Origin of the sequence: Tritonibacter scottomollicae, from assembly GCF_003003215.1 — a bacterium.
GTDB lineage: Bacteria > Pseudomonadota > Alphaproteobacteria > Rhodobacterales > Rhodobacteraceae > Epibacterium > Epibacterium scottomollicae.
The window spans coordinates 1-56,691 of the sequence record NZ_PVUF01000005.1 but is presented as its reverse complement, the minus strand read 5'-3'; the positions used below and the strand labels follow the sequence as shown (position 1 = coordinate 56,691).

Sequence of the window (56,691 nt, the reverse complement as noted above, 5' to 3'; positions counted from 1 at the left end):
GGGCTACTTGCCCGCCAAGACCTGGTTCATGCTGACGGAGGGTTGGTCGCATCCCGCCTCGCCGACGATCTTGGCCGGCACCCCGGCCACAGTCTTGCAAGGCGGCACCTCTTGCAGCACCACCGACCCTGCGGCAATGCGCGAACAGTGTCCGATGCGGATGTTGCCCAGAACCTTGGCCCCGGCGCCGATCAGAACGCCATCCTCGATCTTCGGGTGACGGTCCTCTTCTTCCTTGCCGGTCCCGCCCAGCGTCACCGAATGCAGCATGGAGACATTGTCGCCCACCACCGCCGTCTCGCCGATGACGATGGAATGGGCATGGTCGATCATGATGCCCTTGCCGATGCGAGCGGCCGGGTGGATGTCGACGCCAAAGATTTCCGAGATCCGCATCTGGAAGAAATAGGCCAGATCCCAATCCCCCTGCTGCCACAGCCAGTGGCCGACACGATAGGCCTGCACTGCCTGATAGCCCTTGAAATAGAGGATCGGTTGCAACAGCCGGTGGCAGGCCGGATCACGGTCATAGACCGCCATCAGGTCAGCGCGCGCCGCCTCGACCAATGCCGGCTCGGCCTCATAGGCGCCATCGACCACCTCGCGCAGGATCACCATGGACATTTCGTTGGAACAGAGCTTGGCCGCGATCCGATAACTCAACGCCTTGTCCAGCGTCTTGTGGTGCAAAATACAGGCGTGGATCAGCCCACCCATCAGCGGCTGTTCTGCAACCGCAGTCTCGGCTTCCTCGGTGATCCGGCCCCAAACGGGGTCGATCTGCCTGACGGCCTTGTGCGTATCCAACATAGGCTTGGTCCTTCTTGCGCGGCGTCTCCGCGCGCTCCGGGAGGGGCACCAGCTTATTCCGGCACCTCGGGGCTCAACTTAATGATCTAAGGCCTCGCTTGCAAAGCGCAATCCCTTGATGGCATTGATCAGCAAGCGTAATGTAACACAGGCGTGAAAATTACCTTGTGTCCACATGCGCTTACACCGCAAACTCATCGAAAATGTCGAAGAATCCCACTTGTCATGTATCAAGATTCGCGGCAAAATACTCGAGCAACCTTATCCTATCGAAGTTCTGTCTACCCGACCAGCTTTCGACGTTAAGCTGCCGGGTCGCCGCACGTTCGCGGGCGACAAAGACAAAAAGGAACTTTTAAAATGGCAAACGGTACCGTCAAGTGGTTCAACTCCACCAAAGGTTTTGGTTTCATCGAAGTTGATGGCCGCTCCAGCGACGTATTCGTACACATCTCCGCAGTAGAGCGCTCCGGTCTGACCGGTCTGGCCGATGGCCAGGCAGTGACGTTCGAGATCGAGGCAGGTCGCGACGGTCGCGAATCCGCCACCAATCTGGAACTGGCCTAAGCACCCAGCGGATCGTGCTCTTCAGCTGATCCGCCTCTGCTGAACCGACATTTGAACGCCCCGGCTACCATATGGTGCCGGGGCGTTCTCATTTTCGCGCGCGGGCTGCAGCAGCCAATGCCACGCGCAGGCAATGGGCATAGTCCCGGTCCCCCGGAAAGGGCTCTGGCGCCAACGGATAGCAGCGCGCCGCCCGGTCCAGAGATCCATCGCCCCAGCGCGGATGACAGCGGCCGGTGGCCTGCGCCTGACGTTTTGCCCGTGCCGCGCCCTGCAGGATTTGCCGACAGAGCGCCGCACGCCGGGGTTCCGGATGGGCCAGAAGCGCCCGCGCAAGGCTGCGAATATCTTCCCAGAGCACTGGTTGCTGCATCAGCCGAGGATCCACTCCGCCACCGGCCCGGCGCCATAGCGGGCGGAGATCTGCGCCACCTGCACCACATCGCCGGGGCTGGCGCCATCGCTGATCTGCATCGCCGCCGCATAGACCCACGCCGGGGTCGAGACACGCGCATCCCGCAGGACCGTCGTGCCCGAGAGCACTTGCACACGGTAGCGCTCGCTCTCCTCGCCCAAGGGCACCTCTTCCATGTCCCAGCTGTCGCCCTCGATCCGGGTGCGGCGGATCCAGTGGAACGCCATGTCATTGCCCAGACTATCCGGCGTACGCAAATGCACCGGCGCATAGGGGCGCAGGCCCGCGCCATCAAAGGCCGCAGAAAGCGCCACATAAGACGGGTCATCATAGGCCCGCCGTGCGGGGCCAAAGCGATAGTCGCGCGCAATCCGACGCTGGGAGATGGCAAGATCCAGCTGCTCCACAGCCGCATCCATAACCACCACATAAGACCCAACCGGCCAGGCCACCGGCATCACCCCGTCACTGCCGTATTGGCCGCGCAGGCGGTTGCGGATCAGATAGCGGTTGGGCGCGATCAGCTCGGCCTCAGCAAACTGGATCACCTCCCAGTTCTCCGGGCTGCCATCTCCGATCGCCAGCCGGTTTGCGCCACCCAGCACCGCAAGGTGCTCCTGACTGTCCAGTGTGCCAGCGATCAGTTCCACCTCGAGATCAGCGCCCCTGTCCCATCGCCCGATTGGCCCCGCCAGCAATTCCGTTCTGGTCAGCCCCACGGTGGCGCGGGCGGGCAGCAGCTCTTCCAGCGCAAACTCCCCGCCTAAGTCAGCACCATAGAGGGCAACCGCGCCCGGCCAGTCCTGCGCCGTGGCACAGACATGCGGTGCATGCGGCACCTCATCCCCGCGCATCAAGGGCAGATCGAGGAATAGCGGCAACACCGGCGTGGGCGCGGCAAAGGCATCATTACGCGGCAGATCCTCAGGCGTGGCCAGCGGCTGATAGACCACGGGTTCAATGCGCACAGCCTCCAGGATCTGCGCCTCGGCCTGTTCCACCCGGTCCACCCGGTAGCGCGCCGCGCCCTCACCGTCCTGCCCCGGCAGGCGCACCACATCGCCCGCCGCAACCTCCAGCGCGCGCGAGGGCGGCAGGGCAAAGCGTGCGGTGTCACGCGAAATCCGTGCCTCCGCCAGCCAGCGCTGCACCACCTGCCGCCCCTCGGCGCGGGTCAAGGCCATGGGCAGGTCATTCTGGCTCACCGCATGGGTGGCCTCGTCGGGCAGAACCGCTTCTTCGGCCACGGTGTCGTGGCTGCCGCCCCATTCGACAAAGCGCAGGCGCACCCGGCCCATCAGCTCTGCCTCGGGCATGCGGCTTTGTTCCTGATCGCCGTCCACCTCTGGCAGCACCGCCAGCGCATCCGTCTCCAGATCCAATGCGTTCAGCCCGTCGCGCAGCCGAAAGATCAGCGTGCCATCGCGCTCGATCGCGTCAAAGCCGTGGCGCAGCATCAGGGGCTGCAAGGCACTACGCGCCTCCGCCACGTCATAGACTGCATAGCCGCGCACAATACCCCAAAGCTGGCTTGCGTCGATCTCCGTCACGCCCGCCTCCCGGCAGATCTCCGTCACCACAGAGGCCAGCGTGCGCTGCCCCGCGCGCCCGTTGAGCCAGTGCCCGCGTGCGTAATTCTCGCCATCGTCCCAGACCTCCACCCGGTTGGGAAAGGCCGGAAAGGGCCGCGCGTCCCAGGCCCAGACATAGGCGTGGCTCAGGTCCACCATCGCGCCGCCATAGGCGCTGGAAGTCGGATTATGCGCTGCCTCCTGCCAGTATGTCAGCTGCGCGCGCAGGTACTGCTGTTGGATCAGATCGTCGCGCAAGCCATTGGAGGCACGCGGTAATTGCGATTCAGAGCTTTTGGGATCAAGGAATTTGTTCGGCTCATTGGTGCCCTTGTCGATGGCCGCACAGCCGAGTTCGGTGAACCAGATCGGTTTGGATTGCGGCACCCAATCGGTCGCGGTCTCGGACCGCACCCCGCCAATCCGGTCGTGATGCGGCAGCGACCACCAGCTGCGGATGTCCTTGTTGCGATAGATCCACGGCTCATCATAAGCACCATCGGTGATCGGCGTGCGGATCTGCGCCGCTTCGGCCTCAGGGGAATGATAATACCAGTCATAGCCCTCACCGCCCTCGATATTGGCCTTGAGGTAGCCGAGATCATAGATCGCAGGCCACTCCTGCGCGTCGAGATGATCCTCCCCCTCGCGCCAGTCGCTGAGCGGCATGTAATTGTCGATACCGATGAAATCGATCTGCGGGTCGGACCACAGCGGATCGAGGTGAAACAGATGGTCGCCCTCCGGCGTCTGATAGCCGAAATACTCTGACCAATCCGCCGCATAGCCCAGTTTGACCTCCGGCCCCAAGAGCGCGCGCACCTCGGTCACAAGATCCTTCAGCCCCTGCACAAAGGGAAAGCCGCTCGCCCCCCGGATCTGCGTCAACCCGCGCAGTTCCGAGCCGATGCAGAACGCCTCGACGCCGCCAGCCGCTGCACAAAGTGCTGCGTAATGCAGAATAAATCGGCGAAAACTCCACTCATCGGGGCCGTGATAGCTCACCTGCCCGCCCGAGATAGTGAAATCGCTGGCCTGTGCGGTGCCCAGAAAGCTAGCGACCTCCGTATCCGCGAGCGCAGTGCCATCCGGGCTGCCTGCGCGCTCCGGCGCGGTCGAGAGCGTGATCCGCCCCCGCCACGGCAGCACCGGCTGGCCCTCGGCAGAGCTGTAGGGATCGGGCAGATCATTGCCCGCCTGCTGCTCCATCAGGATGAACGGGTAAAACATCACCCGCTTGCCTTGGGCGTTCAGGTGCTGGATGCCCTGCACCACCGCCTGATCCGCCGGGGTGCCGCCATAAACGGCTGCGCCCGCGTCCTTGATGACCTCGTCCGCACTGGCCCGGTTGAGCCCCGCCACCTGCCACGGCATCGACCCATCCGCCAGTTTTTGCTCCACCTTCGGCGCTAGGGTACAGTCACCACAGCGCAGATCGTCGCCAAACCAGCACACCACCATGGACACCGCCTCGGCCTGCGGCAGCTCCTCAGACAGCGCATCGACCGAGGCGACCAGATCGGTCGCGCCGGAGATCTGGTTGATATTGGCGGCTTTCTGCGCGCCGGGCCCGTGCTGCATATAGACCGGCTGGCTGGCCAGACTGTATTCGCCCGTGCCGGGGATCAGCGCCACGCCGGGCACAATCTGCGCCAGATCCTGGTCGTAGGTCTCGCCCGAGGGCTGCTCCGCGCGCAGCACCTCGAATGAGAACTGCGGCACCCGGTTGCCGAACCGCTCCAGATCGAGGTTTTCAAACACCACATAGGCGGTGCCGCGATAGGCAGGCACCTGGCCCGCGCCCTCCACCGCCTCCATCAGCGGGTCGGGCTGCTGGTCCTGACTGCCCCGGTAGACGGTCATATTGAGATCGCGCAGTGCGACCTCCTCGCCATCGGCCCAGACCCGCGACACCCGTGTGATCTCGCCCGCGCAGATCGCCACCGCCATCGACAGGCTGTAGGAATAGCTGGTGGTGGTGCGTTTGGGGGCAGAGCCCTTGCCGCCCGAGGATGTGGTGGTAGCGGTCTCGACAAACTCTGTCGCCCAGATCACCTGCCCGCCCAACCGCATACGCCCAAAGACCTGCGCCATCGGCTCACCATCGCTGCCGGTGGTGATGCGAAACCGGTCGACCTTGCCGGTTTCCACCGCAGCACTGCCACTGCCCAAGAGGCGCTCGTCAATGACCCGGCCCAGGGTTGCACCAACCGCGCGACCAATGATCGCCGTCGACAGCCCCGCCACAGAGCCGCCGATTGCCCCGCCCACGGCGGAGCCTGCCGCCGCCAGTACCAATGTCGCCATGATATGTCCTCCTCAGGGATCGTTGGGGTGGAGAAAGTCCGGGCCGCGGCCCGCTCGCTCACTCTGCGGGAAAGGCAAAGCGCGCCACGATGCGCCGCTGCCATGCGGGCGTCAGCGCGCTCTCGACCACGCCATGACCGCTGTAGGCATGGATGAAACGGGACGCGCTGCTTTGCAGGCCAAGGTGTTTGGCCACAGCACCCCCTTGCATACGAAACAGGATCACCTGACCGGGCGCTGCGTGGTGGACGGGCTGCATATGCCGCAGCGCCGCCCGCCACAGGCGTTCCTCGGTGCCGCGTTCGGCCCAGTCGCGGGTATAGGGCGGCACGGGTTCGGGTTCGGTGCCATATAGGCTGCGCCAGATGCCCCGGATCAGCCCGAGACAATCGCAGCCCGCGCCCCGCGTGGCCCCCTGATGTCTATAGGGCGTGCCCAGCCATTGCCGCGCCACACCTAGCGCCTCTGTGTTGATGTCGCGGCTCATCGGCGGCTGCCGCCGGTGTTCTGGCCATTGCGTTTGGGCACCGCCACCATCCAGTCCTCGCCGGGGATATCGGGAAAGCCCTGATAGTTCACCAGATTGTCGAACTTCAGCCGACAGGTGCTCATGCGCTTGTCACAGCCTGCGGTCAGACGCACCCGGTCACCGGGCTGAATATCCGCGCGGATCGGCTGCCAGAGGGTGATTTCACGGCGCTCGCTCATACTGTCCGACCGGATCGGTGCCCACAGACCAGCACCTGCGCCGCTCCGCACCGTGAGCCGCCCGCCGGTGAACCACTCCGGCGCGAACCCATCGAGCGCACCCCATGTGAAATGCTGCCCCTCGTCGATGTTTTCCACTGATACCTCAGTGACATAACCCGCAGTGTTGAGGTCAAACTCACACGCCGCATCCCCCAGAACCGCGCTACAGGGCGTCTGAAACACCCGCCCCAGCGGCTGGTTCAACCCTTCGGTCAGGCCGCGCAGCTCAGCCTCAAACGCGCCACCTGCGCGGCGGATCTCGCCCAAGGAGCCGCGAAATTGCAAGGCGCGCTGAGTGGTGTCGGCCCAGTTCACCAGCCACGCCCGCACCTCAGCCCCATCATAGCGCCCGGATTCAATATCCGCCTCGCGCACCGCATCGGAACTGAGTGCGCCGAGTGCTTCGCTGTTGTCGACCGCAAGCCCGGTGCTTTGCATCAGGCTGCGCGCCGTGAGGCCGGTTCCGGCGCGGAATGTCACGCCGTCAAAGCTCAGATCCCGGTCATGGTCGGTGAACCCCAGCGTCACCCCGTCGGCGCGACTGACGGCCCAAGCGCGGCACACCGTGGTGGTCCCAGATTTAAGATGCGTGTTTAAGCCCTCGCGATCCATCACACACGCACCTCCACCACTGGCACATTCGGGGCCTCGCCCGCCTGAAACGACGCCACCGAGGTCTGGATGCGATCCGTGTCAAAGCGGACAGGCACGTCGAACTCAAACCCGGCACGGATTTCACGGCCAATTTCCGGCACATAGGCCAGCGTCACCTCGCCCGTGGTCAGGTCGAGGTCATAATCCACACCCTCCACCAGCGCCTCATTGTCGATCCCAAGGCGCACAGTGCCCGCCACGGGTTTGCTGATCGGACGCAGGTATTCATGCGGGCCGGAGCGGTAGCGTTTGGCAAGTTGAAACCTGTTGGTGTCGCCATCACCCAAAGCGATCAGCTGATCCTCAAACGTTACATCCTGACCCGGCAGCGATGACGCATAGTCGGTCCAGTCCTTCCAGCGAAACCCATGGAGCTGGCCCTGGCGGGCCTCGAAAAAGGCAATCAGCGCGGCAATATCCTCAAGTCCGCGCAGGCCAAGCCCCGCATCATAACGCCGCCTTGCATGGGCCCATGGGGTGTTACGTTCCTCATGGCCATTGGCCAGCGTCACCACATCCGTGCGCCGCTCCGGCCCGCCAACAGAGCCGAAAGAGAGCGTCTCCGGGAAACGAACTTCGTGAAAACTCATGGGCTTACCCTCCTTACCTATTACGGTTTCCGCGTGCGAGCATGCGGCTCATCTGGGCGGCGATCTGCCCACGCGAACGCTGGAACCCGGCCACATCGGGGGTGGAGACATTCATCACCACGGTCGGAGATGTGCCGCCGCCTTGCGTCTTCACCCCGAGGCTGCCGTCCTGGCCACGTGCCAGCGGCAGGATCGCCTCCGGTCCCGCTTCGCCCATCAGCCCCAGCCCGCCGCGCATCGGGAAATGCGTCGGCGAGGACACCACGCCACCACGTGCAAAGGGCGTGACCTTGCCCTGACTGAAGGCCGCGCCGTCGGCAAAGGGCAGGATGCCCCCGACCAGCGCGCCGATCCCGTCGCTCACCAACCCGCCGAGGTGATCCGTCACCGGGCGCATGGCGGAGTTGAAGGTGGTGTTGATCATCGTCTTCGCGAGGCTTTCCAGCGCATCGCTCAGACTGTCGCCATCCACCACCAGATCCTTCATCGCGCGCCGCAGCCCCCGGCTCAGGCCGGTTTCAAAATCGGCCGCATCGGCCTGGGTCGCCGCAAAGGCCGCGCGCACCCGGTCCATCTCGGCGGTGAACTGCGCCGCCATCCCGGCGGCATCGCCAAGGCTGTCCTCCAGCGGCCCCGCCTGGGATCCAAAGTCGGAATCTGTCGTGTTTGCCATGGGTTACTCCGGTTGGTTCACGTCGTTGATCTGATCCGGGAACTGCGTCATCAGATGGCTCAGGCGGTCGCGGTCCATGGGCGGTGTGCCGGCATCAAGGTTCAGCATCAGCCGCAGCTCTGCCGGGGTCAGTTGCCAGAACTCGCGCGGGGTCAGCCGCAGCCCCAGCATCCCGGCCCGCATCAGGGCCGGCCAGTCCAGCATTGCCGCACGGCTCATGCATCCCCCGCAGGCAGCGCGAAACTGAGCGCCAACAATTGCGCCGCCACCTTGGTGGCCTGCATTACGCCGCCCTTGATCTCGGCCTGCGCCAGATCTTCGCGGCTGATCTCAGACCCGCCGCCACGCAGCCCCGCCGCCAAGAGCGCCAGCATATCGCGCGAGGAAAACCGCCCGGTTTCAAAGCGTTGCACCAGGGAGATCAAGTCACCCTCGCCCAGCTCCGCCTCCAGTTCCGCCAGCGCGCCCAGTGTCAGCTTCAGCACCTGCAGCCGACCATTGAGCACCAGCGTCACTTCGCCTGCATAGGGGTTTGCCATGGCTCAGGCCGCCGTAAAGGTCAGCGCACCGGCGGAGGCCAGCGACAGCTCATAGGTGGCCTCGCCATTGTGGCTGCCTGCGTACTCCAGCGCTGTGACCTGAAACGGCCCTTCGACGGTGCCGAAATCCGGAATCACCACCTGGAACGCTGGGGTCTCGCCATCAAAGAACAACTGCCGCGCACGCTCGTCGGTGTTGGCATCGCGAAACACGCCCGGCCTGAGAGGTTTGCCGACCGCACGCCGGCTCCGCCCAACAGCTCGCGCCAGCCGCCCGCACTGTCGAGGCTGGTCACATCGACGCTCTCGGCGTTGAAACTGATACGGGTGGCACGCAGGCCTGCGATGGTGGTGAAACTGCCGGTGCCGGTCATGTCCACCTTGATCAGGAGATCCTTGCCGTTTTGAGCACTCATGGGTGAGGTCCTTCTGTTAATGCGTTGAATTTCATTCAGGAGTCTTCAAGACGCGCGGAAAACCGCAGCGCAATGGAGCGATCCCCGTTGCTCAGCCTCTTGGCGTTGGCGCGGTCGAACCACAGCCCCACCAGATGCCCGCGTGCGAGGGTCAGCGGCGCATCCACCAGCGCGTCAGAGATCGCCGCCGCCGCGCGTTTGGCCGCACTGAACCCGGCCGCATTGGCGACCACGGTCACGGTAAAGCGATGCAGCGCGCCGCCGCCTGTGACATCGGATCGGTCCCGCACGCTCTCAGCGCCGAGGGTCACATAGATCCCCGGAAGCGTGCCCGCAGGCAGCATGTCGTAGATCGCGGTGCCCACCTCTGCCGCCAACGCGGCATCGCCGATCAGGTGCTGGTAGACGGCGGTTTGCAGGCTGTGAGACAGCGCATAGGTCATGTGGCCAGCTCCTCTGTTGCGAAACAAGTGAGGTAACGCCCGTCCATGTCGCGCTCGGCCACGGCGTCGATCTTGTAGATGCGACTGCCTTCGCGAAACCGCTGGTCCGGTTTGGGGCGCGCGTTTGATCCCACCGGGGCGGCACGCAGGGTAATCCGATAGCGCTGGAGCGAGACGGAGGTGCCACGTCGGCCACTCTCGCGCCCCGTCAGCGCGTCAACCTCGGCCCAGTGCTGGCCCAGCTCGACCCAAGTGATGTCAAATCCCCCGGCGCCATCGCTGGTCGCTTGCGGATCTTCCAGCCGCAATGGGCGGTTCAATCGCGGCGCGCTCATGAGTGCACCCCGCTCCGGGACAGGCTCAGGCGCGGCATGCGGTGCCGGTCCAACAGGCTCGCCACGCCAAAGGGCATGCAGCCCGCATGCAGCGAGGTGTCATCGCGATACTCATAATAATGCGCCGCCAGCAACATCACCGCCTGCGCCAGATCGGCCGGAAGCGCGTCCCATGTTGCGGCCATCCCGGCGGTAAAGCGGATCACCGCGCCGCCCCCCGAGGGCATCATTGGCCAGACCGCCGCGCGCGGCGTCAGGCGCGGAGCATGGGCGTCGGGTGCCAGCGCATAGGCCGCCACGGGCACCTCCGTCTCCGCGCCGGTCTGATCCACCAGCGCCACCTGCGAGACGCTTGAAACCGGCGCCACCGGCAGCTCCACCACGCGGGGCCATTCGTTCAGCCGCCACTCATAGTCGCGCGTCAAGAGCGCCTTGTTGGTGCGCGCCTCGATCGCCGCGAGGCTGGCGCGCAAGAAGGCCAGAAGCACCGCGTCCTGCAACGCCTCCTCGCCAAAACCGGTGCCCAGACGCAGATGCGCCTTGAACGCCGCGAGCGGCAAAATGCTGTCGGGCAGCGGGGTCAGTTCGTGCAAAATCATCGGCTCTCTCCGCTGAAAATCTATCTCCCTCACGCGGTCTCTGCCGCGCCGTCCCTTGGACGGGTGCGCACCGGGTCTGCCGCTCGGACGGAGGGAGCAGCTGGACGACAAACCCATGAGGCACGCACCCGCCGACGGAGCCGGGCTGCCGGCCCCGTCATCCGGGCCTAAGCGCTTAGCTCAGCCCGAATTTCATCAGCTTGATCGCGGCAAAGTCGCTCACATCGCCGCCTACGCGCTTGGTGGCGTAAAACAGCACATGCGGCTTGGCGGAGAACGGGTCGCGCAGGACGCGCAAGTCCGGACGTTCGGCGATGGTGTAGCCTGCGCCAAAGTCGCCAAAGGCAATCGAGAGGCTGTCAGAGGCCACATCCGGCATGTCCTCGGCCACCAAAACCGGGTAGCCCATCAGCCGCGCAGGCTCGCCCGCCGCAAGACCATCGGACCACAGGAAGCGGCCATCAGCGTCCTTCAGCTTGCGGATCAGACCGGCCGTTTTGGAGTTCATCACAAAACTCGCACCGGCGCGGTAGCGCGCGTCCAGCGCATAGACCAGGTCGATGATCGCATCCGCCGAGCCGATATCGCCGTCGCTGCCGGTGGCCACATAGCCGATATTGCCCCAGCTCCAGCTGTCATTGTCGACCGTGGGATGGGTCAGGATGCCGGTGGGCTTGTCGATCCCATCGCCCGAAATAAAGCTCTGCGCCTCGGCGCGGGCAAATTTGTCGGCGATCCGGCCCGCGAGCCAGCCCTCGATGTCAAAGGCCGAGTCATCCAGAAGCCGTTGCGACGCCTTGGGCAGGGCCGAAAGCTCGTGCAGCGGGATCACGATGCGATCAATGGAGGGCGTGCCGGTTTCCGTGACCGAGCCGGTCTCGGTGGCCCAGCCCGCGCCCACGTCGGAATGATCGATCAGCACGTCAAACGACGTCGCCTCCACATTGACCACCGAGGCCACCGCACGGATCGACGCGGTGGATTGCAGCACCGATTTCACCACATCCGAGGTCTGCGGGTCGACGAGGAAACCGCCATCGGAATTCACCGCCGTCGACAGGGCCTTGGTGCCCATGTCGAGGCCGCGAAAGCCCTCTTCGTCGCCATGGCGCAGATAGGCCTGCATGGCCTTTTGATGCGGCGCGCCATCGACCTCCGCCGCCGCCAGATGCGGCCGGGCCGCGGTTTGGGTTTTACGATCCAACATGGTCATACGCTCTTCCGTCTGTTTGAGTTTCTCGGTCACGTCGTCTTGGAACCCCTTGAAATGCTGCACGAATTGAGAAACGGCCTGTTTCACTTCCGTGGCCACATTTTGCGGCGGGGTCGCCGCATCCTCGGGCGCGTGGCCCGTGAATGGATGATCTGTCATCTCTGGTCCTCTTTCGGGGGTTAGGGTCTGGTGGCCGCGCGCAGGGCGTCAGCGAGGGCGCGCAGGCCCGCATCGGAGGCGTCGGATTTCGCCGCCTCCGCCTCGCGCCGGGCAAGCCGCGACAGCCGGGCCGAGGGCAGCATCGGGAAGGTCACCAGCGAAACCTCCCAGAGTTGCAGTTCCTCCAACCGCCGGTGGCCTTCCTTGTCGCGGGTCGCCTTCACGGTGCGATAGCCGATCGACAGCCCCTCGATGGCCCCGGCGCGCACCAGGGCGGCGGCCTCTGCGCCTTTCTGGGTCTCCGTGAGGATGCGCCCTTTGACGCGCAGGCCCGTGTCGTCCTCAAGGATCTCATCCCAGACGCCGATGGGGTGGCTCGGGTCATGCTGCCAGAGCATCTTGACCTTGCTGCCGCGCGAGTGATGCGCCGCCAATGATGCCGCATAGGCGCCACGGGTGACGATATCCTTGCCCTGATCGGGGGCACCAAAGAGGCTCGCATAGCCTTCGATCACCTCTCCGGCGCTTAGGGACAGCGCCTCGCCAAAGCGGGCGAATTTGGTCTCGAGCCGGGGCTCATGATCTGTCAGCATCACGCTCTACCTTTCTGAAATATCTTGATTATCGCTCAGGGCAACTGCACCGACAAAAAGCCCTGAAAGGCCTGCGCAAGGATCACGGCAGCGACGCCGTAGACGGTGATCCACAGCCGTTTTTCCAGTCGTTCCATCATCCGTTCCATCCGATCCAGACGACGGTTCAATGCGTCCTGACGGATTTCGCTCACGCGTTCATGGGCATTCAGTCGCTGGCTTGGGGCACAGTCAAAGGGCGGCAACGGGTAGTCAGTCATCCGGCCCCTCCACGCTGCGCGGCGGCAGGCCCAGCATCTGGCGCTTCTCAGACTCCGTCAGGAAATCCGCCTGCGTGACGCGCCGCCACTGCGCCTCGCGTTCGGTGCTGAGGGCCTGTACCTGATCGAGGTCCGGTTTCAGCTCCAGAACTTCTCCGCCAAAGCGCATCAGCCAGTCAGAGAGTTTCGCCGCCACCCGCATCGCCAAGGGCAACACCGTCAGGCGATAGAACGCCCGGTTGGCCTCCTGATAGTTGGCATAGGTGGCATCGCCCGGAATGCCGAGGAGCATCGGCGGCACACCAAAGGCCTGCGCGATCTCGCGCGCGGCGCTGTCCTTGGTGCGGTGGAACTCCATATCGGAGGGGCTGAAACCCATCTGTTTCCAATCCAGACCGCCCTCCAGCACCATCGGCCGTCCGGCATTGCGCGCTCCCTGGAAATTGGCCTCGATCTCCTCGGAGAGGCGGCGGAACTGGTCGTCGCCCATCTGCCCAAGCCCGTCCGATCCGGTCCAGACCAGCGCGCCGGAAGGTTGCGCGGCATTGTCCAGCAGCGATTTTGACCAACGTGCGGCGGCGCCATGCACCTCGACCGCGGTGGCCGCAGCCTGAAGCGGCGCCAGACCGTAGTGATCGTCCAGCGGATGAAAGCTCTTGAGGTGGCAGATCGCGGGGCGCGCGGGGTCGATCGCAAAGCGATGCGCCTTGCCGCCGACAGTATAGTCATAGCCCATCGGCCAGCCATCACCCCCCGGCACCACCCGCATGCGATCCGGGCGCAGGATGTGCAGCTCCACCGGCCAGCCCTCATCAGCGGCAACCGCCTCGATATAGGCATTGCCCGACAGGAGCAGATTGGCATAGAGCGCTTCCAGCATCTCTGCCCGCGCCTGCGCCGCATTGGGGCGCGACAGCAGCGAGAGCAGCGGGTGGCTGTCATAACGCGCATCCGCGCTTTGCAGCACCAATGGCAGCGCGGCGGCGGCCTCGGCGATGAGTTTCACCGCGCGGTGGCCAACCGGGTTGCCCAGAAACCCTGCACGGGTCAGAGAGACCGTGTCGCGCGGCCCCCAGGCGGCCTGCGTGCCATTGCCCATGGGCAGCACCCGCGCCGCAGCGCTGGCCTTTTGCGACGGGGCCGCAGCCGCCGTCTGATCCACTCGCCCCGTCTTGCGTCGCAGCAGGTCAAAGACCATGGTGCACTCCTTTGCCGTTCCGGTTGTCGTTTGGGCCGATGCCCGTCGTGTTGGAAAACAATCTGCCACAGAGGGTTGAACATCCCGCCAGCAGGGCGCGCGCCGGGGGCGCAACACCTTGCGTCAAGCCACTGATAGAAAAGCAAAACGCCCGCGCGAGGCGGGCGTTTCACAGGTTCGATTTGGGATGGCGCGTGCCCTAGAGACGGCGGATCTTGGGGCAGCGATGCTGCTCTGCCGGGCCGACAATCAGCGCATGCAGCGCCCAGACCAGCGCATCCACCCGGTCGGGAGAGCCATCGCCGCGATATCCCTGCGCTGTCATCAGGCACATCTGCTCCTCCAGCTCTTGCAGGCCCGCTGCATGATGCACGCGACCTTGCTCATACAGCGCTGCCACGGGTTCTGCGCGCGCAGCCTTGCCTGTGCTGGCGTGAACGGGGGTGAAGGGCACCAAAGGGTCAACCTGCCGCAAGACAGACCCCACCAGCGCACCGCCCTGATTGACCTCCGCCACCAGCCGGTCGGCCCGGTAGCTATCCCGCGCGGCAATGGCGGCGCGCGCCCAGCCGGCCGGTCCCTGCCCCTGGACCGTGTGATCGGCCAGCACATAGGCGCGCCACTCGGAGATCGGCCCCTGCGTCTGCGCCCCGGCGACGATGATGCCACAGGCATCCGAGCCTTTGTGCGCACTCACCGAAGGATCAACGGCCACCACGATCCGGTCGAGCGGAGGCCTGTCACGGCGTTGGAGCTGCTCCAGCATCGCGGAAGTCCAGAGTGCGCCATCCACATCCGCCAACATCACGCCGTCCAGTTCCTGCCGCACCAGACGCGAACCCGCATAACGCGCCCGCACCTCCGCAAGGAAGCTCGACGCGAGATTGGCGCGGTTCGCCTCGGTCGGTGCATGGGTGGTGACGGTCGAGGGGCTCTGAAGCAGCTGTTTCAGCAGCGGCACATTGCGCGGTGTGGTGGTCACACAGGCGCGCGGGGCCGTGCCCAAACGCAGAGCGAACTGCAGCATATCCCATGCGTCCTGAGCGCGGCGCCATTTCGCCAACTCGTCCACCCATGCGGCATCAAACTGCGGCCCGCGCAACGCCTCGGGGTCGGAAGCAGAAAACGCCTGCGCGGTGGCCCCATTGGGCCAGACCAGCTTGCGTTCGCCTGCGCGCCACTCCGGACAGCGGTCCGGCGGCGAGCAGGCCAGGATGCCACTGTCGCCATGGATCATCACGTCGCGCACCTGATCGTAGGTCTCGCCCACCAGCGCCACCCGGCGCGCACGACCGATGCCAAAGGGCTCTGCCCCCTCAACCTCGGACCGCACCCATTCCGCACCGGCGCGGGTCTTGCCCGCACCGCGTCCGCCGAGGATCACCCAGGCGCGCCACTCGCCCACAGGCGCGCATTGATGCGGCAGCGCCCAGAGATCAAACACATAAGGCATCGCCGCCAAGGTGTGCTCATCCATCTCCTCCAGCCACATCTGCGTCATGAAGTGCGGCACGGAGGCCAGCCAGGCGGCGCTCGATCTCATCGCGGGCGGCACAGAGGTCGAACGCCACCATGCGGGCGGCACCAGGGGCATCTTTGCGATCGACAAGGGTTTTCTCCACTTTCTGGATGTCACGGATCAGGCCATCAAGTTTGGCAATCTGTGGTTTCAACTGCGCGGTGTCGGGGTTGATGTCCTGTTCGGCCTCGAACTGGGCGAGATAATCCTCGCTGATCCGACGCGCACGCCGGAGACTGTCGTGGAGAGAGCGCAGAAGGTCAGAGCTGATCTCGACCAGCTCTTCTGGGGTTTGTGGTGTCATGAGGGGGCTGCCTCGTGTCGAAACAAACCGATGGGAGAAACGGGAGGCGCGGAGTACGGCCCCATCGAGGGGCCCGGTCCGCGTCGTCACATTTTCCAGCTGCCTGACATAGTTTTACAGGCCGCAGATGAACATGCGTTGACCGAACCGTTCGCAGAGGCAACGGCGGTCCTGCACCGCGAAGCCTCGCGTCTCAGAAAACTGGAAGGAGAGGAAAAAGGCCGCAGCCCGTCCCGGTCGTTCGACAGGGGGGCTCGGCGGGGCTGAGAGATGTGCCGCAGACAGCAAGAGGGGGGCCGCGCCCCCCTCATGTCGTATCAGTTGTTGTTGCGCTCAGCTTCGATCTGGCGCCACTTGGCCACGTTGCGATTGTGCTCTTCCAGCGTCTCCGCAAAGGCGTGTCCACCGGTACCATCGGCGACAAAGAACACATAATCGGTCTGCTCCGGGTTCACCGCAGCCACCAGGCTCTCCAGGCCCGGATTGGCGATCGGTGTCGGCGGCAGCCCTTCGATCACATAGGTGTTCCAGGGGGTGACACCGCGCAGCTCGCTCTGGCGCAGGCCCCGGCCCAGCACGCCTTCGCCCTTGGTGACACCATAGATCACCGTCGGGTCGGTCTGCAGGCGCATGCCGCGATTGAGACGGTTTGTGAAGACAGATGCCACCACGCCACGTTCGTCCGCCACCGCGGTTTCCTTTTCGATGATCGAGGCAAGGATCAGCATTTCCTCGGGGCTTTCCACCGCGGCATCAGAGCTGCGCGCCTCCCAGGCATCGGCGATGCGCTTGTCCTGGCGGTCCTTCATCTCGGTCAGAACAGCCTCGCGCGAGGTTCCGGGACGGACCTCGTAGCTGTCCGGCGCCAGGCTGCCCTCGGCGGGACGACGGCCGGGGTCGCCTTCCAGGACATCCATGGCTTTGAGCGATTCAACCACCTGCCAGCTGGTCACACCTTCGGCCAGCGCGATCCGATAACGGGTGTCGGCCTCGGCTTTTTTCTCGGTGTAAACCGCAGGGGTTTCATCAACGCCGGGCACGAACTCCGCACGTTCAACGAATGAATTCGTCGCCGGATCCAGCTCGCGCACTTCGGCCAGCACGCGGGTGACACCGACGCGGTAAACGATCTCTGTGCCGCAGGTGGAAGCACCGCCGCGCGTGATGGTGTCAATGATGCTCTCCATCGACGCGCCGGGTTCGACCAGATAGCTACCAGCCTTCAGATCCTGCGCCTTGTCGGAGTATTTCACACCAATACGGAAGATCGAGCTGCTGCTGACGGCGCCGTCTTCTTCCAGCTTTCGGCTGACACGGGACATATTGGTCCCGCTCGGCACCTGAAAGCAGATTGCCTCCGACAGCGGACCCTCGGAGGAGTATTCATTCTTACCCCACAGGATCACGCCCGCGAAGAGGAACAGGCCGACGATCAGGATCGTCAGCATATTCGAGGCCAGGCTGCGCCACATATCAGTCGCTCACTTTCCCGAAGATCACCGAAGCATTGGTGCCGCCAAAGCCGAAGGAGTTCGACAGCGCCACGTTGATCTCGCGTTCGCGTTTTGCATTCGGGGCCAGATCCACCGGAGTTTCCACCGCAGGCGTATCCAGGTTGATGGTCGGCGGTGCCACCTGATCGCGGATTGCGAGGATGGAGAAGATCGCCTCGATCGCGCCCGCAGCACCCAAGAGGTGGCCGGTGGCGGATTTGGTCGAGGACATGGTCGCCTTGCCCGCGTGATCGCCCAGCAGGCGCTCAACCGCGCCCAGCTCGATCGTGTCCGCCATGGTGGAGGTGCCATGGGCGTTGATATAGTCGATGTCCGCAGCCGTCAGACCGGCATTGGCAAGGGCCGCCCGCATGGAGCGTTCACCGCCTTCGCCGTTCTCGGACGGCGCGGTGATGTGATAGGCATCGCCGGACAGACCATAGCCCAGAACCTCGCCATAGATCTTGGCCCCGCGTGCCTTGGCGTGTTCGTATTCTTCCAGCACCACGATGCCGGCGCCCTCGCCCATCACGAACCCGTCGCGGTCCGCATCATAAGGGCGCGAGGCCTTGGTCGGGTCATCGGCATACTTTGTCGACAGCGCCTTGCAGGCGTTGAATCCCGCGATGCCGATCTCGCAGATCGCCGCCTCGGCGCCGCCTGCGATCATCACGTCCGCATCGCCGGATTTGATCAGGCGGGACGCGTCACCAATGGCATGGGCGCCGGTGGAGCATGCAGTCACCACCGAATGGTTCGGACCCTTGAAGCCGTGACGGATGGAGACCTGGCCGGAGATCAGGTTGATCAGTGCGCCGGGAATGAAGAACGGCGACACGCGGCGCGGACCCTTTTCCTTGATCATCACGGCGGTGTCGGCGATCGACGACAGGCCACCGATGCCGGAGCCAATCATCACGCCGGTGCGCAGGAGGCTTTCCTCGTCCTCGGGTGTCCAGTCCGCATCTTTCACGGCCATCTCAGCCGCCGCAATGCCGTAGAGGATGAAGTCATCGATCTTTTTCTGATCTTTCTTCACCACCCAGTCGTCAGGATTAAAGCTGCCGTCGGTGCCATCGCCGCGCGGAACTTCGCAAGCGTAGGTCGTGGCAACACCGCTTTCCTGCGCATCAAACAGGGTGATCGGACCGGCGCCGGACTGCCCGTCCAGAAGCCGCGCCCAGGTTTCCTCGACCCCGGATGCCAGGGGGGTCACCAGGCCCAGTCCGGTAACAACAACTCGACGCATTCCTTGCTCTCCTTAGCACTTCAGCAATTCGTCCATCCAATTACCTTGGAATGGCCAAAAGGTGCAAGAGCGGGAAGACGCCGGGGCGGTTCGATCAGTTTTATGTTAATTCACCGTGAGCGTTCGACCGCCTGTAAGGCTTTGGTAACGCTGATGCGCAATACTGGAGCTTGGACGCAGCAAAGAACCGGGGATCCCCCATATGAGGCTCTTTAAGCAAAGCAGGCCGTAGGAACAGAAATTCCCTACGGCCTGTGTTCGTTCACAAACAGCCACTCACCCAGAAATGCCGTCGTTTTGACGAAACCATCCCATCAGTCCTCGCCCGGGCTCGCACAGGCGCATGTCTGGGGTGACGTGGCAGGATCTTGCCGTCATGAACGTCACAAGATCAGCATCATTGACGGCCTGAAGCCGCCACAAGACCGCATGGCCCAGAGCTCTACGGTCCCGCGTCACCGCCAGATCGGCACAGTGCGGTCAGAGGAACTCTGCCACCGGCTCCGCAGTCGGCTGTGCGGCGGCCAGAGCCTCGGCGACGGTGATGGTCTTGTTGAACAAGGCCCGCCCCACTAGTGCGCCAGAGATGGTCTGCAGATACTTGAGCCGCGAAATATCATCGACGCTGCGCACCACGCCACTGGCGATCACCGGCGATTTTGCCAGGCCCGCAAGGGCGGAGACCTGACCAAGCTGACCTTCCAGATCGCTCATGTCGCTGTCGATATCGGTGACCACGATGCCCGCGAAAGGCGTATTCTCGAAGGCGGCAATAAAGGCCTCCGGCGTCCATGCGCCGGACTTGCGCCAGCCTTCGGTCATCACCTGCCCCTGCCAGATATCCACGGCCAGCACGATCTGATCCGGATGGTATTTGGCCAGTTCGGACGCGGCGGCAGGGTCATAGGCGGCCATGGTCCCGATCACCACACGGCCTGCCCCCTTGTCGATCCAGTATTCGGCACACTCTCGCGAGCGGATGCCGCCGCCCAGTTGCACCGGGATCCCAGCGGTTCGGATGATCTCCTCCACCAGCGCCGCATTGCTGTCGTCGCCCTGCAAGGCGTTGAAGTCGGTCAGATGCATCCACTGCGCCCCGGCTTCGGCAAATCCCTTCGCCGTCTCCACGGGATCGACATGCCAGACCATCGGCGCATCCAGGTTCCCCTTGTCGAGGGTCACGCAGCGACCGTCCAGCAACTCCATTGTGGGGTAAATCATCATGTGATGTCATCTCCGATCATTTTCATAATGATCATGAGTATAGCACAAGATGGCTGATTTTCGATGCGGAACGCGCGCGCTCAACCGCGAGGCAAAGGCTCAGCAAACAAAAAGCGGCGCTTCCCCGCAGGAAAGCGCCGCCCTTTCAATCACGAATTCGTGAGGTCTCGCGGAAGGGTCCGATCAGGACGCTTCGGAGATGAACTTCACTGCGTCGCCGAAGGTCTGGATGGTCTCGGCCGCGTCGTCCGGAATCTCGATGCCGAACTCTTCTTCGAACGCCATGACCAGCTCAACGGTGTCGAGGCTGTCTGCGCCCAGGTCGTCGATGAAGGAGGCGCTCTCGGTCACCTTGTCTTCTTCAACACCCAGGTGCTCTACAACGATCTTTTTCACGCGATCTGCGACGTCGCTCATGTCTATTCCTCGTTTTTTATCAGGGCATGATGCCCGGTTCTGCCCTTACCCACTCGGGAGGGTTGGTTTTGCCCAAGCGGGCGGTGGGGTCCCCATCCGGAAACGGGGGCGTGATGGCTAAGCAAGGTGCCAGCCAACACGAAGATGGGGGGCCTATAGCACAGACGCAAGCCAACGCAAATCATTTCCAACCCGTAAAGCGCCGTTGCAGGCGCAGCATTTCGCCCTGGAAATGGCCGCGCGGACGACCTCGAATTCCGCGCCGCAGCATAAGCGGGCGCGTGGTCTGGGTTCGCGGAGTTTGATCACTCAAGCCCCTGAAATAATGAAGAAAGCCGCGCGGTTCCCCACACGGCTTTCCCAAAGGGCAACGCGGATCGGATCAGATCATCGCCATGCCACCGTTCACATGCAGCGTTGTGCCGGTCACATAGGCGGCCTCTGCAGAAGCCAGATACAGCACGGCGGCGGCGATTTCTTTCGAATCTCCCATCCGGCCGGCGGGGATTTGCGTCAGGATCGCGTCCTTCTGCGTGTCATTCAACTTGTCAGTCATCGCGGTCGCGATAAAGCCCGGCGCCACGGCGTTCACGGTGATGCCGCGGTTGGCGACCTCATAGGCCAACGATTTCGACATGCCGACCATGCCCGCCTTTGCGGCGGCATAGTTGCCCTGCCCCGGATTACCGGTGGCGCCGACGATGGAAGAGATGTTGACGATGCGGCCCCAGCGCGCCTTCATCATGCCGCGCAACACGCCGCGGCACAGACGCATGGTGGCGGTCAGGTTCACGTCCAGCACGCTCTGCCATTCCTCGTCTTTCATCCGCATGAATAGGTTGTCCTTGGTGATACCGGCATTGTTCACCAGAATATCAACAGAGCCCATCACCTCGGCGGCCTGTTTCGGCAATGCCTCAACCGCCTCGGCATCGGAGAGGTTGCAGGTCACCACATGCGCCCGTTCGCCAAGCTCCTCGGCCAGCGCGTGCAGCGGGTCGGGCCGGGTGCCGGACAGCGCAACAGTCGCACCCGCTGCGTGGAGAGCGCGCGCAATGTCGCCACCGATGCCACCCGATGCGCCTGTGATCAGCGCGTTCTTACCTGTCAGATCAAACATATCTGTCTCTTCCTTATGGATTATGCGCCGGTCACGGCTTTGACGTCGGCGTCGGTGCCAACCTGGTTTGATACGAGGGCGCGGTCGATCTTGCGGATCATGCCAGACAGCGCCTTGCCCGCGCCGATCTCCCAGAACTCTGTGACGCCATTGGCGGCCATCGCCTGCACGCTCTCGCGCCAGCGCACGGACCCAGTGACCTGCTCCACCAGCAACTGGCGGATGGTGTCGGGATCAGTGACCGCATCGGCGCGCACATTGGCGATGAGCGGCACCGCAGGCGCCTTGATTTCAACGCCCGCAAGCGCTTCGGCCATCACATCGGCGGCGGGCTGCATCAGGGCGCAGTGGAACGGCGCTGAGACCGGCAGCATCACTGCGCGTTTGGCGCCTTTCTCCTTGGCGATCTCGGCGGCGCGCTCCACAGCGGCCTTGTGACCGGAGACCACCACCTGCGTGGGATCATTGTCGTTGGCGGCCTGCACCACCTCGCCCTCGGCGGCGGCCTCGGCGGCGACGGCTTTCACCGTCTCAAAATCCAACCCCAAGAGCGCCGCCATAGCGCCAACGCCGACGGGAACGGCGCTTTGCATGGCCTGGCCACGGGTGCGCAGCAGACGGGCCGTGTCGGCAATGCTCAGCGAACCGGCGGCCGCCAGGGCGGAATATTCGCCCAAGCTGTGACCGGCCACAAAACTCGCCTTGTCGATGGAAACACCCTCAGCCTCCAGCGCGCGCATCGCGGCCATGGAGGTGGCCATCAGTGCGGGCTGCGCGTTCTGAGTCAGGGTCAGGGCTTCGATTTCACCCTCCCAGATCAGCGTGCTCAGACGTTCGCCCAGGGCGTCGTCCACCTCGTCAAAAACGGCTTTGGCAGCCGGATAGGCCTCGGCCAGCGCCTGTCCCATTCCGATGGTCTGTGCGCCCTGTCCGGGGAATACGAAAGCGATCGACATGGCTGTCCTCATTCAAAAAACTGTCTTCTGCGTTGGTTTAAACGGGGCGGAACGGGCACACAAGCATTGGGTTCGGTGAAATCCACGCGGCTGTGGACAATTCAACAGCGCCCGCCGCACGCGTGGACGCACTCGTGGACTCAAGGGCGCAGATCACCTGTGCATGAGCGAATACTACTGATGATTGCGCCCGCCCCGTGTGTTGCTAGGTTGGAACCAACGCTAGCCCCAGTAAGGACCGATGTCCCATGTCCCGTCTCAACACCCACCAGAGTTATGGCTCTGTCAGCAAGAGCTTTCACTGGCTGACTGCCTTGCTGATCCTCACCGCCTTTCCCCTTGGGTATTTCGCCAACTCTCTCGCCCATACGATTCAGGGCCCGGAGTTCGACGGCTCCCAAGCCACGATAGATCGCGCCAAACTGCTGTTTTCCCTGCACAAGACCATTGGCGTCACGGTGTTCTTCACGGCGCTGCTGCGCATTCTATGGGCGATCACCCAGGAGAAACCGCGCCTGCTGCACCCGGATCGCAAGCTGGAGGCCTGGGCGGCAGAAACCGCGCATTGGGTGCTCTATTGTGCGATGGTGATCGTGCCGCTGTCAGGCTGGATCCACCACGCCGCGACGGACGGGTTTGCCCCGATCTGGTGGCCGTTCGGGCAGAACCTGCCGATGGTACCGAAATCCGAGCTGCTGTCGGAGATGTTCGCCAGCATACATTATTATGCCATGCTGCTGCTGGGGGCGTCGATCCTCGCCCATGTGGCTGGCGCGCTGAAACACCATGTGATCGACAAGGACAGCACCCTTCTGCGGATGCTGCCCGGTGAGCGCGCCATGCCGGAGCCCCCGGCGCAGACGCACTCGGTTCTCCCGTTTGTCACCGCTGTGCTGGTGTGGACCATGGTGATTGGCGGCAGCACGGTGCTGTTTGTACGCTCACACAGCGCCGCGGAACCTGCCGCGCCAGTTGCAAGTCAGACCGCCGACGGCTCTGGCTGGGCGGTCCAAAACGGCACCCTCGGCATCGAGGTCGTGCAGATGGGCAGCGCCGTGAGCGGCAGCTTTGCAGACTGGAGCGCCAATATTACCTTCGCCGAGCCCGACGCGCCCGGCCCTGCCGGTGATGTGGAGGTGACGATCGCCATTCCGTCGCTGACGCTGGGATCTGTCACGGATCAGGCCATGGGGGCTGACTACTTCGATGCGGAAGCCTACCCATCCGCGGTGTTTGCGGCCGACATCGTGCAGATCGAGGGCACAAGCTACGAGGCGCAAGGCACGCTCACCATCCGCGACCAATCAGTGCCCACCACCCTGCCCTTCACGCTGGAGATCGAAGGCGGCACGGCCACCATGAGCGGTCGCACCGAAGTCAACCGGCTGGACTTCAACGTCGGCACCGGCACGCAGGACGAAGGCACGCTGGGCTTTGGCGTTGATATCACGGTGGAGCTGACCGCAACCCGCGTCGAGTGACCGTCCTGCTGGGATACAACAAAGCCGCCGCGCCCGGGAGCAGGCGCGGCGGCTTTTCTCATGTCTGCAGGTTCACGTCCGCGCTGCGAGATTAGTGACCGAGGTACTGTGTCCCCAGCGTATCGCGATACTGATCCGCCCATTTCTTGTTGATCGCATCAATGGTGCCATCGGCGCTGGCCTCGCTGTAGCAGCGGTTGAAATCCGCCGTCAGCGCCTCGGAGCGGAAATTCATGCCATAATCGGAGGGCGCAAAGATCGCCTGAAATGTCACGCCCTGATTGGGATCGAACATCAGGTCGTCGGCCTGGTCGCGCAGCTGGCGATTGTATTCGGCAAAGATCATGCCGTCACCGATCACCGCGTTCACGCGCTTGCCAAAGATCATCCGGCTCTGGCCGATCTGATCCGCGACTTCCTTGTAGCTCTTGAAGCTGGGCACCGCGTCCTTCAGCCCCGGCAGAATCTCAGACGCGCCCATGAAAGCGATGACCGACTGTCCCGAAAGCGCGCCGAGATCCGCATAGGAGGCGCTGGCCTCGGTCAGGGATGACACGCCGTTCTGATACTGGATGTAGACCTCGCTCTGGTGACCGTCCAGCGGCATGCCGAGCGGAACAGTGGCAACTCCGTCGCCCTTGCCATTTGCATAGGTCTTCCAATGGCGGGTGAACGGCTGGATCTCAAAGGTCACGCTATGCCCGCAACGTTCCATCACGGTTGTGATGACCTCTGCTTCGCGTCCGGTGCCATCGGCGTTGAACATCGGTGGCAGGTCCCCGGCAAGGATGGTCAGATCCTCGGCGCTGGCCATGGCGGGCAGCTGGGTAGTGAGGACAAAGGCAAGGGCGGCGACGACACGAGAGGGGTTAGACATGGGCTGGCTCCTGAACGGCTGGCACGGAAGGGATGCGCGTTCACGTTTCACGACATGGGCTAACGATGGTTTAATGGCGCCTCGGCAAAATGCGCATGAAAAGAGTTAGTTTTTCGCAAAATGCCAAGCATCCGCAGGATCCGACCGCGACCTGTCGCCGGGGCGCGATCAGTGGATGCCGCTGGTCAATCCGCGCATCAGCCAGCGTTGGGACAGCAGGATCACCAGCCCCGGCGGCAGCATCGCCAGAAGCGCCAGCGCCTGCCCCTGCACCGCATCTGGCCCGGCGCGCACAACGCCGCTGACTACCGTCACCATGTCCTGCCGGGTGGTCGACAGCATCAACGGCCAGACATATTGGTTCCAGCCCAGCACAAAGAAGATCGCAAACAGCGCCGCAATCATCGGCGCAGAGATCGGCAGAATAATATCCCGCAGACAGCGTATCGGGTGGGCTCCGTCCAGACGTGCGGCCTCGATCAACTCCTTGGGCACCTGTCGCAGAAACTGGCGGAACACCAGCACGCCAAAGCCACTGGCAACGATGGGCAGCACCATCCCGGCATGACTGTTCAGCAGCCCCAGCTGATGCACCACCGCAAAGCTCGGCAGGATGCGTGTCTCAATGGGAAAGAACATTGCCAGCAACATCAGGCCAAAGATCCAGTCCCGCCCCGGCAGCGGGAAGAACACCAGCGCAAACCCCGCCAGCAGGGACAGGGTGCAGGCCAATGTCGCCACCCCAAGCGCAAGCAGCACAGAATTGCCCAGCATGCGCCAGAGGCTGACATCATATCCAAGCACCCCATCGGCTCCAAACAGGGTCTGGAACTGCGGCCAGAGGTTCGGAGCAGACAGAAGATCCACCACCAGCAGCGCAACCGGCCCGACCATCACGACGCAGCCGAGGATCAGGATCAGGTGGTCAGTGACCTTGGCAAGAGAACGCGGCATGGGCAGACCTGACAGATATTTCCAAGGGGAAGTCCTGCGGGCCAGATGCTCTGCAGCGCTCGTTGATGTCAATCAAAGGATTGCGCGGCATACAAAAATGCCACCGGCGCGCGCTGGCACCGGTGGCACTCTCAATCGTCTTGAAGGCGCAGGCGCGGCTTATTCGGCCTTCATCGCCTCGACGGAGATATGTACTTCGACCTCGTCGCTGACGTAGGGGGCAAACTGGCCCAGCTCATACTCGGACCGCACCAATGTGGTGGTTGCGTCAAAGCCTGCCCATGGTTTCTTCGCCATCGGGTGCTCACCCGTCTGGTTCAGCTTGGCGTCGAGAACGACCGACTTGGTCACGCCATTCAGGGTCAGATCGCCGGTGATCAGGGCGGTGTCGTCGCCGGTCACTTCGATGCCGGTGGAGGTGAAGGTGACCATCTCTTCATCGGTGGCACCAAAGAAATCATCGGACATGAAGTGGTTGAAGCGTGCTTCCCACCCGGTCAGCATGGAGTTTGCCGGCATGGATACGGTGACGGAGGAGTTCGCCGGGTCTTCCTGGTCGAACATGATCTCGCCCTCAAAGCCGGAGAACATGCCGTAGGTGGTCGAAAAGCCGAGGTGGTTGTAGTTGAACAGGATCTGGCTATGGCTCGAGTCCAGAGTGTATTTCTCTGGTGCGGCGAAAGCAGAGGTCGCGGCAGTACCGATCAGCGCAGCAGCAAGAAGGATCTTTTTCATGGGCTTGGACTCCAAAGTCGTGGTTTTCATGGTCATAATGTCGGCCATGCGGTTGGCGTCAGCTAGTCCGCAAAACCCAACATCGGGTGTTGGTATATGAACACCCGACCCTGCGGTTCTTTTCACAGTGCTTGCACACCTACACACGCGAACGCGACAAATCCCCCCGGATTGGCCGCTGTTCACGTGAATGTCAGGCGCCGTGGGTCAGAGTTCAGGAGGTTGCCTGCCTCTGTCGCCCCCAGATGCTGTTGATCAATCGAGAATAGGCAGATGCGGGCGGATCTGCGACATCAACAACCTGCGGGTCGCGCGTCCTTCCAGCGGCAATTCGAGCAAAATAGTGCCATTGGTCTCGATGATTTGCAGAGTTTTGTCGCTGAAACGCGCAGCCCCCAAAGAGCGATAGCTGCGGCGCATCACGACAACGGGCCGACCGTCGGCGCGGATCTCTTCGATCCGCATTTCGCCGCGCTGCGCATCGAACTGAAATTCCGGCTGATCGGCGGTCTCACGCTGCAGCAGCAGGCACAGACCAAGGAACATCAAGAAGACCGTAATGCCCATGCGCACCAACGCCAGCTGCGGGTCGGCACCGGCCTCTGGCGCGAGCCAGATACCGATGGAAGCCAAAACCATGCAACCGCCGAGCAGACGCAACAGCATGGCGGACACCGACCCGCCGGGACGAATGTTGACCTGGGATTGCGCCGCACCCCGCCCCAGCGAGGGTTGCACTGGACGCGCGCCATGGGAGAAATCGGCAAAGTTCTGATTGATCGCGGTCATGTCAGTCACATCCTCAGTTGGTCCAGGCGCCTTCGGTCAGGCCCTCCAGGCATTGTTAACGTTTTGTTAACCACGTTATTCTTGCGGGAATGGGGCTGGAGTGTGGCACGCATTGGGAAACACTTGGCCCGGGCTGTTTACCTCATCCTGCGCCCATCCCTCATAGACGCGCTGCGGTGGGTTGCGCTTTTGAGGAAAGCCGTCTAAAGCGAGGCCTCCTTCCGTATCACTTTGATCCGCGCAGACTCTCGTGGTGGGGCAACGGAAGGCGATTATGCCCTGCCTATGAAATGCGCCCAGACACAAACAGGAGTTCGCATGCCACTCTATGAGCATGTCATGATTGCGCGTCAGGACCTGTCCAACTCGCAAGCTGAAGGCCTCATCGAACACTTCGGTGCTGTGCTGTCCGACAATGGCGGTAAGCTGGTCGACAACGAGTACTGGGGCGTCAAGACGATGGCCTACAAGATCAACAAAAACCGCAAGGGCCACTATGCCTTCCTGCGCTCCGATGCTCCGGCATCTGCAGTTCAGGAAATGGAACGCCTGATGCGCCTGCATGACGACGTGATGCGCGTCCTGACCATCAAGGTCGACGAGCACGCCGAAGGACCTTCGGTCCAGATGCAGAAACGTGACGAACGCGACAACCGTCGCGAGCGCCGCTGATCTTAGCTTGAGAAAAGGACGCTAAACCATGGCAGCCAAACCGTTTTTCCGCCGCCGCAAAGTCTGCCCCTTCTCGGGCGACAATGCGCCGAAGATCGATTACAAAGACACCCGTCTTCTGCAGCGCTACATCTCTGAGCGCGGCAAGATCGTTCCCAGCCGTATCACCGCCGTTTCGGCAAAGAAGCAGCGTGAGCTGGCCCGTGCTATCAAGCGCGCCCGCTTCCTCGCCCTTCTGCCCTACGCTGTGAAGTAAGGAGACCTGATCCATGCAAGTTATCCTTCTTGAACGCGTTGCAAAGCTTGGCCAGATGGGCGACGTCGTCGACGTCAAACCCGGCTTCGCGCGCAACTACCTGCTGCCGCAAGGCAAGGCTCAGACCGCATCCGAGAGCAACATCGCCTCTTTCGAAGCCCGGAAAGCGCAGCTTGAAGCGCGCAACCTGGAGACCAAGAAAGAAGCAGAAGCTCTGGGTGAAAAGCTGGCCGGTCAGCAGTTCGTCGTGATTCGCTCCGCTTCCGATGGCGGCAACCTCTACGGCTCCGTCACCACCCGTGACGCGTCTGACGTTGCAACCGAAGAAGGCTTCTCGGTCGACCGCAAGCAGGTCATCATCCGTGAGCCGATCAAGACCCTGGGCCTGCACATTGCAGAAGTGCACCTGCACCCCGAGGTCATGGTGACCGTCGAGCTGAACGTTGCGCGCTCCCCCGAGGAAGCGGAACTGCAAGCCTCCGGCAAGTCCATCCAGGAACTGGCCGCTGAAGAAGAAGCCGCAGCAGAGTATGAAATCTCTGAACTGTTCGACGACATCGGTGGCGCAGCTTCCGAAGACGACGAAGGCGACGCACCGGCAGCAGCAGCTTCCGAAGAAGACGACACCAACGCCTGATCCACGAGATCGGACAGTGAAAAGACACAGAAGGGCCGCCCAGATAGGGCGGCCCTTTTTCATGTTGATGACGCATCCCAGCAGTCGCGGGATGCCCCAGTCTGTTATCGCTGGAACAACTGCAGCAACAGGCGCGGCGCCTGATTGGCGATGGTGAGCGACTGAATGGCCAGCTCTTGCTGAGTTTTCAGGGCCGCGAGCCGTGCCGAGGCCTCTTCCATGTTGGTATCGGTCATCACCGAAACGCCCTGCTGCATCGAGTCTGCCAGTCGTCCCACAAAATCAGCCTGATCCTCAAGCCGTGCCGACGAAGAGCCAAGCGCAGCGGCGCCGGTGATTGCGGTCTGCAAGAACCCCTCGATTTCAGACAGGGCGGTGGCCGCAGAGGTGGTGTCAGTGATACTGGTGAGGTTCGATGCCAGATCGAGGTTGGATTCAAAATTCACCGAATTGACAACGATTTCCTGGGTCGTCACCGCTCCGCCCGCGCCCACCCGGTTCAACGAGGCCAGAACGCCGACCGACGTCGCACCGGACCCGTCGACATCACTCGCCAGCAGGTTGGCACCATTGAATTGCGCAGCGGAAATGATCGCCTGGACCTGCTCGACCTTGGAGGCGATATCCTGCTGGATCGTATCGTGATCCACGTTCTCGGATTGACCGGAGACGATCAGCTCTTTGATTTCGGTCAGTTTATCGACGATCTGCTCCGCCCCGGCAGAGGCGACGGCGACCGTTGCTTCGCCAAGTGCAAGCCCGTCTTCGATGGAGCGGAACCCCGAAATATCGGATTCCATTGTTTTGGCGATGGCCCAGACAGCGGAATTGTCCTTCGCCTCGCCAATCCGTTTTCCGGTGGAAATGGAGGTTTGAACATCCATCAGATTACCATTGATGGCCTTCAAAGTGCGCAGGGCTGTCATAGCCCCGAAATTCGTCAAAATGCTGGACATAACTGGGTTCCATCTTGTGGGACAACTTTCGTCCCGCAGGTGCAGACCTCGTTTCAAAGATCGCCACGCGTCCGTTTGGACACTGCCGCTCCAAAGGGAGTTCGGCGCCGCCCTGCAATATTTGCAAGATGCGACACTATTTTATCCACAATTGCTTACCAATGGATTAACGCAGCCTGCCCGTGTTTGCCTGATCTTTACGATTTGCCTGCACCAATCTGTCATGCGCCTCGCACATCACACAGCAAAGCCGCCGGCCCCGCTAAAGGGCCGGCGGTCTATTTTAGCCGGAAAGCTCAGCGCCTTAGCGGAAGAGCTGCAGCAGCGAGCTTGGTGCTTCGTTCGCGATGGTCAGCGACTGAGTGGCCAGATCCTGCTGGGTCTGCAACGCGGACAGGCGCGCAGAGGCTTCTTCCATGTTGGTGTCCGTCATGGTGGAGACACCCATCGTCATGGAGTCCACCAGATTGCCCACAAACTCGGACTGATCTTCGATGCGAGCCGCATCCGCACCCAGAGCCGCAGCGCCGGTGATGGCGGTCTGCAGGAAGGTTTCGATCTCACCCAATGCGCTTGCAGCAGTGGCCGTGTCGGTGATCGTCGTCAGGTCACTTGCCAGATCCAGGCTGGATTCAAAGCCTACAGCGTCAATTTCAATCTCGACAGCAGTCACTGTACCACCAGCGCCAACACGGTCGAGGGAGGCCAGAACACCCAGCGAAGACTCCGTGCCGTCAACGGTATCTTTCAACAGGTTTGCACCGTTGAACTGTGCTGCGGAGATGATGGCTTCGACCTGCTCAACCTTGGAGTCGATATCGGTCTGAATCTTGCCGTGGTCAACGTTTTCAGACTGGGCGGAGACGATCAGCTCTTTCATCTCGGTCAGTTTTTCCACGATCTGCTCGGCACCAGCGGAGGCGACGGCAACGGTGGCTTCGCCGACAGCGAGACCTTCCTCGATCGCTTCAAAACCTGCAATGTCGGAATCCATGGTTTTGGAGATTGCCCACACAGCGGAGTTGTCTTTGGCTGTGCCCACCTCTTTACCAGTGGAGATGCTGGTCTGGGTTTTGCCGAGGTCGTCGTTGACGGATTTGAGAGTCTGCAGCGCAACCATTGCGCCGTTGTTGGTCAGAATGCTGGACATAGAGCACCTTGTAATATGGCAGGACAGTGATTTTTATATCTGTCCCTTATTCAGGTTATCCCGTTACACGGGGGCGAGTGGTCCCGTCCTAAACCTGCTTTAAGCCTTGCGGCGCCAGCGCCACCTGTCTCCAGATGCACCGTAACATTGCCATTAAACACCTTACCGACACCTTAACGGCGCAGGATTTCAATCCTAAAATTTAAGATAGTTGAACGAGGTCCTAAGCCCCAATAAACAACCATAATTTCTGCCGATATTTTCTTAAAACTCAACTGCTTGCCACAGGCTATGCATATAGCCGACCTGTAATCACCTCGGCAGGAAAGGTCAGTCAGCCGGTGTCCTCCGACATGATCGGCAAGGCTTCGCCTCGCAGGAAACTCGGGGATTGCGACCATGGACGAGACCGGTAATCTACCGCCAGAGAAATTATTGCGAGACAGCCCCATGCACCGTCGACATCTGCTTTGGACTTTGGCGGCCTTTTCCCTCAGCTCCGTGGCTGGATGCGCCAAGACCGAACCGGTCACGCGCGCTTATAATCCCCCACTTTACCCGAATGAGACACCGGAGCTGCGTAAAAAGATCAACTATTGGGCAGATCACTATGAGGTGCCCCGCAGCCTCGTTCACAGACTGGCCGTGCGTGAGAGCACCCATCGCCCCTGGGCAACAAACTCCCCCTACTACGGCCTGCTGCAAATCCTGCCCGCGACGGCACGATCAATGGGATTCAAGGGCAAGCCCAAGGATCTTCTGGATGCAGACACCAATCTGAAATTCGCCGTGCGCTACCTGCGCGGGGCGTGGATGATTTCGGATGGCAGCCACGACAATGCGGTAAAGCATTACTCCCGCGGGTACTATTACGAAGCCAAGCGGCGCGGCATGCTGGAGGAAACCGGGCTGCGCTGAGACTTGCGGCACGCTCTGCGGGATGCGTCCAAATCATTTGACCGGATAGTCAAATTCTGGCCTGTTGAAATACAAGTGTCACATGCTTTGGCTACGTCATTGCCTGACGCCCCGATCTCGGGGCCAATTTCATTTGAAGGAGTAGACCATGCCGCTTCACCTTGATCGTCGGTCCTTTCTTGCTGGCAGTGCCGGCCTAATCGCATTGCATCCGTTTTCCGCCCTGGCCGCCGCTGGCCAGGTCCATTTGCGATTGATGGAGACAACCGACCTGCATGTGCATGTGTTTCCTTATGATTATTACGGCGACAAGCCGGTGGACACCGTGGGCCTTGCCCGAACCGCGTCGCTGATCGGTGACATCCGCGCCGAAGCCACCAATTCGCTGCTTGTGGACAACGGCGACTTCCTGCAGGGCAACCCGATGGGCGACTACATTGCCTATGAACGGGGTATGAAGGAGGGCGACCAGCATCCGGTCATCACCGCGATGAACACCGTAGGCTTCGATGCCTCAACGCTGGGCAATCATGAATTCAACTACGGCATCTCCTTTCTGATGAAATCGCTGGCTGGCGCCGGGTTCCCGGTGGTCTGCGCCAATATCGCCAAAAAGACCGGCGCCTCCCCGCGCGAGGACGAAACCTTGCTGCCGCCCTATGTGCTGCTTGATCGCGAGTTGACGGATGGTGCGGGCAACACCCATCCGATCAAGATCGGCATCATCGGATTTGTGCCGCCGCAGGTGATGAACTGGGACCGCAAGCATCTCGAGGGCAACGTGCAGGCGCGCGACATCGTCGACTGCGCCCGCGCCTATGTGCCAGAGATGAAGGAGAAAGGCGCAGACATCATTATTGCGCTGTCACATTCCGGCATCGGCTCTGCTGATCTGAGCGAGGGGATGGAGAACGCCTCCGTTCCGCTGGCGGCAGTCGAGGGCATTGACGCGATCATGACCGGACACAGCCACCTAGTGTTCCCCTCCTCCACCTATGCGGATTTTGCAGGCGTTGATGCCGACAAGGGCACCATCCACGGCACACCCGCCGTCATGGGCGGCTATTGGGGCAGCCACATGGGGCTGATCGACCTGATGCTGGAACGCGACGGCAAGGGCTGGCGCGTGGTGGGGCATGCCTCCGAAGCGCGGCCGATTTCAAAGCGCAACGAGGACCGCAGCGTCACCGCGCTTGTGGAAAGCGACCAGAGCGTGCTTGACGCGGTGCAGGCGGATCACGACGCGACGCTGGCCTATGTGCGCCGCGCGGTGGGGAAAACCGATGCACCACTGCACAGCTATTTTGCGCTGGTGGCGGATGATCCGTCGGTGCAGATCGTGTCCATCGCGCAGACCTGGTACATCGAACAGATGCTCAAGGGCACCGAACATGAAGGCCTGCCGCTCCTCTCCGCAGCGGCGCCCTTCAAGGCTGGCGGACGTGGCGGGCCGGAGTATTACACCGATGTCCCTGTTGGTGATGTGGCGATCAAGAATGTCGCCGATCTCTACCTTTATCCCAACACCGTGCGCGCGGTGAAAGTGACCGGCCAGCAGGTCAAGGACTGGCTGGAGCGCTCGGCGGGCATGTTCAACCAGGTTGAGCCCGGCACGGCGGATCAGCTGCTGCTGAACCCGGAATTCCCGAGCTACAACTTTGATGTGATCGATGGGGTGACCTATCAGATCGACCTGAGCCAGCCGCCGATGTTCTCCGCCAAGGGCGACGTGATCAATCCTGACACCAACCGCATCGTGAACCTGCAGTTCAATGGCGCGCCGATTGATCCCGCAGAGACCTTCATCATCGCCACCAACAACTACCGCGCCAGCGGTGGGGGCAGCTTCCCCGGCGCCATGGGCGATACAATCATATTCGAGGGGCCGGACACCAACCGTGACGTGATCGTGCGCTACATCGTGGAACAGGGCACCATCAGCCCCAAGGCAGACGGCAACTGGAGCTTTGCGCCCCTGCCCGACACCACGGTTCTGTTTGATACCGGCCCCAAAGCCGCTGACTATGCCGCCAACGTGCCGGGCGTGACAATCACTCCGGCCGGGGATGGTCCGGACGGGTTTGCCCGGTTCAAGATCGCGCTCTGACCGAAGCCTTTGCACACGAAACCGGCCGTTCCTGTTGACGCAGGGGCGGCCCGACGCATCAGACGACGCGATTGCGCCCTGCCCGCTTGGCTTGCAGCAACCCGGCGTCCGCCTGGCCTAGAACCGGTTCAATCTGAGAACGGCCCGCGAAATCCGCACAGCTGAACGTCGCGGTGATCCGACGGGTCGCCAATATGCGCGAGGCTTCAAGCCGCTGCCGGCACTGCTCTGCAAGGGCACGGGTGGTGCCTTCCTCGGGCTTGAGCCGCAGCACCAGGAACTCCTCACCGCCGATGCGAAACAACAAGTCACCCTTGTCCAGCTGTTGACGCACCAGGGTTGTCACGGCCCGGAGTACAAAATCCCCAGTGGGATGGCCAAAAGTGTCATTCACACTCTTGAAGTAATCGAGATCGAAGAGGATCAGCGAAGCCGCGGACAGATCTTCCGCCTCCGACAGCCGGGCCAGATGACGGCGATTGAAGCATCCGGTCAACGGATCCTGGATGACGCTGGTTTCGAGACGGCTCTGCGCTTCGGCAATGCGTTGCGCGGCAAACCACAAGAACCCCAGACAAAGCAGCAAGGCCAGTCCCAGCCGGATCGCGATCTGCCAGTCGGCAGCACACAGGCCAATCACCGGCACAACCGCCACCAAGAACGCACTGGAAAACAACAGCGGGAAGCACCCCTGCCGCACAAGAAATGCCCCGACTACGACAGGAAAGGCATAGAACGCCGCCTCGGCGCCGAACTGGCAAATCGCGACGAGAATCGCAATCGCGACAAGGACCAGAACCATTTCAACCCGCACCGGCAAACGTCGCGCGCGCATCAAAGCGTAGAGATCGGCAAGCAGGGTCAGCAAAACCACCATCAGGATCGCGGCCAAAGCATAGGCCCCAACACTTACATTCAGCGCCACCATGACGGCGCATATCAGTGCCACTATGACGCCGAGATATAGGTTTACCGGTGAGTGGACCTTTCTGACCGACATGAACTTGTCCCAATACTCCGATAGTGTGCCGGATTGCCCGCGTATATTCAAGATTTCAAAGTTAATGGACTTTTCGCGTGTAAAGAAAAGCCCATAAATCACCGGAATCGAGGGAAAATAGCCACTCCGTTCCCCGCAAACTGGCGCGGGCGGAGTGTTTTATCGGCTTTCGGCGCGACAGAACACCTGCAGGTAGATTTGACAAAGCCAAACTCACCTACAGAAACTCGTGCGTTTCCAGCTGTCTGGCGCGCGTATTTATCGCCGCCCCCGCTCTGACGTCGACTGCAGCAAGCACCTTGGCATGGGCAACGCCCCACCGCTCAGCCTCTTCATGCGTTGACCTTCAAGAGGCCACGCGCGGCAACAAAAAAGGCCGCCCCAGAAGGACGGCCTTTGAATAAGTCACATCGGAAGAAATTACTCTTCTTCGAGCGCCTCAACAGCTTTTTGCAGCTCTTCTTTGGAGATCTCTTTCTCGGAGACCTGCGCCTGTTCGAACACCAGGTCGATGACCTTGTCTTCGAAGATCGGCGCGCGCAGTTGCTGCTGCATCTGTGCGTTCTGCTGGATGAATTCAAAGAACTGGCGTTCCTGACCCGGATACTGGCGTGCTTGCTGCATGATCGCCTGGGTCATTTCCTGCTCGGTCACTTCGACTTCGGCTTTCTGACCCATTTCGGCCAGCAGCAGGCCCAGACGCACGCGGCGCTCGGCGAGGCTGTTGTGCTCGTCGGTGGCTTCGATTTCCGGGTGATCGTGGCCCTGGACGTCCGGGTTTTCCTCGTGCCACAGCTGGTGTGCGATCTGCTTGGCTTCGGCCTCAACCAGGCTCGGCGGCAGGTCGAAGGACACCAGATCAGCCAGCGCGTCGAGCGCGGCGCGCTTCATCACCTGACGTGCGGCACCGGCATATTCTGCTTCCAGACGCTCGGCGATCTGGCCCTTCAGCTGGTCCAGATCTTCGGCACCGAATTTTGTCGCCAGCTCGTCATTGATCTCGGCCGCTTTCGGGGCTTTGACTTCCTTGACGGTGCAGGAGAACACGGCTTCTTTGCCCGCGAGGTGCTCTGCGCCATATTCTTCGGGGAAGGTTACGGTCACGTCTTTTTCGTCACCGGTCTTCACACCAACCAGCTGCTCTTCGAAGCCGGGGATGAAGGAGTTGGAGCCCAGCGTCAGCGGGTAATCCTCGGCGGAACCACCTTCGAACGCTTCGCCGTCGACCTTGCCGACAAAGTCGATGACAACCTGATCGCCATCCTCGGACGCGGCATCCTCTTCGCGGGCCTCGAAGTCCTGTGCGGAGGACGCCAGGTTTTCCAGCGCTTCGGTGACGGCTTCGTCTTCGGCCTTCACGACCAGCTTTTCCAGTGCAACACCGGAGACGTCCACTTCGGGGATCTCGGGCAGCGCTTCATAGGACATCTCGACGTTGACGTCGTCGCCCTCTTTCCAGTCTTCGTTGGTCATCTTGACGTCGGGCTGCATCGCCGGACGGTCACCGGAGTCTTCGAAGTGCTTGTTCATCGCACCATCGACAGCTTCCTGCATGACTTCGCCCATGAGGCGCGGACCGAACTGCTTCTTCAGAAGCGGCATCGGGACCTTGCCCTTGCGGAAGCCCTTCATCTCGATCTCGGGCTGCGCCTCGGCCAGTTTCACGTTGACCTTCTCTTCCAGCTCGGTGGCCGGAATGGTGATCGCGTAGCCGCGCTTCAGACCTTCGTTCAGAGTTTCTGTGACCTGCATCATATTCCCCATAGAGATTCGGGGCGCGCGCGCAGGCTCCGCCCCCAGACAATTTGAGGCCTTCTATTGGCCAGCGCCGCGCGGTGCAAGGGGCATAAGGCCTGATCCGCGCCGGAAGCGGCCCAAACCGGCGGTTTCCCCGGTTTTTATGGGGCCAAGCTGGCCCGGATGTGCAAACGCCCCCCGGAGGAACCGGGGGGCGCAGCATCATGCGAGAGACCGCACCGGGATCGGTGCACGAGGTAGGAAGCCCCTTGCCCGGTCCGGTCGCTCGAATTTAGATCACCGTCAATGGCATGATCCGATCAGAACTTCCAGCGCGCACCCGCCAGAATGGCGGAGCCGTCCTGGTAGTTGGTGGCGGAGCTGTCGTCATAGGAGTACTCGCGGTACGCGATATAGGCCTCAAGGTTCTGACGATCAAACTTCTGCACCGCCGCGACGCCAAAGGATTCGGCGCTGTCGTTGACCGACACCAGGTCCGAGCCGTCATAATAATCGACGGAGAAGGATGTCGCACCGACGGAGATCAGGTTCGCAGTGTACCCCAGCTTGACATAGCCATAGTTGCCACCGGTGTCCCGATCACCCGACGCCGCACTCAGCGACAGGCCTGTCGGCTCGTGCAGAACCGCAGCAGAGGCGATGGTGTCACGGGTGTCCGCGCCGCCCTTGTCGGTCCAGCTCACAGCCAGAGCACCCGCAACGGTGAAGTCACCCAGATCTTCGTTCTCATAGTTCAAGGCGATGTCATACTGCTCGGTGTCGGCATCTTTGGTCAGGATATCCTCACCATAAGACGCGGAGACGGTGAACCCGGCAAAGTCTGGCGAGTCATAGCGCACACGGCCCCGGCGGGAGCCGTCAAAGGTCGCAAAGACATCGCCGATTTCGATCCCGGTCAGGTTGCCGCCCGCATCCCGCAGGAAATACCCGCCCGCTGCATCTGCAACGGATGTGTTGGCCGCGACGCCGGTACCGGACAGATCGATGCCAGTTGCACCGTCAGCGGCCATGGAGCCCTGACCGATGGAGAAGGTACCATAGCGCGGAGTGTGCCATTGCAGATCGACGTGACGCAGGTCGCTCCGCGTCCAGTCGGTGATATCACCCTGATCGTTCTGGTTCACACCGTCAGACGCGCGCAGCGACAAGGATGTCTCGAAACGGAACTTCAGTGTGTTCTCGCCAAAGGGCTGTTCCAGCCAGAACCCGACACGAGAGCCGGAGTTCCCGTTGTCGACCAGGCGATTATAGTCCTCACCGCCATCATCATAGCCTTGATAGGCTAGGTTGAGCTGACCGTACCAGCGGAAGGAACCACCGTTGTCGGATGTGTAGGTGGGGCCGGCAAACGCGGGCGCCGCAAGGAGGGCTGTCAGCGCAAGCGTGCTGGAGCCCACCGCAAGGGATTTGGTGCTCATGATATGAGTCTCCTAAGTAAGTGTCAGCCGGCCATCCTCCATCCCCGGACCCGACTGGGACCCGAGATAACATGTAAGAATTTCGCGAACAGGACTTGAAAAGACTGCCGCATGAACCGTTCGGTTCACTTTTTGGAGAGCACTGTAATTAAGGCAGTTTTTCGCCTGACATGCGGCCTGACACGGAATTCAGAAGGCAGATTTCAACCCCGGAACTTTGCATTTTTCAACATACTGCTAGTCGCTCAGCGCAACCCTGCATCGCCGATACACGCCGCCTAGAATCAAATCCGACGTAAAAAACGCAAAACCATCTGAGGTCGGCAATTGTTGATTAGCACTCTCGTTGGACAATTTCGTGCATCTCATCCACCTCGGAGCAAAACGATCATGAAACACACATTGAGTGCCGTCGCCCTCGCGTTGACGGCAGTGACCACGCCGCTGATGGCAGACCCCGTGCGCATCGCAACGGGCGAATACGCCCCGATGACCGGCGCAGCACTGCCCAACGATGGCGTGGTCAACGGTCTGGTGGCCCGTCTGGCCGCCGACGCTGACGTCGAGATCACGTTTGAATACATGCCCTGGAACAGAGGTCTGGAACTGACCCGCAACGGCCAGATGCATGGCGCGAGCTATTGGAACGATCTCGCGGATCAGAGCGGCTTGATCGAGGTCGGCCCGGTTTCCACCGGTCGCATCGTGTTCTTCTACCGTAAGGACGACCCGTTGCCCGAATGGCAGACACTGAACGATCTGGCGGGAACCACATTCGGCGCCACGCTGGGCTATCCCTATACCGAGGAGTTCTGGGCACTGGGCGAGGCGGGCACCTATGTGGTGCAGACCGCGTCCAATGATCTGTCCAACTTCAAGAAGCTTCAGAAGGGGCGCATCGACGCCTTTATCATCAACGAGTTGGTGGGCTGGGATCTCCTGAACCAGAGCTTTACGCCAGACGAAGTGGCACAATTCGCGGCAACAGAACTGCCCGTTGCCGAGGCATTGGGATATCTGCAGATTTCCTCTGAAATGGACGGCGGCGCAGACCTCGCCGCTAGGCTTCAGGCCGCCTATGACGCGCTTGAGGCCTCCGGCGAACTGGAGGCCGTGAAGACGGAGCTGAACGCAGCTTCCGGCATCCCGTCCAACTGAACCTTCCTCAGCACTTGCTACGGGCGACGTGGTCTTGCACCGCGTCGCCCGCTCCTGTGTCCACCTCCCGGAAACCAAACGCATGTCGTAGCAAATCCGGGGCGCTGCGCACTGTCACGTCTAATTCAAGCCAAGTTAGCGCCGGAAATCGTATGCCCCTTGCAGACCCGTCTCAGCCTTCCTCGCTCGCGGACCTGCCACAGGGAGGACTTGCACATTCGTGTCGGCCATCTGAGGCAATCTGCATGCAGCCGCCTAAGTGGTGATCTGGCAAGCTCACTTTCACAGTCGGCTCGCGCAATCGGAAGCGAAGGCGTGGCATGCCCCGGTTTCGACCCAGTATCAAAATCGCGAAGCAGCACAGGCCTTCCTGCTCCGCCACCAATGCTCTCCCGCCAGTCACTGCCGGCCGGTACCCCGACCGATATACTGCACGGTATCATCCGGCGATGGGCTTAGAAATCAGCCCATCGCTCGTTGGCACGCTTTGCGGGCTGCACGTCCGAAGTGGGGTCGGACGCCACTTGCGCCTGCCCGCCGGTGTCCTCATCGTTGGCTTTCGGCTCCGATTCCGCATGGCTGGCCGGTGCAGCGATGTGGTCTGTCGGCGCAATCTCGGTCGCTGTGGCATCCACGGCCACGGTGCCTTGCGACGCCTCGCCCTCACCGCGCTGATTCTGGGTCTGAAAGCGGCCCACAAATTGCGCAAGGCGATCCGAATCCGACCGCAGCATGTGGGCGGCAGCGGTATTTTCCTCGACCATTGCGGCATTGCTCTGTGTCACCTGATCAAGCTGCGACATGCCAATGTTGATTTCGGTAAGTGCCGTGGATTGCTCCTGAGAGGATTGTGCAATCTCGTTGATCAGGACCGAGATATGCTTCACTTGATCAACGATCTGGGTCAGCGCGTTGCCGGTCTTGTCAACCATCTGCACACCGCGACCAACCTGATGGCCACTGGTTTCGATCAGCGCCTTGATTTCAAGCGCGGCCTCGGATGACCGCTGCGCCAGGCCGCGCACCTCCGATGCCACCACGGCAAAGCCACGTCCAGCCTCTCCCGCACGGGCGGCCTCGACACCGGCATTCAACGCCAAGAGGTTGGTCTGGAAAGAAATGTCATCGATAACGCTGATGATGTTGCTGATCTTCTGAGACGACTCCTCAATCCCGTTCATCGCGTCGATCGTCTCTTTCACAATGGTTCCGCTCTCCTCGGCCATTCCACGCGCTTGCGTGACCGTATGCTCAACATTGAGAACGTTGTCATTGGCCGATTTCACACTCGAGGTGACCTGCTCCAGAGCCGCAGCCGTTTGCTCCAGCGTTGCGGCCTGGCTTTCAGTGCGCGACGACAGATCATCGGCAGAAGAGCTGACTTCTATCGCGCCTTGAGCAATGCTCTCCGCCGTTTCACGCACAGATTCAATCACCGTGCTCAGCTCCGTCATCGCATCGTTGATGCTGTAGCGAAGCTTCTTGTGCTCAACCGGGAAGAACTTCAGCACCTTGTTGCGGAAGTCGCCTTTTGCAAGGTTCATCAAGGCGTTGCTAAGCGTACGCACCACCATTGCATTGCCTTCCTGAATCTCCTTTTCGCGCTCCTTAGCGGCAGCACCTTCCTGCAGCCGAACCTGAAGATTGGACAGGGTCTTGGAGATAAATCCAACCTCATCGCCGATGCTCCGTCCGGTGATTTCCTCGTTGTAGTTTTCATCTGCCAGCTCTTCCACGTGACCGGCGAGCCGCTCCAGACGTTTGACAACGCCGCGCACTGCGAGCCAGGACGCCAGCACCACCAGAAGACTGGTAACCGCCAGTTCGATCAACGCGTTGGTCGTCGCCTTATTGACAACCGCCATCGCCTCTGAACGGTCAATTTCATAGACCAGTCCCCACCGTTCTCCGTTTGGTATGGTCACGCTATCAGCGACAGAAATCACGTCATGCCCGCCAACCCCGATCGCCGGATCAAAATACTGATGCTCCCCCGCGAGAGCCGCGCGGATCTGTTCACGCTCCGGCAGTACATCATAGGCAGAAAACCCGCCTTCATGCGGCGACTCCGTTAACGACATGCCGTTCTGATCGACCAGATAAATGAAACCGGTCTGGCCCATCTGTTCGGACTGAGACAGGATGCGCATGATCCCGTCGAGCGGAAACTGCACAGCCAGAACGCCAGCCTGCTGCCCGTCAACAAAGATCGGCGTCGACATGAACATGGCCTGCGCGCCGGCACTTGGTGCATAAGGCGCAAGAGACGTCATGTAGAATGCCCCCTCGGCCAGTGAGCGCCCCTCCCGGAACACCTCTCCGAGACCGGAGTCCTTGTATTTCCCAGTCTCAAAGTTCAGACCAAAATCGTCTTCCTTGAACACCGAATAGATCAGATTCCCGTCCATATCGAAGAGGAACAGATCGTAATATCCACGAGATTGCAGGAACGCCCGCAGCCCGCCGTGATGGCGCTGGTGGACTGCGGACCATCCGGACCCGTCCCCGGCATTTTCCAGGACGTCCTTCTCTCCCACCGGGTGCGGATTGTCGACGATGTAGGATTGGCGCAGCTGTGCTTGCGGATCGCCATCGACCGCCTTCCAGGCCTGCGAAAATTCGGTCACCGCTGTCTGAATTGCGAAGCTGGACCGCAGCGCCACCACTTCGCCCTGCACCTCGTTCAGCCACCATTCCAGCGCGCGCTTACGTCCCTGCACAAAGCCCTCGTATGTCGCCTTGTGTTCTTCATCGACTGCCTGCGACATCTGCGACAGCTGCAATGCCCCCGACGCAAGAACAATTATCACTACGGGCAGTGCGATCATAATAGGCAGTTTCAAGCCAAGCTTGAGATTACTCAAACGAAACATTCTCGGATCCTCGTTACCAATCCGCCCGAAACAAAATGAGCGGCACGCCAAACTTCTGATGAAAAATTAGTCGACAAGGCCTTTAGACTTCGTGAATCATATGGTTTCCAGCCATTTAACGGCAGAATATCGGTGTCTTTACGGGGCATTGTCGCGTGCAAAAATTCCACGTCCGGTCAGGTGATCCGCAAATAAAGAAAGCGCGCCCTTGATAGAGCGCGCCTTGTGGTTTTGTTAGAGCTCAAACCTGCTCGAAAAAGGGACGAGAGCGTGCCCCGCCCCTTCGGTCAGGTGATCAGAAGTGAGCGGAGCGAGCGCCAGCCGGCTTTTCCAGCGGGGGAGCGAATTTGGTCAGGTCGATCCCTTTGATCGCTGCCTTATACTCCTCGATGCTGGGGGTCCGGCCAAGAATGGCGGACAGGACCACCACTGGTGTCGAGGCCAGCAGGGACTCGCCCTTCTTCTCGGCCGCATCCTCAACCACACGGCCCTGGAACAGGCGTGTGGAGGTCGCCAGAACGGTATCGCCCTTGGCGGCCTTTTCCTGATTGCCCATGCAGAGGTTACAGCCCGGACGCTCCAGATACAGGATGTTCTCGTACTCGGTCCGCGCCTCACCCTTGGGGAACAGATCATCGAACTCAAAACCCGAGTATTTCTGCAGGATCGCCCAGTCGCCCTCTTCCTTGAGCTCGTCGACGATATTGTAGGTTGGAGCCGCGACCACCAATGGCGCCTTGAACTCCACCTTGCCCTGGTCTTTCTCAAGGTTCTTGAGCATCTGGGCGACGATCTTCATATCGCCCTTGTGCACCATGCAGGAGCCGACAAAGCCGAGATCGACCTTTTTCTGCGCGCCGTAGTAAGACACCGGACGGATGGTGTCATGGGTGTAGCGCTTGGAGACATCCTCGTTGTTGACATCCGGGTCGGCGATCATCGGCTCGTCGATCACATCGAGATCAACCACAACCTCGGCAAAATACTTCGCGGTGTCATCGGGCGACAGCGCCGGTTTTTCACCGGATTTGATCTCCGCGATACGCTGATCGGCCTTGTCGATCAGACCCTGAAGCGTGCCGGCGGCGTTTTCCATGCCTTTGTCGATCATGATCTGAATGCGGCTCTTGGCGATCTCGAGCGATTCAATCAACGTATCGTCCTGCGAAATACAGATGGAGGCCTTCGCCTTCATCTCCGCGGTCCAGTCGGTGAAGGTAAAGGCCTGATCCGCCAGCAAGGTGCCGATGTGCACTTCGATGATCCGGCCCTGGAACACGTTGTCGCCGAATTGCTTCAGCATCTGGGCCTGCGTGGCATGCACGACATCACGGAAGTCCATGTGATCCTGCATGGTGCCGGTGAAGGTCACCTTGACCGTTTCAGGGATCGGCATGGTCGCCTCGCCGGTGGCCAGAGCCAGTGCCACGGTGCCGGAGTCGGCGCCAAAGGCCACGCCCTTGGACATGCGGGTATGGGAGTCGCCGCCGATGATGATCGCCCAGTCGTCCACGGTGATGTCGTTCAGCACCTTGTGGATCACGTCGGTCATCGCGTGATACTCACCTTTGGGATCACGCGCGGTGATCAGGCCGAAGGTGTTCATGAAGTTCATCAGGCGCGGAATGTTGGCCTGTGCCTTCTTGTCCCAGACCGAGGCGGTGTGACAGCCGGACTGATAGGCACCATCGACGGTGGGCGAGATCACGGTGGCCGCCATGGCCTCCAGTTCCTGCGAGGTCATCAGGCCGGTGGTGTCTTGCGAGCCGACGATATTGACCTTTACCCGCACGTCAGAGCCCGCATGCAGGGTCTTGCCCGGCGTGCTGCCCACCGCGTTGCGGTTGAAGATCTTCTCAACCGCAGTCAGGCCTTGGCCCTCATGGCTGACTTCCTTGGCCGGAGCAAAGACCAGCGGAACCTCGATGCCGAGGGTTTCGGCCGCAAATGTCTGCAGCTTCTTGCCAAAGACCACAGCATAAGAGCTGCCCGCTTTCATGAACTCGACCTTCTGCGGCGTGAACGCGGAGGAGACATCAACCAGTTCCTTGCCGTCTTCGTCCAAGAGCATCTTGGTCTTGGTGTCGATCTTCAGCACGGTGCCGGTCTCAACCGAGTATTTCTGCTCAAGCACCGGGTTGCCGTCATTGTTGAGGATCGCCTTGCCGTCGCTGTCGACCTTCTTGACCCAGTTCTTGAGGTCCAGACCAATGCCGCCGGTCACACCCACGGTGGTGAGGAAAATCGGCGAGATGCCATTGGTGCCTGCAACCACGGGGGCGTAGTTCACGAAGGGCACATAGGGGCTGGCCTGCTTGCCAGTCCAGAGCGCCACGTTGTTCACGCCCGACATCCGCGAGGAGCCGACGCCCATGGTGCCTTTCTCGGCGATCAGCATCACGCGCTTGTCGGGATGCTGCAACTTCAGCGCCTCGATTTCCTTTTGCGCGGCCTCGGAAATCATGCATTTACCGTGCAGTTCACGGTCCGAACGCGAGTGCGCCTGATTGCCAGGGGACAGAAGGTCCGTCGAAATATCGCCTTCGGCGGCGATGTAGGTCACGACCTTGATCTCGTCGTCGATGTCGGGGAGCTTGGTGAAGAACTCGGCCTTTGCGTAGCTTTGCAGCACGTCCTTGGCGACTGGATTGCCAGCCTTATGGGCTGCCTCCAGACGCTCCATGTCAGCCTCATAGAGGAAGACCTGGGTTTTCAGAACCTCTGCCGCATGCGCTGCCACATCGGCATCCTGCCCCAGTGCGAGATCCAAAAGAACCTCAACGGAGGGACCGCCCTTCATGTGCGACAGCAGCTCAAACGCGAATTCCGGCGTGATTTCCGCCACTTCAGCCTCGCCGAGGATAATCTCCTTCAGGAACGCCGCCTTCACGCCCGCCGCACTCGTGGTGCCTGGCAGCGTGTTGTAGATGAAGAACTTGAGCGAGTCTTCGCGGTGCGGGTTGCCGACCTCTTTGATCTGAGAAATCAGCTCTGCGACCAGCGCGCCATCGTCGATGGGCTTGGGGTGCAGCCCTTCGCTCTTACGCGTTTCGATCTCTTCTAGGTAGTCTGTGTACAAGCTCATGACGGTCCCGACGATTCAATGTAAGAAGAAGCTTGAAACGGGTTCGCAAACACTCTTGGCGAGCCGCGTCAAGCTTGCTGTATGCGGCAGTATACCAGTGGTGTTCACGTTGCAAGATGTTCCCGCCAGTCAAGGTGAAGCCTCTCACCATCAGCGCCAAGCGTAATAGGCTGTCGACATACTATCGGGTTCTGTGCCCGACAGATACAAAAATGCAGTGCGTCCGCTCTATGAGGCACCTGCTTGCTCATTACGTCAACGCAAGCGGCACCTCTCCCTGCAAGCAAGGGTCGGCCGCGATATACTCCGCCATAAAGTCGAGAAAGCAACGGGCCCGTGCGCTCAGCAGCCGTCCAGTTGGCCAGACGGCGTAGATGGCCCGGTTCTGTCCGCGCCACTCCGGCAGCACATGCATCAGCGCGCCAGACCGGATTTCCTCGATAATCTCGGACACGGGTATCAGCGTCATCCCCTGCCCTCGCGTGGCCAGCCGGGCCGCCAGCCCGATGTCGTCCACCGCGGTTGCTGCCGTCAATCGCAAGGTCGTGCGCGCATCGGTCTGCAGACAGGTCAGCTCCCACGAGGGCAGCACCTTCACACCGATAATGCGATGGTCCGCCAGATCCTGAGGCGCCATCGGCGTTCCTGCCTTGGCCAGATATTCAGGTGAGGCAGCAATGATGGTCCGCGCCGTGCCGAGGCGCTTTTGAAACAGCGCCGAATCCGGTTGCGGCCCGGCACGCAACGCGAGGTCCGCACCGATCTCAACAAGATCGACACGGGAATTGGACAGTCTTAGATCCAGTTGAATATCAGGATACCGCGCCACAAAATCCGCCCACATCGGCTCAAGCACATGAAGCGACATATTGGTCGGCGCGGCCACGGTCAGGCTCCCCGCCATTTTGCGCTGATCATCGTCCAGCCCCTGAAGGGTGCGCTCAATCTGGGCGATCTGCGCACCCAGCTCCTGATAGTAAACGCTGCCCTGAGGGGTCAGCGCAAAACTGCGCGCCGACCGATGGATGAGCTGCACACCAAGCGCGTCCTCCAGCCGACGCAGGCGACGGGTCACCGTCGCCGCCGGAATGTTCAGACGCACCCCAGCCGCCGCCAGGCCATTGGCCTGAACGATATGAACAAACAAGGCGACATCATCGAGCATGATTTCAAATCCGGAATTTAGACTTCTTCAATTGACAATATATTTCACTTTTGAACAATGCCAAACCTCACTCTGAAGAGACTTCAAACCCAAAAGGAGTGACGATATGAGCCGTTATTATGTAAGCGCCGGTCTTGAGCTGACCCCGGGAACCGATCCGCAAGCCGCAGCAACCATGCTGGCGGGCTTGGCTGAAACCACGCGCGATGAGCCCGGCTGCATCTTCTTCGAGGTGCGCCAGAATATCGAGGATCCGCAGCGCTTTACCCTGTGGGAATGCTGGACAGGCCCCGACGCGCTGGCGCGGCATTTTGAGTATGACCACACCAAGGCGGTGCTGGCCACCGGCATGACGCGGGTCTGCTACATCGAAAAGCTCACCGATGTCAGCGGCGATCCCGCGCCCACGCCCGCGTCCGGAGACTGAGCATGTTGCAGCGCATCCTGTTCGCAGCACTGATGTCGCTGGTGCTGTGCAGCCTGATGACCCTATGGGTCACGCTGATCAACCTCGGGTGGTCGTCCGATTTCCTTGGCAATTGGGCCCGGGCCTTTGCGTTGGCCTGGCCCGCTGCCGCAGGGATCGCCTTTGTGGCGGGACCTCCGATCCTGCGGCTGAGCCAACGGCTGGCCGGTGGGTGGCACTCCTGACGGGATTGGCTTCGCTCCGGGCGCGCCGGGTTTGGGCAGGATGTCACGCGCCTGCTCAAACCCCACGATCTAGGCCTTCTGTCACTCTCTATGCGCAGGCTCCGAGGACACTCCGTACCGGCGCATTTTGTCGTTGAGCGTGCGGCGTGGAAGCCCAAGTGTTTCAGCCGCGCGAAGGGTGTTGCCGGCATGCGCGTCCAGCACCGCCGCGATCTCACGCGCCTCAAATTCCGCTACACGATCCGCCAGTGTCAGCGGACCGGGTGACGCCCCGGCGCCCTGCGGTATCTCAAACAATCCAAGGGCATAGGCTTCGGCACAGGCCTTCAGCTCACGGATATTGCCGGGCCAGCCCAAACGCTTGAGCTTTTGCTGCGCCTGCCATGGCAATTCGGGGTCAGGACGCCCGTAGCGGCGGGCCGCAAGTTGGGCATAGTGCGAAAAGATCAGGGGAATATCCTCCCCCGCTTCGCGCAAGGTCGGCGCCGCAAGCTCGACCCCCGCCAGTCTGAAATAGAGATCAGAGCGGAACGCATCGAGCTGACGCAATGGCGTTTTCGTCGTCGCGATGACACGGATATTGAGCGGTCGTGGCGTGGTGTCACCGATGCGTTCAACCATACGCTCCTGCAGGACACGCAGCAGTTTTGCCTGAATGGCCGGCGACATGGTTTCGACCTCATCCAGCATCAGCGTGCCGCCGTCAGCGGCTTCCAATTTGCCCGCTCGACCATTCACATCATGGGCGAAGGCCCCTTCGCTATGTCCAAACAGGATGGTTTCGGCCATCGCGTCCGGAACGGCCGCACAGTTCATCGCGATGAACGGCTGCTCTGCACGCGCACTGCCCGCATGGATCGCGCGCGCGGCCAGCTCCTTGCCGGTCCCGGTGTCGCCCGTGATGACCACGTCCAGATCGACCGAGGCCAGCGCTGCGATGCGATCGCGAAAGCTGGCCATCGCGCGTGATTTTCCCAGAATACTGACCCGATCCCGTTCAGCCAGGACCTGCTGAAGACGCACCACCTCGTTGCGGGCGGCCTGAGCATTCAGCGTGCGTTGAATGACGGAGAGCAAATGTGCGGAATCATAGGGTTTTTCCAGAAAATCCTCAGCACCTGCGCGGATCGCCTCGACCGCATGTGCGACATCGCCGTGACCCGTCAACAGAATGACCGGGACGGACAAGGTCTGTTCGCGCAGCGCCTTGAGCAACCCCATCCCGTCCATGCCCGGCATGCGCAGATCGCTGATCACCATATCAGGCGGATCCGTCAAGGCGGCCAGGACCGCCTCTGCAGCCTCGAACCCATGGACCTCATAGCCCGCAGTTGCCACCAAATCGCACAGCGCCGACAGATGATCTGCATCATCGTCCACAATGTGAATGCAGGCTGTCATCGTGTCTCTTCCTTCTTCTCGCCAATCGGCAGGGCGATGGTGACCCGCGTGCCTTGCTCTGGCGCTGACCAGATATCCAGTGTTCCGCGAAAATCAGTCAGGATCGCCTTGCAGATCGCAAGGCCAAGTCCCAGACCCTCGCCTGTCAGCTTGGTCGAGAAGAACGGATCCGTCACCCGCGGCAGGTCCTGTTCCGAAATCCCGACCCCAGTGTCGCAGACCTCTATGAGGGCCTGATCACCTTCGGTCGTCAGCGTTACGGTCACCGACGAGTCCGGTTTGGCCTCGATGGCATCAAGCGCGTTCAACAGCAGGTTTGCGATCACCTGTTCGACCCGGACGGCCCCCGCCATCACAGGCACTTTGCCCTCCGGCACCTGAATATCGGGCGTGACACCAACCACCTTGGCCCGGGGCAGCACCAGATCAAGCGCTGATTTCAACGGCGTGCGCAGATCTATCAGGCTGAGTTCGGCGTTTTCTTTCCGGGCGAAGCTCTTGAGGTGTTTGGTGGTGCGTTGCATCCGACGGATCATGTCGCGCGCCTTGCCGATCCGGGTGACCGTCGCAGCATCCGGGGGCTTCATGCCCATTTCGGCTGCCGACAATGTTGCCTCCATCGCGGCAAGGGGCTGGCTGATCTCGTGGACGATCGCGGCTGACATGCGGCCCATGGCGGCCATTTTCTCCGCATGGATCAGCGCCTCTTGGGTGGCGCGCAGGTCAGCTTCGGCCTGTCTGCGTGCATCGACCTCACGGGCAAGATCCGCAGTGCGCGCAACAACCATGGCTTCCATCTTTTCCGATTGCGACAGGCGCAAGGCGGTGATCTGGCGACGTTGTTCAAGCGCCTTGACGGTTGCCGCAACCGCAAGCGCCGCCAGCGCGGCCAGCACTGCCCACCCGAAGGCCATCAACTGCAGCGCCCCCAAGGGACGGATCGCGACCACCTGCCCGCCGGTTGCCGGAACCGCTCCGATCCGCGCGATCCAGTTCCGGCCCCGCGCATCACCGCCGACCGGCGGCTCCGTCAACAAAGGCGCGGTTTCGCCCAGCCCGACCCCTTCGTAGGCGCGCGTAGTAACAAGCTGCGCCAGAGCATCGGGCGTCAGGTTCACAAGCGGGCGATATTGCCAATCCGGGCGTGCAGACAGGAATACAACGCCATGCTCATCCGCAAGGGCGATGTCCGCCTCTGCCGCGCGCCATGTGTCCTGAAGGATCGAAAGATCCTGTTTCACCGCCACGACGCCCTCGGCACCGCCGACCTCGACCCGCGCGGCGAGGAAATACCCCGGAATGCCGGTCGTGACACCAATGGCGTAGAATTGCCCCTGGCCCTCTGTGATGGCGTCCTGAAAATAGGGGCGGAAGGCATAATTTTGCCCGATGTAGCTGCCGTCCGTGTTCCAGTTCGACGCCGCAATCGTGTCGCCTTCGGCGTTGATAAGAAACAGTTCCTCCGCCCCGACATGCGCCGCGACCGCCTCAAGATAGGTATTGGCGTCCTGCAAAGGCCCATCGCCCGCAAGCGCGTCGCGGATGCGGGCGTCTTCACCAACGACAGCAGGCAGAGCGCGCAAACGCTCCACCTCTGCCTCCACCGCGCGGGTGGTCAGTAACAGCGTTTGATCCAGCTCCCGCCGCGCCGTGTTCACCGCGAGGGTTTGCGCAATGAACCAGACCAGCAGGGCCGACAGCCCCGCCAGCATCAGAGGGCGCGCCATCTTCATGACCTGAAGCCTGTCATGAAGATGGCGTTTGCGCGGGCGACGTCATCACGGGGCTTCATACCATCACGGATGGCTGAGATCAGACTGGCCGACGGACCCATCCTGTCCAGTCTCCCGATCCCGGCGCGACTGCATCCAGTTCAGCGCCAGCAGTGCCACAACAAGAGCCGCACCGGCGATTTCAACCATCAGCTCAGGCCAGAACAAGGCGACAATGCCGGGCATCAGCAGCACCCGCATCCAAAGCTGCATTGGCCGCCACAAGAAGGCCTCGAGCACCGCGGCAAATGCCACCAGCCCGAGTATGGCAATTGCCCCGCTCCACAGCACCAGCGGCAGCGGGCCACCGATGATGATTTCCTCGTTGAACACCATGAACAGCGGGATCAGATACAGCCCTTTGGCGTATTTCCACGCCTGAACGCTGGTTTCCATGGGCTTTGACCCCGCGATGGCGGCCCCAGCGAACCCGGCCAAAGCCACAGGCGGCGTCACGTTGCTGTCCTGCGAATACCAGAAGACCACCAGGTGCGCGATCAGAACCGGCACCCCGAACTCCTCGGTCAGGGCCGGGCCAACAAGGATGATAAGCACGATATAGGCGGCGGTCACCGGAAGCCCCATCCCCAGGATGAGCGATGCAATGATCACCAGGATCAGCGCGAGCAACAGGTTGCCGCCGGAAAACGCGATCATCATGGCCGAGAATTTCAGGCCCAAGCCGGTCAAACCAACGACACCCACAATGATTCCGGCCACGGCGCAGGCCATCGACACCGCAACCGCGTTGCGTGCGCCAAGTTCCAACGCCTCCAGCGTCAGCTCTATGCCTTTGCGACACATGGCAACGAACCGCGCCATGCTGGGCCCCGAGGCTGCGAAATTCCAAAGGGCCCGCGCCGCTGCTGCCGCCATGATCGACAGAATGGCATAAAAGCCCACACGCATGGGCGAATATCCAGCCACCAGCAGCGCCACCAAGGCCACAAGCGGCAGCAGGAAATGCCAGCCTTCGGCCAGAACCTTGCGCGTGCGCGGCAGATCAGTGGCGCTCAGCCCCGTCATGCCCTGCTTGATGGCCGCAATATGCACCAGCAGGTACACCACGCCGAAATAGAGCACTGCCGGGAAAATCGACACCAGCACGATGTCCACGTAAGGCACCCGCGTGAACTCCGACATCAAGAACGCGCCCGCCCCCATCAAGGGTGGCATGATCTGGCCGCCGGTCGATGCCGCGGCCTCGATGCCGCCGGCCTGTGCGGGCCGATAGCCCAGCTTTTTCATCAGCGGAATGGTGAACGCGCCCGTGGTGACCACATTGGCGATGGCCGATCCGCTGATCGACCCCATGCCGGCGCTTGCGATAACTGCAGCCTTGGCCGGACCGCCACGCTGTCGCCCTGTCGCAGCATAGGCGAGATCAATGAAGAACTTGCCAGCACCTGTGACCTCAAGAAAGGCCCCGAACAGCACAAAAACAAAGACAAAAGTCGCCGCAACACCAAGCGGGATGCCAAAGATCCCCTCGGCACCCAATGTCATCTGACTGGCAACCCGTTCCAGCGGGTAGCCGCGGTGGTTCAGAATGCCGGGCATCCAGTCTGACAGGAACGGCAACTCCCCGCGGGAGCCCGCAAAGGCATAGGCCAGAAAGAAGGCCCCGATGATCGTCATGCCAAGTCCGACGGAACGGCGTGCCCCCTCCAGCACGACAAAGAGGGTCAGGACCCCCATCCAGACATCAATCTGGCGCGGAAAGATCTGGTTGGCGATGATATCGATATTCATGGGCACCCAGGCCCCGACGGCGATACCACACAGGATCAGCGGCCCGTCGATCGCCCAGCCCAACAGACCGCGCGGTTGATCCCGGCCGAAGACCGGGTAGATCAGGAAACAGAGCACCAGAATAAAGCCCAGGTGGATGGGCCGCTGGAAAAACAGGCCCAGTGGCTGCACCCCCGCCGCATACAGTTGGAACAGTGAAAGCGCGATCCCGATCACGGCAATCGCCCGCAACAGAAGGCGCGGTTGCGGTGGTGGAACAGGGGTGATGTCGGTGTCTGTTGTCATCAGTCAGTCTTCCCTCTCAGGGTAATCCGCACCCGCTCGCGCGGTGCCACAGCAGACAGGGAAACGACCTTGTCGCCCACCTGCAGCCGGTGATCGACCGGCCCCGCCCCCGGGCGCAACACATAGGTGTTGCCGGGCACCGGCTCGTCGATATCGAGTATGAAATAGCCACCCTGCCCGTCCGACACCTGTCGTCCGCGCCCGGGAATATGATCCAGCCCCGCCGCGAAGTCCGGCAGATGTGACCATACGAGGACCATCTGGCCCGCGCGGTTCTCGTAGCAATCCGAGACTTCGAACCCTTTGACCGAGTGATGCCACTTTACGCACCACTCACTGCCCTCGGGCACCGAGAACCGGGCGATCTGCTCGTCATTGGGCCGCGTGGCAACAAGCACGTCGGCGGACGCAGGCGCCGCGACGCACAGGAGGAGGGCCAGAAGCCCTCCTCCACCTAGTCTGCCGGTCACGGACGCAGGCGGTCCGGAACTTCGGCGCCGATTTCCTCGAAGTAGCGGATCGCGCCGGGGTGCAGCGGAACCGGTGTCGCATCGAGCGTGAACTCAACGGTGGTCTGCTTCGCTGCCGGGTGCACAGCCTGCAACTCTTTGATGTTGCCGAACATCGCGCTCGTCACCGCATAGACCAGATCATCCGGAGTTTCGGACGATACGGTCAGCACGTTGGGAATGCCCAGCACGGTGAGGTCTTCGTCCACACCGGTATAGGTGCCGCCAACCAGCGTGGTCTTGGCAAATGTCGCATTTGCGTCAAGTGAAGCGGCCAGCTCGTCCTCGGTCAGGGCGATCAATACGATGTCCTGCGTGGTGGAGAGGTTCAGGATCGACGAGGTCGGCGCACCGACGGACAGGAAGCCCGCATCGATATCGCCATTGGCCAGCGCGTCGGCTGTTTCGTTGAAGTTCAGACGCTGCTCTTCGATGTCGTCATAGGTGATGCCGTTGGCTTCGAGGATAGCGGAAGTGTTAACCTCGGTGCCGGAGCCCGGCGCACCAATGGACACGCGTTTGCCACGCAGATCTTCCAGCGCGGTGATGCCGCTGCCTTCGAGTGCTACGATATGCACCATATTCGCATAGAGCGAGGCCACGCCACGGACCATCGACAGCTGCTGGCCATCAAAACGACCTGTGCCGCTGTGCGCCTGCGCCACGGTGTCCGCCAGACCGATTGCGAAATCCGCATCACCGGTTGCGATCAGGCCCATATTCTCGACCGACGCGCCTGTGACCTCGGCGGTGGCGGAGTAGCCGTCGACATGGCCGTTGATGATCTCGGCCAGACCACCGCCCATGGGGTAGTAGACGCCGCCGGTGCCGCCGGTGGCGATCGAGAGCTGCTCTTGCGCAAGGGCCGGTGTGCCCAGGCTCAATGCGACCAGCGCAGCCGATCCGATCAGGCCCTTGGGCCCGCGAAGAAGTGTAGTAAACATGCTGTCCTCCCAAGACAGGAAAATTTTAAGTTCGTCCCGCGTTCCTCCCGCGATGTGCTCAAACTTTCAGAATAGCGAATGAATGTGCACTGCTTTTTGCCGCGGCAGACGACTTCCTTGGCAATCACTCGCCATGGCGCGCGCAGAATTCTGCCATACCGCGTACCGTGCGTCTACTCAAGCGCACCACTCGGACTTGCACGGCAGAGCCACGTAAAACCAAAAATAAATTGACGTGAAAAACGTAAAAAGAAGTCATTTTTCGACAGCACGCCAGGTCAACACCAATTGCCAGAAGAGGTAGTTTTAAAATATTGAAATACATTAATTTGGAATGTTTTTCGCTTAATACCTCCAAGCGCCAAATGAAACCCCTCGAAACAAAAAGAAAATATTCATCTTTTCGAGGGAGTTTCCCTAAGCGCTCCGTTTTTTTGTTTGACGATCTGGTTGCCGTGTTTTTGTTCAAGGGAGATGTTTAATGAAACTCCGACTTCGTCTGCTGATGATCCTTGTGATCGCACCGCTTTCTGCCTTCGCGGCATATATGCTGTACGATGACGTCAAAGGCCTTGACGCCATAGCGACCGAAGCCAGGTCCACGACGGCCCAAATCGGTCACGGCGTCGCGTTGAGCCAGTTGATCCACAACCTTCAAAAGGAGCGCGGCTACTCCGCTGGCTTCCTCAGTTCAAAGGGCAGCCGGTTCCAAGCTGAGCTGACGGCGCAACGGGACGAGACCAACGCGAGTATCGCGGCAGTCGGAGATCGTGCGCAACACCTTGTAGAAACCCAGCCACGTACTTACGAGGCATTCTCGGAGCGACTCGCCGCTCTTGAGGGCACACGAAACACTGTCGACACGCTGGGCCTCCCCCCTGTTGAAATGGCGAAAGTCTACACGGCGTTGATTGAAGTTACGCTCGACCTGTCTCGCCCGGCGATCGGTGAACATACCGAAACCACGATTGTCAAACTTCTCGAGGTGAAGAACCTGATAGCTGGTGCCAAGGAAAGCGCTGGCCTGGAGCGTGCAATGGGCGCATCCGGTCTGTCCGCTGGCTTCGATTTCGACATTTACGAAAAGTATGTGTCGCGGCACGCGGTGCAAATTGCGTACCTTCGAGAAGCCAACCTCCTTCTCGATGCGGAGGATTGGTACACAGGTCTTTCAGAGATGGCTCCGTACCAGCGCATTCAATCCGCCCGAGAGACTGTTGCCAGTGGGATGGAAACCGGTGATTTCTCCCTGAAGCCGAGCGAGTGGTTCAACATATCGACATCTTGGATCGATCTTCTGCGAGATGAAGAAATCGAAATGGGGCAACGCGCCTACGATCTGTCCGCACAGGTCGCCGCAAAAGCTGAGCGGAAATATCTTCTCCACTTAGTCGCAGGGATTGCGGTCGGATTGGGAGTTCTGGTTTTTTCCCTGATCGCTTTTGAAGGAATGATCCGACGCATCAAGTATCTTGCGAGCGTGGTCAATGGATTTGCAAGCGGTGAGTATGACGTCTTCATTAAGGATATCGAAGGTAAAGACGAACTGAGTCGCCTCGCCCATGCAATTTACAAGTTCAAGCAAGAAACCATGTCCATGCGACGCCACGCACTCGACTTGGAAGCAGAGCAACTTGCACGAAAAGAAGAGCAGGATTTCGTGGTTGCAGAGCTGAAGGACGGTCTCTCGCGTCTTTCAAAGGGCGAGCTGACCGTTTCTTTCGACCAGAGCTTTCCAAGCGAATACGAAAGCTTGCGGATTGATTTCAATGCTGCCAGTGCGCGCCTGAATGACGCGTTGTCTGAAATCATGCAGACATCAAAGCGCATTCATCAGAGCTCCGACGACATTCGGTCTGGATCTGATGACTTGTCGCGACGCACCGAAGGCCAGGCAGCCACTCTCGAAGAAACTGCAGCGGCGCTGGAACAGTTGACCGCAAGTGTTCGCTCTGCAGCTGACGGAGCGAGAACAGCCGAGGAAACCACATCTGATGCTCAGATCGAAGCAACGGAAAATGGGACCGTCGTGAAGCAGGCCGTCGCCGCCATGGCGTCAATCGAACAGTCTTCCCACCAGATTTCACAGATCATCGGCGTGATTGACGATATTGCTTTCCAAACCAACCTCCTGGCTCTCAACGCAGGTGTCGAGGCCGCACGCGCCGGAGAAGCAGGCCGCGGGTTTGCGGTCGTGGCATCGGAGGTTCGGTCGTTGGCGCTGCGCTCGGCTGAAGCGGCCAAGGAAATCAAGACGCACATCCAAGAGAGTTCCTCTCATGTTGAGGCGGGTGTCGGCCTGGTAAATCAATCCGGTACGGCTCTGGAATCCATCCTCTCGCGCGTCGAGAACATTTCACAGTTGGTCAAGGACATTGCGGAAAGTGCGCAAGAGCAAGCGATCGGTCTTGCCGAAATCAATACCGGCGTTTCCCACTTGGACGCCGCGACACAGGAAAACGCTGCCATGGTCCAACAGTCCAATTCCACCAGCCACACCCTCAGTACGGATGCCTCTCACCTTGAGGAAATGATCGCACGGTTTGAATTGCGCTCCAGTCACACTCAGTCCCCCATGAGTGAGGTTGCATAGACGTCAACGCTGTCGTGTCGAAACATCGATCGCACAGCAGGCGGCCCCTCTGCGCTTCGCGACCCGCAAAGCGAGGCGTAGTTTTGGCCTGACCGGTCGAGCAGAGCTGAGACGTGAAGCTTCCCCCTATTCAGCAATGGCTGCGGGTGGCCCTTACTGCGTCCGAAGCCCCTGCTCCTCCCCCACTGAAGTGGTCCTCCGCTATGGTTAGGAAAACGGAGGAAGACCATGGCGAACAAGCGACCCAAGCCCGAGGAGATTGTCACGAAGTTACGGCAGGTCGAGGTTCTGACGGGGCAAGGCATGCCGCGTCTGGATGCGATCCAGCAGATTGGTGTGACTGAACAGACGTTCTACCGCTGGAAGAAGAAGTACGGTGGGATGGGCACAGACCAATTGAAGGAACTGAAGCGGCTGCAGA

General features: G+C 61.2%; 53 protein-coding genes and 1 pseudogene. 12 read left to right on the top strand and 42 right to left on the bottom strand.

Annotated features, from left to right (window positions below; all coding sequences use genetic code 11):
* Positions 1-3: 3 nt before the first annotated feature.
* Positions 4-810, bottom strand: coding sequence for a serine O-acetyltransferase (gene cysE, locus CLV89_RS10055; protein WP_106163535.1), 807 nt, complete (start codon positions 808-810; stop codon positions 4-6).
* A gap of 360 nt (positions 811-1,170) precedes the next feature.
* On the opposite strand from cysE, the gene CLV89_RS10050 reads away from it, so the two are divergent.
* Entirely contained in the window at positions 1,171-1,377 is a 207-nt protein-coding gene (locus tag CLV89_RS10050) for a cold-shock protein (protein WP_106163534.1), read from the top strand.
* A gap of 88 nt (positions 1,378-1,465) precedes the next feature.
* Here CLV89_RS10050 and CLV89_RS10045 read toward each other — a convergent pair whose 3' ends face one another.
* The 24 genes and pseudogenes from CLV89_RS10045 to fabD all read right to left on the bottom strand — a co-directional run bounded on the left by CLV89_RS10045 (position 1,466) and on the right by fabD (position 22,374).
* The gene (locus tag CLV89_RS10045) at positions 1,466-1,750 is read right to left on the bottom strand and encodes a DUF7742 family protein (RefSeq protein ID WP_106163533.1); all 285 of its coding nucleotides are present in this window, start codon (positions 1,748-1,750) and stop codon (positions 1,466-1,468) included.
* Positions 1,750-5,670 carry a baseplate multidomain protein megatron gene (locus tag CLV89_RS10040; RefSeq protein ID WP_106163532.1) on the bottom strand — a complete coding sequence of 1,307 codons (3,921 nt, stop codon included), beginning with the start codon at positions 5,668-5,670 and terminating at the stop codon, positions 1,750-1,752. The genes CLV89_RS10045 and CLV89_RS10040 overlap by 1 nt, the downstream gene beginning before the upstream one ends.
* Before the next feature lie 58 nt (positions 5,671-5,728).
* Complete coding sequence (locus tag CLV89_RS10035) at positions 5,729-6,157, bottom strand: NlpC/P60 family protein (protein WP_106163531.1); 429 nt, start codon at positions 6,155-6,157, stop codon at positions 5,729-5,731.
* Complete coding sequence (locus CLV89_RS10030) at positions 6,154-7,032, bottom strand: DUF2163 domain-containing protein (protein ID WP_106163530.1); 879 nt, start codon at positions 7,030-7,032, stop codon at positions 6,154-6,156. The genes CLV89_RS10035 and CLV89_RS10030 overlap by 4 nt, the downstream gene beginning before the upstream one ends.
* Positions 7,032-7,664, bottom strand: coding sequence for a DUF2460 domain-containing protein (locus CLV89_RS10025; protein WP_009179225.1), 633 nt, complete (start codon positions 7,662-7,664; stop codon positions 7,032-7,034). The genes CLV89_RS10030 and CLV89_RS10025 overlap by 1 nt, the downstream gene beginning before the upstream one ends.
* Positions 7,665-7,677: 13 nt before the next feature.
* Positions 7,678-8,337 (bottom strand): phage tail tape measure protein, encoded by a 660-nt coding sequence (locus tag CLV89_RS10020; RefSeq protein ID WP_106163529.1) that lies wholly within the window; start codon positions 8,335-8,337, stop codon positions 7,678-7,680.
* Positions 8,338-8,340: 3 nt separating this feature from the next.
* Entirely contained in the window at positions 8,341-8,556 is a 216-nt protein-coding gene (locus CLV89_RS10015; protein ID WP_106163528.1) for a rcc01693 family protein, read from the bottom strand.
* Positions 8,553-8,876 carry a gene transfer agent family protein gene (locus tag CLV89_RS10010; RefSeq protein WP_106163527.1) on the bottom strand — a complete coding sequence of 108 codons (324 nt, stop codon included), beginning with the start codon at positions 8,874-8,876 and terminating at the stop codon, positions 8,553-8,555. Before CLV89_RS10010 ends, CLV89_RS10015 begins: the two co-directional genes overlap by 4 nt.
* A gap of 3 nt (positions 8,877-8,879) precedes the next feature.
* A pseudogene (locus CLV89_RS10005) lies at positions 8,880-9,292 on the bottom strand (phage major tail protein, TP901-1 family).
* A gap of 35 nt (positions 9,293-9,327) precedes the next feature.
* Positions 9,328-9,735, bottom strand: coding sequence for a DUF3168 domain-containing protein (locus CLV89_RS10000; RefSeq protein ID WP_106163526.1), 408 nt, complete (start codon positions 9,733-9,735; stop codon positions 9,328-9,330).
* Entirely contained in the window at positions 9,732-10,070 is a 339-nt protein-coding gene (locus CLV89_RS09995) for a head-tail adaptor protein (RefSeq protein ID WP_106163525.1), read from the bottom strand. Before CLV89_RS09995 ends, CLV89_RS10000 begins: the two co-directional genes overlap by 4 nt.
* Entirely contained in the window at positions 10,067-10,669 is a 603-nt protein-coding gene (locus CLV89_RS09990) for a head-tail connector protein (protein ID WP_106163524.1), read from the bottom strand. The genes CLV89_RS09995 and CLV89_RS09990 overlap by 4 nt, the downstream gene beginning before the upstream one ends.
* A 175-nt stretch (positions 10,670-10,844) precedes the next feature.
* The gene (locus CLV89_RS09985) at positions 10,845-12,041 is read right to left on the bottom strand and encodes a phage major capsid protein (RefSeq protein WP_106163523.1); all 1,197 of its coding nucleotides are present in this window, start codon (positions 12,039-12,041) and stop codon (positions 10,845-10,847) included.
* A 20-nt stretch (positions 12,042-12,061) separates the two neighbouring features.
* Positions 12,062-12,634: an HK97 family phage prohead protease gene (locus tag CLV89_RS09980; RefSeq protein WP_106163522.1), complete on the bottom strand. Its 573-nt coding sequence runs from the start codon at positions 12,632-12,634 to the stop codon at positions 12,062-12,064.
* A 35-nt stretch (positions 12,635-12,669) separates the two neighbouring features.
* Complete coding sequence (locus CLV89_RS09975) at positions 12,670-12,894, bottom strand: GTA head formation protein, RCAP_rcc01685 family (protein WP_106163521.1); 225 nt, start codon at positions 12,892-12,894, stop codon at positions 12,670-12,672.
* Positions 12,887-14,092, bottom strand: coding sequence for a phage portal protein (locus tag CLV89_RS09970; protein WP_106163520.1), 1,206 nt, complete (start codon positions 14,090-14,092; stop codon positions 12,887-12,889). The genes CLV89_RS09975 and CLV89_RS09970 overlap by 8 nt, the downstream gene beginning before the upstream one ends.
* Before the next feature lie 199 nt (positions 14,093-14,291).
* Positions 14,292-15,635, bottom strand: a complete 1,344-nt coding sequence (locus CLV89_RS09965; protein ID WP_423837297.1) for a DNA-packaging protein — start codon at positions 15,633-15,635, stop codon at positions 14,292-14,294.
* Complete coding sequence (locus CLV89_RS09960; protein ID WP_106163519.1) at positions 15,562-15,915, bottom strand: ubiquitin family protein; 354 nt, start codon at positions 15,913-15,915, stop codon at positions 15,562-15,564. Before CLV89_RS09960 ends, CLV89_RS09965 begins: the two co-directional genes overlap by 74 nt.
* A 317-nt stretch (positions 15,916-16,232) precedes the next feature.
* Positions 16,233-17,387, bottom strand: a complete 1,155-nt coding sequence (gene mltG / locus CLV89_RS09950; protein ID WP_106163517.1) for an endolytic transglycosylase MltG — start codon at positions 17,385-17,387, stop codon at positions 16,233-16,235.
* 1 nt (position 17,388) lies between these two features.
* Complete coding sequence (gene fabF, locus CLV89_RS09945) at positions 17,389-18,657, bottom strand: beta-ketoacyl-ACP synthase II (RefSeq protein WP_106163516.1); 1,269 nt, start codon at positions 18,655-18,657, stop codon at positions 17,389-17,391.
* 480 nt (positions 18,658-19,137) lie between these two features.
* Positions 19,138-19,881, bottom strand: coding sequence for a 1-(5-phosphoribosyl)-5-[(5-phosphoribosylamino)methylideneamino]imidazole-4-carboxamide isomerase (locus CLV89_RS09940; protein WP_106163515.1), 744 nt, complete (start codon positions 19,879-19,881; stop codon positions 19,138-19,140).
* 183 nt (positions 19,882-20,064) lie between these two features.
* Positions 20,065-20,298: an acyl carrier protein gene (locus tag CLV89_RS09935; protein ID WP_005645147.1), complete on the bottom strand. Its 234-nt coding sequence runs from the start codon at positions 20,296-20,298 to the stop codon at positions 20,065-20,067.
* 382 nt (positions 20,299-20,680) lie between these two features.
* Complete coding sequence (fabG, locus tag CLV89_RS09930) at positions 20,681-21,418, bottom strand: 3-oxoacyl-[acyl-carrier-protein] reductase (protein WP_106163514.1); 738 nt, start codon at positions 21,416-21,418, stop codon at positions 20,681-20,683.
* Between the two features lie 20 nt (positions 21,419-21,438).
* Complete coding sequence (fabD, locus tag CLV89_RS09925) at positions 21,439-22,374, bottom strand: ACP S-malonyltransferase (RefSeq protein WP_106163513.1); 936 nt, start codon at positions 22,372-22,374, stop codon at positions 21,439-21,441.
* A gap of 248 nt (positions 22,375-22,622) precedes the next feature.
* Between fabD and CLV89_RS09920 the strand changes: the two genes are divergently transcribed.
* On the top strand, positions 22,623-23,855 hold the full coding sequence (locus CLV89_RS09920; RefSeq protein WP_106163512.1) for a cytochrome b/b6 domain-containing protein: 1,233 nt from the start codon (positions 22,623-22,625) through the stop codon (positions 23,853-23,855).
* 91 nt (positions 23,856-23,946) lie between these two features.
* Here the strand turns inward: CLV89_RS09920 and CLV89_RS09915 are convergent, their stop codons facing one another.
* The 4 genes from CLV89_RS09915 to CLV89_RS09900 all read right to left on the bottom strand — a co-directional run bounded on the left by CLV89_RS09915 (position 23,947) and on the right by CLV89_RS09900 (position 27,210).
* Positions 23,947-24,732, bottom strand: coding sequence for a type 2 periplasmic-binding domain-containing protein (locus CLV89_RS09915; protein WP_106163511.1), 786 nt, complete (start codon positions 24,730-24,732; stop codon positions 23,947-23,949).
* A gap of 168 nt (positions 24,733-24,900) precedes the next feature.
* Positions 24,901-25,686, bottom strand: a complete 786-nt coding sequence (locus tag CLV89_RS09910) for a carbohydrate ABC transporter permease (RefSeq protein ID WP_106163510.1) — start codon at positions 25,684-25,686, stop codon at positions 24,901-24,903.
* Between the two features lie 159 nt (positions 25,687-25,845).
* The gene (locus CLV89_RS09905) at positions 25,846-26,421 is read right to left on the bottom strand and encodes a YceI family protein (RefSeq protein WP_106163725.1); all 576 of its coding nucleotides are present in this window, start codon (positions 26,419-26,421) and stop codon (positions 25,846-25,848) included.
* Positions 26,422-26,676: 255 nt separating this feature from the next.
* On the bottom strand, positions 26,677-27,210 hold the full coding sequence (locus CLV89_RS09900) for a hypothetical protein (protein WP_106163509.1): 534 nt from the start codon (positions 27,208-27,210) through the stop codon (positions 26,677-26,679).
* A 318-nt stretch (positions 27,211-27,528) separates the two neighbouring features.
* Between CLV89_RS09900 and rpsF the strand changes: the two genes are divergently transcribed.
* The 3 genes from rpsF to rplI are packed head-to-tail and all read left to right on the top strand — an operon-like array spanning position 27,529 to position 28,775.
* Complete coding sequence (rpsF, locus tag CLV89_RS09895) at positions 27,529-27,882, top strand: 30S ribosomal protein S6 (protein WP_106163508.1); 354 nt, start codon at positions 27,529-27,531, stop codon at positions 27,880-27,882.
* Between the two features lie 28 nt (positions 27,883-27,910).
* Positions 27,911-28,138: a 30S ribosomal protein S18 gene (rpsR, locus tag CLV89_RS09890; RefSeq protein ID WP_005982441.1), complete on the top strand. Its 228-nt coding sequence runs from the start codon at positions 27,911-27,913 to the stop codon at positions 28,136-28,138.
* 13 nt (positions 28,139-28,151) lie between these two features.
* Positions 28,152-28,775: a 50S ribosomal protein L9 gene (gene rplI / locus CLV89_RS09885; protein WP_106163507.1), complete on the top strand. Its 624-nt coding sequence runs from the start codon at positions 28,152-28,154 to the stop codon at positions 28,773-28,775.
* Positions 28,776-28,879: 104 nt separating this feature from the next.
* Here the strand turns inward: rplI and CLV89_RS09880 are convergent, their stop codons facing one another.
* The gene (locus tag CLV89_RS09880) at positions 28,880-29,731 is read right to left on the bottom strand and encodes a flagellin N-terminal helical domain-containing protein (protein ID WP_106163506.1); all 852 of its coding nucleotides are present in this window, start codon (positions 29,729-29,731) and stop codon (positions 28,880-28,882) included.
* 304 nt (positions 29,732-30,035) lie between these two features.
* Positions 30,036-30,881, bottom strand: coding sequence for a flagellin N-terminal helical domain-containing protein (locus CLV89_RS09875; protein WP_106163505.1), 846 nt, complete (start codon positions 30,879-30,881; stop codon positions 30,036-30,038).
* A 450-nt stretch (positions 30,882-31,331) separates the two neighbouring features.
* On the opposite strand from CLV89_RS09875, the gene CLV89_RS09870 reads away from it, so the two are divergent.
* The gene (locus CLV89_RS09870) at positions 31,332-31,799 is read left to right on the top strand and encodes a lytic transglycosylase domain-containing protein (RefSeq protein WP_106163504.1); all 468 of its coding nucleotides are present in this window, start codon (positions 31,332-31,334) and stop codon (positions 31,797-31,799) included.
* A 148-nt stretch (positions 31,800-31,947) separates the two neighbouring features.
* Entirely contained in the window at positions 31,948-33,906 is a 1,959-nt protein-coding gene (locus CLV89_RS09865) for a bifunctional 2',3'-cyclic-nucleotide 2'-phosphodiesterase/3'-nucleotidase (protein WP_106163503.1), read from the top strand.
* A gap of 58 nt (positions 33,907-33,964) precedes the next feature.
* On the opposite strand, the gene CLV89_RS09860 is transcribed toward CLV89_RS09865, so the two are convergent.
* The 3 genes from CLV89_RS09860 to CLV89_RS09850 all read right to left on the bottom strand — a co-directional run bounded on the left by CLV89_RS09860 (position 33,965) and on the right by CLV89_RS09850 (position 38,082).
* A complete protein-coding gene (locus CLV89_RS09860; RefSeq protein WP_106163502.1) occupies positions 33,965-34,906 on the bottom strand; it encodes a GGDEF domain-containing protein in 942 nt (313 codons plus the stop codon).
* Between the two features lie 420 nt (positions 34,907-35,326).
* The gene (gene tig / locus CLV89_RS09855; RefSeq protein ID WP_106163724.1) at positions 35,327-36,658 is read right to left on the bottom strand and encodes a trigger factor; all 1,332 of its coding nucleotides are present in this window, start codon (positions 36,656-36,658) and stop codon (positions 35,327-35,329) included.
* A gap of 305 nt (positions 36,659-36,963) precedes the next feature.
* Positions 36,964-38,082, bottom strand: a complete 1,119-nt coding sequence (locus CLV89_RS09850) for a porin (protein ID WP_106163501.1) — start codon at positions 38,080-38,082, stop codon at positions 36,964-36,966.
* Positions 38,083-38,472: 390 nt separating this feature from the next.
* On the opposite strand from CLV89_RS09850, the gene CLV89_RS09845 reads away from it, so the two are divergent.
* Positions 38,473-39,240 carry a substrate-binding periplasmic protein gene (locus CLV89_RS09845; protein ID WP_106163500.1) on the top strand — a complete coding sequence of 256 codons (768 nt, stop codon included), beginning with the start codon at positions 38,473-38,475 and terminating at the stop codon, positions 39,238-39,240.
* A 455-nt stretch (positions 39,241-39,695) separates the two neighbouring features.
* On the opposite strand, the gene CLV89_RS09840 is transcribed toward CLV89_RS09845, so the two are convergent.
* The 3 genes from CLV89_RS09840 to CLV89_RS09830 form a co-directional block, all read right to left on the bottom strand.
* Entirely contained in the window at positions 39,696-42,113 is a 2,418-nt protein-coding gene (locus CLV89_RS09840; protein WP_106163499.1) for a methyl-accepting chemotaxis protein, read from the bottom strand.
* Between the two features lie 295 nt (positions 42,114-42,408).
* On the bottom strand, positions 42,409-45,198 hold the full coding sequence (locus CLV89_RS09835) for a bifunctional aconitate hydratase 2/2-methylisocitrate dehydratase (RefSeq protein WP_106163498.1): 2,790 nt from the start codon (positions 45,196-45,198) through the stop codon (positions 42,409-42,411).
* A gap of 250 nt (positions 45,199-45,448) precedes the next feature.
* Positions 45,449-46,363, bottom strand: a complete 915-nt coding sequence (locus CLV89_RS09830; protein WP_106163497.1) for a LysR family transcriptional regulator — start codon at positions 46,361-46,363, stop codon at positions 45,449-45,451.
* A 106-nt stretch (positions 46,364-46,469) separates the two neighbouring features.
* Here CLV89_RS09830 and CLV89_RS09825 point away from each other — a divergent pair, with 106 nt between their 5' ends.
* Positions 46,470-46,790, top strand: a complete 321-nt coding sequence (locus tag CLV89_RS09825; protein WP_106163496.1) for a putative quinol monooxygenase — start codon at positions 46,470-46,472, stop codon at positions 46,788-46,790.
* A gap of 2 nt (positions 46,791-46,792) precedes the next feature.
* Positions 46,793-47,014, top strand: a complete 222-nt coding sequence (locus CLV89_RS09820) for a DUF2798 domain-containing protein (protein ID WP_106163495.1) — start codon at positions 46,793-46,795, stop codon at positions 47,012-47,014.
* An 81-nt stretch (positions 47,015-47,095) separates the two neighbouring features.
* Here the strand turns inward: CLV89_RS09820 and CLV89_RS09815 are convergent, their stop codons facing one another.
* From CLV89_RS09815 to CLV89_RS09795, 5 genes are all read right to left on the bottom strand, one after another.
* Positions 47,096-48,415 (bottom strand): sigma-54-dependent transcriptional regulator, encoded by a 1,320-nt coding sequence (locus CLV89_RS09815; protein ID WP_106163494.1) that lies wholly within the window; start codon positions 48,413-48,415, stop codon positions 47,096-47,098.
* Positions 48,412-50,142, bottom strand: coding sequence for a sensor histidine kinase (locus CLV89_RS09810; protein ID WP_165798115.1), 1,731 nt, complete (start codon positions 50,140-50,142; stop codon positions 48,412-48,414). The genes CLV89_RS09815 and CLV89_RS09810 overlap by 4 nt, the downstream gene beginning before the upstream one ends.
* Before the next feature lie 69 nt (positions 50,143-50,211).
* Positions 50,212-52,224 (bottom strand): TRAP transporter permease, encoded by a 2,013-nt coding sequence (locus CLV89_RS09805; protein ID WP_106163492.1) that lies wholly within the window; start codon positions 52,222-52,224, stop codon positions 50,212-50,214.
* Entirely contained in the window at positions 52,224-52,694 is a 471-nt protein-coding gene (locus tag CLV89_RS09800) for a DUF1850 domain-containing protein (protein ID WP_106163491.1), read from the bottom strand. Before CLV89_RS09800 ends, CLV89_RS09805 begins: the two co-directional genes overlap by 1 nt.
* Entirely contained in the window at positions 52,691-53,677 is a 987-nt protein-coding gene (locus CLV89_RS09795) for a TAXI family TRAP transporter solute-binding subunit (protein WP_106163490.1), read from the bottom strand. Before CLV89_RS09795 ends, CLV89_RS09800 begins: the two co-directional genes overlap by 4 nt.
* Before the next feature lie 481 nt (positions 53,678-54,158).
* Here CLV89_RS09795 and CLV89_RS09790 point away from each other — a divergent pair, with 481 nt between their 5' ends.
* On the top strand, positions 54,159-56,270 hold the full coding sequence (locus CLV89_RS09790; RefSeq protein WP_106163489.1) for a methyl-accepting chemotaxis protein: 2,112 nt from the start codon (positions 54,159-54,161) through the stop codon (positions 56,268-56,270).
* Between the two features lie 228 nt (positions 56,271-56,498).
* Positions 56,499-56,691: transposase (locus CLV89_RS09785; protein ID WP_165798114.1), on the top strand; the 193-nt coding region annotated here is incomplete at its 3' end.

Excerpts from the sequence above, each read along its gene's own strand:
- cysE (WP_106163535.1), bottom strand. The coding sequence starts at position 810 with ATGTTGGATACGCACAAGGCCGTCAGGCAGATCGACCCCGTTTGGGGC.
- CLV89_RS10050 (WP_106163534.1), top strand. The coding sequence starts at position 1,171 with ATGGCAAACGGTACCGTCAAGTGGTTCAACTCCACCAAAGGTTTTGGT.
- CLV89_RS10045 (WP_106163533.1), bottom strand. The coding sequence starts at position 1,750 with ATGCAGCAACCAGTGCTCTGGGAAGATATTCGCAGCCTTGCGCGGGCG.
- CLV89_RS10040 (WP_106163532.1), bottom strand. The coding sequence starts at position 5,670 with ATGGCGACATTGGTACTGGCGGCGGCAGGCTCCGCCGTGGGCGGGGCA.
- CLV89_RS10035 (WP_106163531.1), bottom strand. The coding sequence starts at position 6,157 with ATGAGCCGCGACATCAACACAGAGGCGCTAGGTGTGGCGCGGCAATGG.
- CLV89_RS10030 (WP_106163530.1), bottom strand. The coding sequence starts at position 7,032 with ATGGATCGCGAGGGCTTAAACACGCATCTTAAATCTGGGACCACCACG.
- CLV89_RS10025 (WP_009179225.1), bottom strand. The coding sequence starts at position 7,664 with ATGAGTTTTCACGAAGTTCGTTTCCCGGAGACGCTCTCTTTCGGCTCT.
- CLV89_RS10020 (WP_106163529.1), bottom strand. The coding sequence starts at position 8,337 with ATGGCAAACACGACAGATTCCGACTTTGGATCCCAGGCGGGGCCGCTG.
- CLV89_RS10015 (WP_106163528.1), bottom strand. The coding sequence starts at position 8,556 with ATGAGCCGTGCGGCAATGCTGGACTGGCCGGCCCTGATGCGGGCCGGG.
- CLV89_RS10010 (WP_106163527.1), bottom strand. The coding sequence starts at position 8,876 with ATGGCAAACCCCTATGCAGGCGAAGTGACGCTGGTGCTCAATGGTCGG.
- CLV89_RS10000 (WP_106163526.1), bottom strand. The coding sequence starts at position 9,735 with ATGACCTATGCGCTGTCTCACAGCCTGCAAACCGCCGTCTACCAGCAC.
- CLV89_RS09995 (WP_106163525.1), bottom strand. The coding sequence starts at position 10,070 with ATGAGCGCGCCGCGATTGAACCGCCCATTGCGGCTGGAAGATCCGCAA.
- CLV89_RS09990 (WP_106163524.1), bottom strand. The coding sequence starts at position 10,669 with ATGATTTTGCACGAACTGACCCCGCTGCCCGACAGCATTTTGCCGCTC.
- CLV89_RS09985 (WP_106163523.1), bottom strand. The coding sequence starts at position 12,041 with ATGACAGATCATCCATTCACGGGCCACGCGCCCGAGGATGCGGCGACC.
- CLV89_RS09980 (WP_106163522.1), bottom strand. The coding sequence starts at position 12,634 with ATGCTGACAGATCATGAGCCCCGGCTCGAGACCAAATTCGCCCGCTTT.
- CLV89_RS09975 (WP_106163521.1), bottom strand. The coding sequence starts at position 12,894 with ATGACTGACTACCCGTTGCCGCCCTTTGACTGTGCCCCAAGCCAGCGA.
- CLV89_RS09970 (WP_106163520.1), bottom strand. The coding sequence starts at position 14,092 with ATGGTCTTTGACCTGCTGCGACGCAAGACGGGGCGAGTGGATCAGACG.
- CLV89_RS09965 (WP_423837297.1), bottom strand. The coding sequence starts at position 15,635 with ATGAGATCGAGCGCCGCCTGGCTGGCCTCCGTGCCGCACTTCATGACG.
- CLV89_RS09960 (WP_106163519.1), bottom strand. The coding sequence starts at position 15,915 with ATGACACCACAAACCCCAGAAGAGCTGGTCGAGATCAGCTCTGACCTT.
- mltG (WP_106163517.1), bottom strand. The coding sequence starts at position 17,387 with ATGTGGCGCAGCCTGGCCTCGAATATGCTGACGATCCTGATCGTCGGC.
- fabF (WP_106163516.1), bottom strand. The coding sequence starts at position 18,657 with ATGCGTCGAGTTGTTGTTACCGGACTGGGCCTGGTGACCCCCCTGGCA.
- CLV89_RS09940 (WP_106163515.1), bottom strand. The coding sequence starts at position 19,881 with ATGATGATTTACCCCACAATGGAGTTGCTGGACGGTCGCTGCGTGACC.
- CLV89_RS09935 (WP_005645147.1), bottom strand. The coding sequence starts at position 20,298 with ATGAGCGACGTCGCAGATCGCGTGAAAAAGATCGTTGTAGAGCACCTG.
- fabG (WP_106163514.1), bottom strand. The coding sequence starts at position 21,418 with ATGTTTGATCTGACAGGTAAGAACGCGCTGATCACAGGCGCATCGGGT.
- fabD (WP_106163513.1), bottom strand. The coding sequence starts at position 22,374 with ATGTCGATCGCTTTCGTATTCCCCGGACAGGGCGCACAGACCATCGGA.
- CLV89_RS09920 (WP_106163512.1), top strand. The coding sequence starts at position 22,623 with ATGTCCCGTCTCAACACCCACCAGAGTTATGGCTCTGTCAGCAAGAGC.
- CLV89_RS09915 (WP_106163511.1), bottom strand. The coding sequence starts at position 24,732 with ATGTCTAACCCCTCTCGTGTCGTCGCCGCCCTTGCCTTTGTCCTCACT.
- CLV89_RS09910 (WP_106163510.1), bottom strand. The coding sequence starts at position 25,686 with ATGCCGCGTTCTCTTGCCAAGGTCACTGACCACCTGATCCTGATCCTC.
- CLV89_RS09905 (WP_106163725.1), bottom strand. The coding sequence starts at position 26,421 with ATGAAAAAGATCCTTCTTGCTGCTGCGCTGATCGGTACTGCCGCGACC.
- CLV89_RS09900 (WP_106163509.1), bottom strand. The coding sequence starts at position 27,210 with ATGACCGCGATCAATCAGAACTTTGCCGATTTCTCCCATGGCGCGCGT.
- rpsF (WP_106163508.1), top strand. The coding sequence starts at position 27,529 with ATGCCACTCTATGAGCATGTCATGATTGCGCGTCAGGACCTGTCCAAC.
- rpsR (WP_005982441.1), top strand. The coding sequence starts at position 27,911 with ATGGCAGCCAAACCGTTTTTCCGCCGCCGCAAAGTCTGCCCCTTCTCG.
- rplI (WP_106163507.1), top strand. The coding sequence starts at position 28,152 with ATGCAAGTTATCCTTCTTGAACGCGTTGCAAAGCTTGGCCAGATGGGC.
- CLV89_RS09880 (WP_106163506.1), bottom strand. The coding sequence starts at position 29,731 with ATGTCCAGCATTTTGACGAATTTCGGGGCTATGACAGCCCTGCGCACT.
- CLV89_RS09875 (WP_106163505.1), bottom strand. The coding sequence starts at position 30,881 with ATGTCCAGCATTCTGACCAACAACGGCGCAATGGTTGCGCTGCAGACT.
- CLV89_RS09870 (WP_106163504.1), top strand. The coding sequence starts at position 31,332 with ATGCACCGTCGACATCTGCTTTGGACTTTGGCGGCCTTTTCCCTCAGC.
- CLV89_RS09865 (WP_106163503.1), top strand. The coding sequence starts at position 31,948 with ATGCCGCTTCACCTTGATCGTCGGTCCTTTCTTGCTGGCAGTGCCGGC.
- CLV89_RS09860 (WP_106163502.1), bottom strand. The coding sequence starts at position 34,906 with ATGTCGGTCAGAAAGGTCCACTCACCGGTAAACCTATATCTCGGCGTC.
- tig (WP_106163724.1), bottom strand. The coding sequence starts at position 36,658 with ATGCAGGTCACAGAAACTCTGAACGAAGGTCTGAAGCGCGGCTACGCG.
- CLV89_RS09850 (WP_106163501.1), bottom strand. The coding sequence starts at position 38,082 with ATGAGCACCAAATCCCTTGCGGTGGGCTCCAGCACGCTTGCGCTGACA.
- CLV89_RS09845 (WP_106163500.1), top strand. The coding sequence starts at position 38,473 with ATGAAACACACATTGAGTGCCGTCGCCCTCGCGTTGACGGCAGTGACC.
- CLV89_RS09840 (WP_106163499.1), bottom strand. The coding sequence starts at position 42,113 with ATGTTTCGTTTGAGTAATCTCAAGCTTGGCTTGAAACTGCCTATTATG.
- CLV89_RS09835 (WP_106163498.1), bottom strand. The coding sequence starts at position 45,198 with ATGAGCTTGTACACAGACTACCTAGAAGAGATCGAAACGCGTAAGAGC.
- CLV89_RS09830 (WP_106163497.1), bottom strand. The coding sequence starts at position 46,363 with ATGCTCGATGATGTCGCCTTGTTTGTTCATATCGTTCAGGCCAATGGC.
- CLV89_RS09825 (WP_106163496.1), top strand. The coding sequence starts at position 46,470 with ATGAGCCGTTATTATGTAAGCGCCGGTCTTGAGCTGACCCCGGGAACC.
- CLV89_RS09820 (WP_106163495.1), top strand. The coding sequence starts at position 46,793 with ATGTTGCAGCGCATCCTGTTCGCAGCACTGATGTCGCTGGTGCTGTGC.
- CLV89_RS09815 (WP_106163494.1), bottom strand. The coding sequence starts at position 48,415 with ATGACAGCCTGCATTCACATTGTGGACGATGATGCAGATCATCTGTCG.
- CLV89_RS09810 (WP_165798115.1), bottom strand. The coding sequence starts at position 50,142 with ATGGCGCGCCCTCTGATGCTGGCGGGGCTGTCGGCCCTGCTGGTCTGG.
- CLV89_RS09805 (WP_106163492.1), bottom strand. The coding sequence starts at position 52,224 with ATGACAACAGACACCGACATCACCCCTGTTCCACCACCGCAACCGCGC.
- CLV89_RS09795 (WP_106163490.1), bottom strand. The coding sequence starts at position 53,677 with ATGTTTACTACACTTCTTCGCGGGCCCAAGGGCCTGATCGGATCGGCT.
- CLV89_RS09790 (WP_106163489.1), top strand. The coding sequence starts at position 54,159 with ATGAAACTCCGACTTCGTCTGCTGATGATCCTTGTGATCGCACCGCTT.